This is a genomic window from Neiella litorisoli (assembly GCF_014773395.1).
GTDB lineage: Bacteria > Pseudomonadota > Gammaproteobacteria > Enterobacterales > Neiellaceae > Neiella > Neiella litorisoli.
Genome location: NZ_JACXAF010000025.1, coordinates 1 through 57,671, shown reverse-complemented (window position 1 = coordinate 57,671; position 57,671 = coordinate 1). Strand labels below are relative to the sequence as shown.

The window sequence follows — 57,671 nt, the reverse complement described above, 5'->3', positions numbered from 1 at the left end:
GCCAAAGCTCTGATGATCTGACCCGTATGGCGCGTTCATTTGTCGCCACCGGACAGCCCAAATTCGAAGGTTACTTTAAGCAAATACTTGATATCCGTGCAGGCGCTGCGCCTCGCCCAGCTAATTACAATAGTGTCTATTGGGATTACATTACGGCACTCTATGAAGGCTATTTGCCGAAACACGGCCCAGCGATCAGTTTGGTCGAGCAGTTTCAGCAGTTAGGTGTTACCGATCAGGAGCTATCGATTCTGAATAAAGCGCTGGCTCGCTCCGATCAATTGGCAGTGATCGAAACCGAAGCGCTCAATGCAATGAAAGGACGCTTTAAAGATCATCAGGGCGATTACTCGATTTCCGGCCCAGCAGATCGGCAGTTTGCTGAAAGCTTGCTCTATAGCCAACAGTATCACCAGGCCAAAGCAATGATCATGTATCCCATCGCGGAGTTTTATAAGCTGGTCGACAATCGCACGGCACAGCAACTCGACGACACCTACGCCAAAGTAAAGCGCTATGAAAACACCGCATTTTACATGATTGCCGCTACTGGCTTATTTTTCCTTTACAGCATCTACCACATACGCCGCAAAATTGTGAATCCGATACTGGAGCTATCGCGCGTCGCCGACCAAATCAAAGAAGGCAACTCGCAAAACCGAGTCAGTGTTCAATCAAATGACGAAATTGGTAAATTGGCGCGATCTTTTAACGAAATGAATGACAATCTCAGCGGCGTCATTAGCAAGCTTGAGCAACTGTCCTACATTGATCCGCTGACTCAACTGGCCAATCGTCGGATTTTTAATCAGACCATTAACACTGAATTGCGACGTCATCAGCGGGCCAATAAGCCACTGACGTTAATGCTCATCGACGTGGATTTTTTCAAAAAGCTAAACGATACATCGGGCCATTTGGTTGGCGATCAATGCTTGGCTGAAGTCGCCGATATTCTCAGTAGTCACTTTTCTCGGGCTGGTGATTTAGTGGCGCGATACGGTGGTGAAGAATTTGCTGTGGTCTTGCCCGACACTCACATTGATTTTGCTCCCGAGCTTGCTAAAACCGTCTGTCAGGTAGTTGAAAGTGCCAGCATTCCTCACCCTGCCTCGCCTATCTCCGACAGCATTACCATTTCGGTTGGCGCAGTATCCGTGGTGCCGAGTCGCAGTATCAGCACAGAAAGCCTGATTGCAGCGGCAGACCAAGCTTTGTATCAAGCCAAGTCAGCAGGCCGCAATCAAGCCCATTACAGCGCTCCGTAATACTAGAGCCTGTTATTGAGTAGCCGCTCATACAAATCAGCATTGGCATCGGCCATCGCTTGAATGCTGAATTCGTCGAGCATCAATTGCCGCCCCTGCTGGCCAATGCGCTGACGCAGAGGTTGGTCGAGTAACAAGGCCAAGATGGCATCGCGCAACCCATCGACATCACCGGGCTCCACCAAGGTGCCGTTGACATCATCGCGAACAGCCTCTGGAATGCCACCAGCTCGGCCAGCCACAACAGGCACCGCGCAACAGCTGGCTTGCAACAAACTCACTCCCAAACCTTCCATAAAGGCCGGATGAACCACTAAATCGAGTCCCGGTAGTAACGCATCCATATCGGTACGAAAGCCAGCTAGGGTGACATGCTCGGTGAGGTTCAGTTGATTAATCAGCTCGTGGAGGTTTTGCTGCTCTGGCCCTTTACCAAAAAAGATCACCTTAAGGTTTGGCACTTGTTGCAAAATACACGGCAGCGCCTGCAACAAAATACGGTGGCCTTTGCGCTCGATCAGTTGCGCAATGACACCAATGACCAATTGATCGTTGCCGATATCAAAGGTACGCCGCAGCGACGCGCCAGCATCATCAACGGGCTGAAATTTATCGGTATCAACGGCACTACGAATGGTGGTGACATGATCGGCGCGCACGCCTTGGCTCAGCAGCACTTGCCGAATTCCTTCCGAAATCGTGACGACATGGCTGTAGTTATGGTACTTCCAACGCGCAAACCAGCCCGGCTCTGCGTTATCAACGCGCCTTGACACAATCGCTGGCACCCCTGCCCGCTTGGCAGCCCACAGGCCAAATAAATCAGCGCCACGGCGCGAATGGACATGGACCAAATCGATGTTGTGCTGGCGAATAAGTCGAGTCAGACGGCCGGTCATTGCGATATCCAGATCACCAGACATTTTGATCGGCAGCACGGTCGCCACATCCCGTGCTGCGTGCTCAATATCTGAGCCTGGCGGACACGCTAGAAACGACTGCACTCGCGTTGGGTCCAGCGCTCGCATAATGTAATAGACCTGTTGAGCGCCCCCATAGAGGTGACGGCCGGCCTCAATATGAAGCACCTTAATTGGCTTAGCCGGCATGGCGTTGCTCACTTAGTCGTTGTAATTCAGCCATGACTTCCTCGGCAGTGATTTCTTTTAAGCAATGAAACGCGCCATCGCAGGTTGGGCGCCTGCGGCATGGCGAGCACTCCAAATCGTGATAAATCACCGTGGCGCCCGCCCAGCCGGTATCCAAGTATGGCCGGGTGGAACCAAACAAAGCCACCACGGGTGTTTTCTTGGCAATGCACAAATGGGTCAAACCCGTATCAACGCCTACCGCCATTCGGCCTTGCTGAATAATCGCAGCCGTTTCTAGCAAGCTGGTTTGCCCCACTAGATTGACAATATGCGCTGAGCCTTTGGCTAAAGTCGCAGCATGTTCTTTATCAGCTGGGCCGCCTAGCATCACCAATGGCATTTGGTAGCGCTGATAAAATAGCTCAGCCAGTTGCAGCCAATGTTGATCAAACCAATGTTTTTGCGGCCGCGTGGTAAATGGCAGCATCAATCCAAAAGGGCCATTGACCCCAGCTTGCAGCAATTTATATCGAGCCTCACCAGCCGTCGCGCCCTTGATATCAATGGTCATGCGAAAATGGCTTTCGTCGTTGGCGCCTAAATACCGCGCCATTTGCCGATACTCAGAGCTGATCCGAGGGTCATTGTTGAGTTTGACAATGGCGTCAGTTAAAAACCAATGGGACTTTTCTTTTGATTTAAAGCCATAGCGCTGTTTGGCACCCGATAACCAGGCCAGAAACGCACTTTTCAGCAGCCCTTGGATATCAATCGCGGTGTCAAAGTTGTGAGAATGAAGCTGCTGGCGGAATTGTTTAATGGCCTGCCAAAGCTGTTTGTATTGCTTGGCTTGCCATAGCTGCTGCCACTGCTGCCGCGGCCATACGATGATCTGGTCAATGCCATCGGTTTCTTTGAGAATTTGCTGAGCGGCGGGCTCTGCCAGCCAAGCAATGTGGGCGTTCGGATATCGACTTCGCAGAGCAGGAACAATACCCGATGCCATGATGACATCTCCGATTGCGCTGAGCCTAACGATAAGAATTCGCTGCATGAAAAACGGGCGCCTGACAATGAGGTAAGCAATTAGATTCGGGTATGATACGATCCACGCCCGATAATCACCAATTTGTTCAATCAGAGCTGACCGATAATAACCACGATGATTCTCAGACTCTCATACTCATTGTTACTTTACCTTGCCCTGCCGTTAATTTTTTGCCGTCAGCTCTGGCGTTCTCGTCAAGATTCGGGGCACCGGCAACGTTGGCTCGAACGTTTGGGATTCGTCAAGCGGCTGGATGCAAGCGCAGATACTCGCATTATTCACTTTCACTTGGTTTCTGTTGGCGAAACGCTGGCGGCACTGCCATTGCTTAATCGCTGGATGGCGCAACACCCCGATGATCACCTCCATGTCACCTGCATGACGCTGACCGGCTCTCGCGAAATTCAAAAACGTCTTGGCGATCGAGTCAGCCATAGTTATCTGCCGTACGATTTGCCCGATGCCATGAGCCGCTTTTACCAGCGCATCCCGGCTGCCATTACGGTGATCATGGAAACCGAGTTATGGCCCAACTTGCTGCATCAAGCCAAGCGCCACCATACCCGAACCCTAGTGATGAACGCTCGTCTGTCAGAGCGCTCCTTCAACCGCTATAACCGTTGGCCGGCGGCTACCAGTCAACTATTAATGCCGTTGGACCAAATTTGCTGCCAAACTCAGGCCACCCTCGAGCGATTCCAAGCGTTGGGCGCCGCCCCCGACAAACTGGCGCTGACCGGCAATTTGAAGTTTGATATGGATATTTCAGCGCAAATATTAGCGCGCGGCGATGAATTGCGGCAGCAGCTTGGCTCGCAACGGCCGGTATGGATCGCCGGCAGTACCCATGAAGGCGAGGATGCGATTTTGCTGCAAGCACACCGTACCATTTTGCAGCAATACCCAGATGCGTTACTGATCTTGGTGCCACGTCATCCAGAACGATTTGATCAAGTCGCATCAATGATTGAAGACCATGAATTGACGTTTGAGCGGCGCAGCCGTGGTCCGGTCTCGTCCAACTCGCAAGTGTTACTGGGCGACACCATGGGTGAGCTGCTGGTGATGTATCGGGCCGCTGATATCGCCTTTGTTGGTGGCAGTCTGATTGCCAGAGGCGGTCACAACCCGCTGGAGCCTGTGGCCTTGGAGCGGCCGGTATTATCTGGCAAAGCGGTCTTTAACTTCACCGAAGTCTACCAAATGCTCGAGCAAGCCGACGCCATGCGTTGGGCCAACGACGCCTCAGCGATTAGTCACTCAATTGCCCAGTTAATTGATCAACCGGACATCAAGTTGGCCATGACCAGTGCCGCCAGCCAAGTGCTGCAGCGTCACCAAGGTGCTTGTTTGCGGACCATCAGCGCCATCGATGCCATGTTGTAACGCGGTTTTCAACACGACAGACTGTCGCCGCTTCATAAAACCAGCACACGGACGTACAAGGGCTGGCAAAAAACACGTATTATGCTGAGCGTTTAGCACAACATTGAGCAAAAGGAATTCTGCATCATGTCAGCAGTTGCCAACGTAAAAAAAACAACATGGCTATTATTCGCGCTGAGCATTGTCGTGATGTCTGTGATCACATTGGTGATACTCAACCAATCACTGCAACAAAACACCCACAATGCCACTCAGTTCACACGTAACCTGATTCTAGAGTCGGTCAACAAACAACCTGATTGGCAAGCGCTGCAGCGGCAATTCCCAATTCAATCGATCATCGTTGATGATATTGAGCAGGAGCAACGACTAGTTGATTATCAGGCCTCCGACAATAATAGTGGCTTGAGCACACTACTTGCCGCCATTGTGGAGCCACAAGCCAGTGAAATCACCGTCCATGGCTATCAGATCCAGTTAAAACTCGATAACAGCCAAGCACTCAATCAAACCGGCATTACCATGCTGCTCTGTCTGCTGGTGATGATCGCGCTAGCCGCCACTTTGACCAAGCTACTGCCGCGCGTCGCGAACAAGCAACTGGCCATTGATAAAGCCAACTTGCAAGCCGCATTAGAGCAAATCAGCGAACAACAAACGGACGTTCAACTTGCTGATTCCACCAGTGACACACTGCTCGAACTTAATGCTCAGCTCAAAACCATCAATGAGCAGGTGATCTCCCCTTTGCTGGCCAAAGACGATGAAATAGCCGCGCTTAAACGACATGCCTTTCACGATGCGCTCAGCGGCTTTGGTAACAAGAATTTATTTAAAGAAGAAATGATGGGGCTGTTGCAGCAGTCCTCCGTCACCAATTACGGCCTACTAGTAATCGTTCGTGCCAGCGCTTTAGGCGCCATTAATGATGAGGCCGGCTATGCCGCCGGCGACAGTTACATCAAAGATTTAGTCAAAGTAGTCAACACCGTCACCGCACATTATCAGCGCTTTAGTTGTTACCGCCTGAACACCAGTGATTTAGCGATTACCTTCAACTTTGAAGCCAAAGCTGAGCACACTAAAATTGCTGAGCTATTCACCGGCCAACTCAACGATTTGACCCGCAAGTCGGAACGCGACGAACTGGCCAATGTCGGCATCACTGATTTTCAATCCGGCGATGAAGTGAGTGAACTCCTCGCTCGTTGTGACAATGCCCTTAGCCTTGCTGCAACTCGCAGCGGCAACAGCTGGCATTTCAGTGATAGTCCGCTCAATCAAGCTGAGCAAGGTAAGCAACAATGGCGGGCGCTGATCATGGAAGTGATTGAAAACAGCCGCGTCAGCCTTTATGGCCAGCCGCAAATGGCACTGAACGACGCCGCATCAGTGTACACCGAGCTGCAAGCCCGCTTTACCGATGCCGAAGGTCAGCCAATCTCCACCGCTAGCCTGATCGCTCAGGCGCAAAGCAACGACTTGATGATTCAGCTTGATAAAACCATCATCGAGAATGCCATTAACTTGGCCCGCGACACGGCGCCGTACACCGATAACTACGCCATTAACCTGTCCAATAGCAGCATCATGGATGCCCACTTTTGCATCTGGTTAGAGCGCCACTTGCTGCGCGATCCGGCCATCACTCGGCGCTTGGTGTTTGAGGTCTCAGAGCATGGTTTAACTTCCGATATAGCCGCAGGCCGACGGATTATCGATATTATTCATCGTGTTGGCGCGCGGTTTACCATTGAACACTTCGGCACATCGATCTTGTCATTGAAGTACTTCCGTGAACTCAACCCAGATTGGGTTAAGCTCGATGCCAGCCATACCAATGAATTGCAGGCCGACCGCAAATTACAATATTTCATTCGTACGCTGGTCGACATTACGCACCAGATGGGCGTTCGCGTGATCGCCGAAGCGGTTGAAACGGTCGAGCAAAAGCAATTGCTCGACAATCTCAATATTGATGTGATTCAGGGCTATTTTGTTGGTAAACCCGAACCCATCGAAGTACCTTCAGAAACCAGTGTCAGCTTCGAGTAATGCTATTCGGTCGAGGGTCGCCGGTGTTGGCTAATCAAGACACCGGCGAAAATCAGACCACATGCGCCGAGTTGCAGCAGCGATAAGGTTTCACCAAGTACCAAATAAGCAAACACCAAGGTAAAAATCGGTATCAAATTGGTAAAAGCCGCAGCCCGATTCAGCTCAATATGGGCGATCGCCGTGTTGTACAGCAGGTACGCTCCCAAGGTCACCCCGACTCCCAGATACAAAGTCGCCCACATTGCAGTACCAAGCTCCAAAGGTGGCAACCCCGAATACAACGCCAGTGGTAAAAAGAACACACTGCCGGCGAATGCCTGCAACGCGGTCAGTGAGATCGGCGAATAGCGCTGCGATAGTTTTTTCAAACACAAACAATACACTGCCGCGCAAGCCATCGCCGCAAGCTCTAGGGCATTACCAAGCAGCGGATTGCTAGCATGCTCGCTCTGCTCGGCAAAGGTGCTCAGCACTGCAACGCCAATAAACGCCACCGCAAAGCCGCTCACTGCGATCCGGTTTAACCGCTCGCCCAACACCACGAATGCCAAAACCGCCACCATTGGCGGTAGCAACGAGGTGATCATCCCAGCTTGAGATGCCGATGTGTATTGCAAGGCCATGCCTTCCAACACGAAATACAAGCAAGGCTCAGCTAACGACATCAAGGCCAGTAACTTCCAATCACCGGCTTGATATTGAAAATGGCTAAGTTTGCGCCACATCAGCAAGAAACAGGCACTGGCCGCTAACATCCGAAGAAAGATCACCACCACAGGGGAGTATTCGGTAAAAGCGACTTTAAGCGCAATAAATGAACTTCCCCACAGCATGGTGGCAACAACAAGCGCGAGTTGAGGAAGCAACTGCATATTTTTCATTCAATATGGGCCAACAAAGCGAAAACGCGGCAACCATACCAGCATCTACCGTTTGCGGTAAATCCCTGTAGATATTCGGTTGTTATCGCTTGCGCAAGATAGGATAATAGGCCGGTTTTTCAGCCCGTAACGGATTGACATGGGGGAACATGGGCGACTACCTGCTACTGATCATTGCGACCGTACTGGTTAACAATTTTGTACTGGTGAAATTCCTTGGGCTTTGCCCATTTATGGGTGTGTCCAGCAAACTGGAAACAGCCATCGGAATGTCGCTGGCCACGACCTTTGTGTTAACACTGGCGTCGGCCTCCTCCTATCTGGTCGAGCAATATCTTTTAATCCCGCTGTCACTCGAATATTTGCGCACTATGGCATTTATTTTAGTGATTGCTGTGGTCGTTCAGGTCACCGAAATGGTGGTCCAAAAAACCAGCCCGTCGCTTTATCGATTGCTCGGTATTTTCCTGCCGCTGATCACCACCAACTGTGCCGTACTTGGCGTCGCACTGCTCAATATTAATGAACAGCACAGCTTCATTGAATCACTGTTATATGGTTTTGGCGCCGCAGCAGGCTTCTCTCTGGTGTTGATTTTGTTCGCCTCCATGCGCGAACGTATCGCTGCGGCTGATGTGCCGGTACCGTTCAAAGGCACCGCCATTGCGATGATCACCGCAGGCTTAATGAGTTTGGCCTTCATGGGCTTTACCGGCTTGGTGAAAATCTAATGACGACGCTTCTGTTTGCGCTAATCGCTCTCGGCTCGCTGGCACTCATTTTTGGCCTTGCGCTGGGCTATGCGTCCATTCGATTCAAGGTCGATGAAGATCCGATCGTTGAACAAATCGACCAGATTTTACCGCAGACCCAATGTGGTCAGTGCGGCTACCCTGGCTGTAAGCCTTACGCCAAAGCTATTGCCGATGGCGATGAAATCAACAAGTGCCCGCCAGGTGGTGATGCCACCATCAAAAAACTGGCTGACTTGTTAGGTCGCGAAGCCAAACCACTGAATGATGCTCACGATGGCCCAGACATCAAACGAGTAGCATTCATTCGTGAAGACGAGTGCATCGGCTGCACCAAATGTATTCAGGCCTGCCCGGTCGATGCCATTGTTGGCGCCACCAGACAAATGCACACGGTCATTGCCGACGAGTGCACTGGCTGCGATTTGTGCGTCGCCCCATGTCCGGTTGACTGCATTGATATGCTACCGGTGCAACCCACCATCCAAACTTGGCAATGGCAAATGCAATCTATTCCGGTCAAAGTGGTGGATGCCAATGATTGATGTAAAAAAGCTCCTCACCAGCGACCAGTTGTGGGATTACGCCGGCGGCGTTTTTCCTGAATATCGAAAAGAGCAAAGTCGGCAACTGCCGATCCAACCCGCCTGGATCCCGCCATTTGTGCGAGTGCCAATCCGTCAGCATATCGGCCAATCGGGCAATTTGATTGTTAAAGTGGGCGATCACGTTTTAAAAGGTCAATTGCTCACCGAGCCCACTCATGGCATGGCTGTTCCGGTGCATGCACCGACTTCCGGTATCGTCGAAGCCATCGGTCAAACCCCATCGAATCACCCGTCAGGATTAAATGAAATATCGCTGACTATTCGCACCGATGGTTTGGATACGTGGTGCGAACGCAAGCCAGTGGCTGATGCCAGCACCTTATCGGATAACGATCTGCTGCAATTGATTCGTTACGCCGGCATTTCAGGAATGGGTGGCGCAGGCTTTCCCACCGAGATTAAGCTCACCCCAGTCAACCCGATTGAACTACTGCTGATTAATGGTGCCGAGTGCGAGCCTTATATCAGCGCTGACGATACCCTAATGCAGGCTCTCGCCGAGCAAGTGGTTGCCGGCATTGAGCTAATGGCTCGCTTGCTGAACAACCCAGTGGTGATTATTGCGATCGAAGCCGACAAGCCCAAAGCCATCGCGGCAATGGAGCAGGCTTGTGCTGATTGGGAGCAAGTGCGAGTACGCACCATCCCAGCGAAATACCCATCGGGTGGTGAACGTCAGCTGATTCAGATCATCACCGGCCAAGAGGTACCAAGCAATGGTATCCCTGCCGATCTCGGTGTTGTCGTTCACAATGTTGGCACCGCTTACGCAGTGGCCCGAGCGGTTTATCAGGATGAGCCTTTGATTGCTCGGGTGGTCACGATCACTGGCAACCGAGTGCTGAAACCGGCCAACCACTGGGTACTGCTGGGCACGCCCATTGATGCGCTACTGCATCATCATGGCCTAGATCAACTGGATCCTGTGATTGTCGGCGGCCCCATGATGGGCTATCAACTGCCACACGCAGAAGCACCGGTGATCAAAACCACCAACTGCCTGATTATTCCAAGTCAGGACGAGTTGCCTTCAGCCGACCGGCAAATGCCATGCATTCGCTGCGGCTCTTGTGCCGAAGCCTGCCCTGCCAACTTATTGCCACAACAGCTGCATTGGTACGCGCTGGCAGAAGATCAAGACAAACTCAACGAACATAACTTATTTGACTGCATTGAATGCGGCGCTTGTGCTTATGTCTGTCCCAGTGAAATACCACTGGTGCTGGAGTACCGACAAGCCAAAGCCATGATCCGCAGCAGCCGCCAAGAACAATTAAAAGCCGAACGTGCCAAGCAGCGCTTTGAAGCCAGAAACGAGCGTCTAGAACAAGAAAAACAAGCGCGCGCGGAAAAACACAAAAAAGCGGCCGAAGCGCGGTTAAAAGCCATGGCTGACAAACCGTCTTCGTCAGCCAGTGAATCAAGCCCAGACAGCGCCACCAAGCAATCCGCAGCAGTCGCCGCCGCTCTGGCTCGGGCAAAAGCCAAAAAGGCCAGTCAGCAGCCACAAAAAACCATGATCGATGCCGCCGGCCAAACCGTACCTGACAACAGTGATGTCGCCGCAATGCGAGAAGCGCGCAAAGCCGAGGCGCGAGCGAAAAAAGCGCAGAAGCAAAGCAGTTCAGCCAGCGGCAATGGCGCGAGCGACAAGTCAGCTGCGGTGGCAGCGGCTGTTGCCAGAGCGAAGGCCAAGCGACAGGCGCAAGCGAGTAGTACTGAGCCCGATGCACAACAGCCATTAGCAGCTACAGCTAGCAATGCAGCTGACGACAAAGCGGCGCGAGTTGCCGCCGCAGTCGCTAGAGCGAAAGCCAAACGCGATGCGGCCCAGCACAGTGATGCTAAGCCAGCCGTAACTGCGCCATCCGAAGAACAGCCCGCAGCTGATGATAAAGCCGCCCGAGTCGCGGCAGATGTGGCGCGCGCCAAAGCCAAGCGCCAAGCACAACAGGCAACGGATACCGATCAGAAGCCACAACCGACGAGCGCTGCAGAGCCAGCACAAGATAAAGCGGCGCGCATCGCTCAAGCGGTCGCCAAAGCGAAAGCCAAGCGCGCCCAACAAGCAGCACAGGACGATTCCGAGCAATGAATTTGTTGAGTTCTCCGTTTACCCGACAATCGCTGAAAACCCATGAGCTGATGCGCATGGTTATCCTCTGCTGTATCCCTGGCATCTTGGTACAGGCCTACTTTTTTGGCTATGGCAACTTGATTCAGATCGCGTTGGCTGCCGCCACTTGTTGGGGCACGGAAGCGATTATTATGATCATGCGCAATCGCCCAGCATTGCGAATTACCGGCGACCATAGCGCTTTGTTGACCGGTGTGCTGCTCGGCATCGCAGTGCCGCCATTTTTGCCCTGGTGGATGACGGTTATTGCCGCAGTCTTCGCCATTGGCGTGGTGAAACACCTATACGGCGGTCTTGGTAACAATCTATTCAATCCGGCAATGGCAGGCTACGTCTTGCTGCTGATTTCTTTTCCCGTGGCAATGACCAGCTGGCAACCGGTCGCGGCTCTGAGCCAACATCCTGTTGGTGTCTGGGATAGCCTGCAACTGGTATTCACTGGCTTTAGCGCTGATGGTTTTAGCCTACAACAAGTTCGTATGACCATTGATGGTATTGCTGCGGCAACGCCACTCGATACCGTCAAAACCGATTTGCACCAAGGCCTAACGTTAGATGAGAGTATGCTCAAGCCGGTGTTTGGTAGCTTTGCTGGCGCCGGCTGGGAGTGGATTAATCTGGCCTTTTTACTGGGCGGCTTGTATTTGATTTACCGCCGCGTGACCAGCTGGGCAATTCCCGGCGGCATGCTGATCAGCTTATTTGTCTGCTCGGCCATCGGTTTCGCCTTCTCCCCCGATGGCACCGCCTCTCCGCTGCTGCATTTGTTTAGCGGTGCAACCATGCTCGGCGCATTTTTCATAGCCACTGATCCGGTGTCTGCTTGCACGACGGTTCGTGGCCGTTGGATTTTCGGCGCGCTTATTGGCCTGCTGGTTTATGTCATCCGAACGTGGGGTGGCTACCCTGATGGCGTTGCTTTCGCCGTACTTCTAGCCAACATGTGTGTGGTACTCATCGACCATTACAGCAAACCTCGAACTTATGGTCATAAGGAGGCTCGCTGATGAATCCGATTTCCCATAATGGCTTGGTGCTAACCATCTTTGCCTTGATCTGCACAGGGCTAGTTGCGGGCACCTTTGTGTTGACCGCCGAAGACATCGCTGAAGCTGAACTCAACAATAAATTCAAAGTGCTCAATCAGGTCATCCCCGAAACGCTCCATGACAACAACCTAGCGCAGCATTGTTTTACCGTTGAAGATGAGCATTTATTGGGCACAGCAACACCACACCATGCTTACTTGGCAACCATTAATGGCGCCCCGACTGCCGTGGCTATTGAGACGACTGCACCCAATGGCTACACCGGCCGCATTGAGCTAATTGTTGGTATCGACACTGAAGGCGAAGTGCTGGGCGTACGGGTGCTGCAACACAAGGAAACCCCTGGCCTTGGCGATAAAATTGAGCGCCGCAAGAGTGATTGGATCGATAGTTTCATCGGAAAAACCGTTGCCGACCGTAAAGATCCCAATTGGGCTGTTCGCAAAGATGGCGGCCAGTTTGATCAATTTACCGGGGCTACGATTACTCCCCGCGCGGTGGTCGCCGCAGTGCAAAAAACAGTGCTGTTTTATCAGGCCAATTCCGCACAATTGCTGACAAGACAACCGGACTGTGAGGGCTAAATGATGAAACAATTAGCAGAAATCAGCTGGCAGGGGCTTTGGAAGAACAACCCCGCCATGGTCCAACTGTTGGGGCTTTGCCCATTGCTGGCGGTCTCTTCAACAGTGATCAACGGGCTGGGCTTGGGGATTGCTACGACCTTGGTGCTACTCGGCTCGAATGTCACGGTGTCGCTGGTTCGTCAATGGATCCCGAAAGAAATCCGCATTCCAGTCTTTGTCATGATCATTGCCGCGTTTGTCACTGCCATTCAGCTGCTGATGAATGCCTATACCTACGATCTGTATTTGGCGTTAGGTATTTTCATTCCACTTATTGTCACCAACTGCGCCATTATTGGCCGTGCCGAAGCATTTGCCTCGAAAAATCCTGTTGTGCCTGCCGCTGTTGATGGCTTCATGATGGGATTGGGGTTCACCTTGGTCCTCGTTACTATTGGTGCGATTCGCGAACTGCTCGGCCAAGGGACTCTACTCAGCGGCTCTGACAGCCTATTCGGGCCTGTTGCAACAAGCTGGACCATTGAATTATTCGCTTACGACAATGAGTTTTTAATTGCCTTGCTACCACCTGGCGCATTCTTGGTGATGGGATTTATCATTGCGCTGAAAAACATCATTGATAGTGCCGCTCAAGAACGCGCTAAGAAAAGCCAACCAGCGGCCAAGATTGAACGAGTGCGCGTTAGTGGCGCTGCAGAATAACCGCGACAATAACGAACCATTATCATGAATAAAGAAAAACGCCGCGAGATACTCGAACGGTTGCGAGCCAACAACCCCGAGCCGACCACTGAATTAAACTTTTCGACGCCGTTTGAGCTGCTAGTTGCCGTAACCTTGTCGGCTCAAGCAACTGATGTTGGTGTCAACAAAGCAACCGATAAGCTATTTCCTGTTGCCAACACACCACAAGCAATTTGGGATTTGGGCGTTGAAGGCCTAAAGGAATACATCAAAACCATTGGCTTGTTTAACACCAAAGCGGAAAACGTCATCAAAGCCTGCCGGATCTTGCTTGATAAGCACAATGGCGAAGTGCCAGAGAACCGCGAAGCACTGGAAGCCCTACCGGGCGTTGGCCGCAAAACAGCGAATGTGGTACTCAACACCGCATTTGGCTGGCCAACCATTGCCGTCGACACCCACATATTCCGAGTTTCCAACCGCACCAAATTTGCCATGGGCAAAAACGTCGACCAAGTTGAGCAAAAGCTACTGAAGGTGGTACCTGCGGAATTTAAAGTCGATGTCCATCACTGGCTTATTCTGCACGGCCGCTACACCTGCATTGCTAGAAAGCCCAGATGTGGAAGCTGCATTATCGAAGACTTGTGTGAATTTAAGGATAAAGTTGATTAGCTGCTTGCCACGAAAGGAGCTTTGTTCTTACCTTCAATGACATTTGTAATGCCTTTTTGTTGCCTTAAAGAGGCTCGAGCAGCGGCGATATCTCGTTCAAAATTAATGAATTTTGATTTTATCGCCGTCCCCAATCACATACGACGTCTATACGCTAAACCAACTAGCCCCAACGCCATAATAAGTAGTGAGCCTGGCTCTGGCACTTCAGTCCCAACTTTGACAGATTGACCTATCTTTGTACCTTCCGAAGGGAAGTTTGATATCAGAAAAATTTCACCTACGAAGTTCGCTTGACTAGTTATTACCTCAGCACCTTGTCCAGCGAATCTGATTTCTCCAGCACTTAGAGTTACTAGGTCACCTGCTTTAGCGGCAAAAATAGAGGGAAATTGAAAATATACGAAAGAGTCGTTCTCGTTAATGTCATTTCCCGCATAGTTGCCCGCCCCCAGAACTGAAACATAACCATTTCCACTCAAAGAGGAACTAATACCATTGATGGTCAATGTAACGCTTCCACTCAAAAATGAAAGAGTATCAAGCTCTGAAACGCTATCGTGACCTCTAAAGACAATACCGTAATTAGAGGTTTCGACACCATTTGAGCCAGAAGAAAGAACCCAAGCAATTGACTCTGATATTTCTATAACGCCATCAGTTCCCAATTCAGTTGTCGTTATCAAACTCGCTTGTGCAGAGCCAAAAAACATTACCGAAAAGCCCAATAAAACCCTTAACGTCTTCATTATCGCTTGTGTACTCATATTAATTTTAATGCCCTTTAGCCTGCATGTGTTTCAATTCGCCCTGAATAAATGCAAAAGCCACACCAACATTAACCATCTGTTTTAATTAACAAAAACTAAGACAAAAACACATAGTGCAAAAAAAATTGACACATTTTATTGGTGAACAACAAAGTTCAATTTTTTAAAAAGTGTTCATGAGGTATTGATAGGCTGTCGTGTGGCGAAAGCGCCATTTGAGTTCAGAGCAACGAACTACTCATCGAGGGTCACCGCCTGTTTAGTGTTCCGTCAAAGCAATCATGGCGAAGGAGGGCTTTACGCATATCTAGCGCCCTTGACTTGGAGTTAACGGATCGGCAATTATTGACACAATTCGGACGTTAACGGATATCTACCTTCATTATCTTGCCGCTGGCCAACCATTGCCGTCGACACCCACATATTCCGAGTTTCCAACCGCACCAAATTTGCCATGGGCAAAAACGTGGACCAAGTTGAGCAGAAGCTGTTGAAGGTGGTACCTGCGGAATTTAAAGTCGATGTCCATCACTGGCTTATTCTGCACGGCCGCTACACCTGCTTTGCTAGAAAGCCCAGATGTGGCAGCTGCATTATCGAAGACTTGTGCGAGTTCAAAGAGAAGGTTGAGATCGATTGAAGCTTGCTTTGAGTTTCTGATTGTTTCACTTCGGTATGGCGTCAATGATTGCGTCTGCCGACACTGTTTTGAGTAATTCGATGCAACTAAGCTGGCACATGTTCTCTGTCGGTGTTGTGACCTTCGCCGCCGCCGTGATTTTCACAATGGTGCAGGTTTATTTCACCTTGGTCAGAGAACGCATTGGTCGATCATACCCCTATTACAGTACATTTATTGGCACGCTCATCATTTACTTGTCGGTTCCCGTTGTCAGTATGCTGCCGTTCGACAAGGGTAAAGTCATCTTTCACCTGAGTGGCAATTTTTTGCTATTTGCTGTTGGCGTGCCAGCATTGACTCAGGCGCTTTACATTCAGTCTGGCGTATCGCTGGGCCGCTGGAAGCATCTGCTGCCTTATTGCTTGGGATTTGCTTGGGCAACGTTTCATCTACTGACTTTTGAGTTGACCTACCCCAAGACCTACTTTGACATCGCCCCTGTCTTTAACTGGCAGCAACTCGGCCTGACAGCAGAACACGTTTACTACAGCCACGTCGCGTTGATCATGGCAATACTGGTGTTGCCATGCCTGCACTTGCTGGCACACAACAATAAAGCCAGTAAGGCGAATATTTACATCATTGGTGCCCTTAACTTTTGTTTCTTCATCTGTCTAGGGATCGTGTTTAAAGCATGGGCTGTGTATTACGTCGGCACTAGCTTGACGGCTCTGATCTGGGCTTGGGCAGCATTCTCAGATATTCAAAAAACCAATGATCAGTTGCAGCGAAACTATAGCCATGAGTCGAGACTGGCGAGCGCGCAGTTTGCCTCATCGGGCAACGCATTATCGATGGTCGATTTATATCCCGAACAGATTAATGAAAATTACCCCTTTCGCCTGCAAGCGGAGTTGCTCGAGCAAATCAAAACGGCGAGTTTAGGGCTGATCCCACAGACGTGCGAACAACTGCAGCAAGAGTTGAGTGACTTTGCCAACGAGCAATTGGATATATTGAAAGCTCGGATTCGAGAAATATTGTTTCTCATGTACGACAGCGCAATTTTACAGCACGGTGATGCAACCTTGCTTTCAGCTCTCGAGCAAAAAGGACAACAAGTCGACGACAGCGTGTCGCCTGAGCAATTATTCTCCGTATTAAACGAACAGGCCTGTCGCTTAGCAGCTTACTATCGTGAACATCAAGCAACTGAATTGACCAATCCGCTTGTTGATAGCACCAAGAAGCATATTCTTGCTTATTACCACAAGGAACTATCGATTAGCTCCATTGCTGAGTCGCTCAATGTTAGCCGCTCGTATCTCATGGCAACATTTAAGAAATCAACTCAGCAAACCATCAATCAATATTTAGCTGAAGTACGAATCAAGAAGTCCCAGAGTCTGCTGCTGACATCGACGGTTACCCAAACGGCCTATGACGTTGGATTCAGCAATCCCAACTACTTTGCTACTGTGTTTAAAAAGCACACGGGCTTGACCCCAAAACAATACCAAGCCCAGGCAAAATCCGAGAACGCTAGAACATGACGGCGTTAACTCAACCGGTTCAGGCCTATGTTTTCATCTTGATGAATAGTCACAGGCCAACCATCAAACAGATTGCTGCTATTACCATCGGCAACATCGATTAAATACCGATAAGCGTAAATATCGTAGGTTTTCTGCTGGGTATCAAAGATGATAAAACCAAAGCCACTGCCCTTTTCATGCGCTTTGACGTAACGATTCTTCGACTGACCAACGTCTGGCAAACCCACCGCATAGACGTACATTTTATTACCAAACGCATCGATAAACTCACCAGTTTGCGCCAAGCCATGTCGCGGCCTGTTTTGGTGTGGGATCCCCACTTGGTCTGGTAACCACCAGCGGGGCCAACCGGCAGATATCGCTGGCGTACAAAACGACCAATTACTATCGCGCTGCGCTTTAACACCATACTGCGCCAGTGATGTCAGGTGGGTATCCCCACAAATGTGGAGCGCCTTAGTTTCTCGCATGACGGCAACTGCTTTGTCTCTTGCCGGTCCCGGCCAGCCATTGCTGTCAAAGTCATACTTTAGATAACGCTGCGGTGACGGCTGATGTGTCGAAATACCCGCAAATACGGTTTGGCTGATCACGGCTTTTAATTCATGACCACGCCAATCCTGAGCCCACTCGGCAAGGAATTGCTCCTGACGCTGCCCCAGCAACTGAGGGTTTGGCGGGTTAATCTTCGGGTTAATAAGGTTGGGATCTTCATCAATGCCGGTTTTCCCCACAACAACGCCCGCCTGCTCTGGGCCAGACTTCCATTGCCGGTCAGCCAAAATCGCAAAGCCGACGTTGCCATACACCATGTCACCGTAGTAACAACTGATCCCCGTTGAATTCGGCATCGGATCATAAGCATCAGGGTGATGACTGATACAGGTTTTATGGACCGCATTGACAAACCGCACAGAGCCGATATATCCCCCCATATAGGATGCGGTGGGATCAAGTTCAGGATGCTCTTTCGCCATGCCGCCTTTCCCCCACAAATTGCCCTGCATGACATCGTGATCGTCGGGTAAAGACAAGGTTGGCGCGTCTCGCATCACCTCTCGAAATGCCCAACCAAACTGATAGAACTTGCGCAAATAGTTATGAATTGCCGGTTCAAATGGCTCTCTGATAATGCCAAAACCGCCGTGACTTTCGTAAATTTGGTCGCCCGAAAACAACACCAAATCTGGCTCTAGCTTTTTCACATTTTCTGCGACCGGCGCATAAGGGAAGCTGTAATCGTTCTGACAAGTCATTGCCGCCATTCTTAACGGTCGCCCTGTTGGATTTGCTTTAATCAAACCGCTATAACTGTCTTGCGTGGTGCTGCCATCACGATGTTTTTCAACGTACCTGACCCGAAACGGCTGTGCCAAATTCTCCGGCCAGTGTGGGATCCGAAACGCTGCTACCCATGCATCGGGATCTAACTTTGCTTGTCCCAGCGTTTGCCACTGATTATCGCGTTTCACCTGCAGTTCAACATCATGGTTGTCCTGATGGCCCATCGGCCCGGTGAACACGCTCATCTTCATGACGAAGCCATCACTCGTTCTGGAGTCGCTAAGGGTATACATGGTCCAAAGAATCGGACCAAACTTGCGCTCAGGATTAACATCAAACGCATCGCCTGAGAGCGTCCAGTCGGTAAAACGATACTGGCCACCACGCTGGCCGGCTTTAGAGCGCAATTTAAAGTTGCTAACGACAGCGATATTCCCCAGCACTTCATTAGCGGGAACCAAGTGACTTAATTGGCCAAGTTGTTTACTTGTCGTCGCCAGGCTGGCACTGACATCAAGCAGCACCGCGCCATACTGTGGCGTTGCCTGAACCTGTAATTTGATCGGTTGTTTGTTGATCTTCTGATTGAGGGAAATGGTTTTACCAGCAACGAAGAGTTGGCCATCAATGATGCCGATATCAAGGCCGCGCTGGACAAAACAACTGCTTCGGTACTCGTCAATTTCGTTATTGATACCTAGGCGCAGACCGGCACCACCATCATTGTGGTTAATAGTAAGTTGCTGCACCACAACACTAACCTCGAACGCTTGCGACGCATCAGTCAATCGGTGTGTTAACGAATGAACACTGCGGTTGCCGTCACTACTTTTGCATTCAACACCACCATTTTTAACATGCCAATCTTCCATTGGATTGGCCCAGTACTCACCACCAATCCAAGTTCTATCGAGGGTATTAGCCCATTTATCGAGCATAGGTTGACTAGGTTTTGCTACCGACTTAGCTGGTGAGTTTTCAGCGTTTGAACTACAACCAACGCTGGTTGCCACAACCCCTGCGACAGCTAGTTTCAGAGCATCTCGACGAGATAAATTTGCGGTCATTCGACTATTCCTCAATGGTTAAGGTAAGCACGCAGCAACGACTTAACTCACTCATGCTGTTGTGAGGTGAAGCTTTGGTTACGCGCGCTATTTTTTCGATAGCGTGAAGCTACCGTTTGAGGATGCTTGGCGACTTTAAAAAACTACTTTTGTTGCTCTAAATTACTACTGTCAAAGCGCCATTTATGGCTTGTGGCCATTTTTAATGATCACTGCATGGGCATTTGGCCAGCAGCATGCGATGACACCAGTCAACAGGCGATTGCTAGAGCCTGTTGATTTAATACATAAATAGAATACTGAGTTTGTGTTTATATGGTGCCTATCGACATTATTCCTTTGCTTGAAGATGGAGCTGATATGCTCGGAAAACACCAAAAGCCTTACCAAGATTTCTATCACTCCACGCACAACAATGAACATTTAGATAGCAAAACAGAACTGCTTGTTGGACTTGCTGCCGCGATGGCGATGAATTGCTCTCCCTGCACGAACTACTATTTAGGACAAGCCCAAAAAACAGGCATTAGCAAAGGCGAGATCGAGGATGTCACCGCCAAGGTAATGGCAGTTGCCGCCGGCCAAAAGAAACTGCAAATGCAGCAAGTAGTCGCAGACTACAACATCGACCTTGAGTCATTTGGCCGCTGATTGACGGTGTTGCTGATAAACCAGCATGACCTGCCGCGCTATCGCTTCATTGCTGGCATACAAAGCGCCGCGACGATTCATTAGCAAGGTATCGGAGGCATTGAGTTGGAGTGGCTGGCCATCCATATCGGAAACCCAAGCACCACCAGCACTCGCTAATGCTGCGGTAGCTGCGACATCCCACAAGCTGCCGCCGCCGGGTTTAGCACGTGGAAATTTGAAGTAGCAAGCTGGCGCTCGCTCCAGCATATTGACCGCATTCATCACCGAGCCGGCTTGATCAAAACACTTAATCCCGGCATAGCCCAACGCTGCAGCGATGTCGCTCATGGCGCCTTTAATTGCTGGGAATTCGTCTTGAGCAGTAAAGCTGCGGTCAAAGAACACGCTGAGCGGTTGCTGCGCTTGCTCTTTCGCCAACCGCCAAGTCTTTCTTTGCCGTAGCAATAATGCCGGCTCTCCTAGCGCAACAGCAGGGTTCATGCCTTGATACAAAGTGGCGCTCACCGGATCGTAAACAACCCCCAACAAGGGCTCACCATTGCGGCTGACCAAAGCAATCGATACCGCATAGCCCGGCACGTTTTCGGTAAAGGGCAAAGTGCCATCAAGGGGATCGACACACCAAAAATAGGGCTTGGACAATCTTGGGTGTTCAGCGATGGCATAATCAGATGCGCTTTCTTCGCCGAGAAAAGCAATATCAAACGCCGCCATTGAAGGTTGCAAAGCTTTCAAGATCATCGCTTCACAAGTGAGGTCAACTTGGGTGACTACTTGAGACGCCGCACTGTAGCCCTCTGCTTTGGTCATCACTGCAATGGAGCGGCGGTCAACATTGGCAATATACTGGCCCGCTTGATAGGCGGCATCAGTCGCAACTGTCATCAATTGCTGAAGCTGCTGGCGATTCATCATTGTTGCTCTACCGCACCATTAACCATAATCAATGCCCGCTCGGTTTGTTGTTGGCAATACTTACCCATTTTCCAATGCTTAGGGCTCCAGCCAGCCAAAAAGCGATGGAAGTCAGCCCAAGCAACGGCATAAAGCGACCGCCAGTGGCGCACCACATCTGCGCCATCAATTGCTGGTTGCTTGGCCTGCAACTCGCTCTGCAACTGCTCAAAGTAGTAATCGACTAAGCCATCCGCTTCGGCCAACAATCGCTCATCGGGCATGACACTGCTGAGCAGCAACATCAAGTCTTTTACCCCAGGGCCGACACCCACGTATTGGTAATCAACTGCCGCGACCGAGCGGCCTGTTTCAGCAAAACAAAAATTAGCCAGCTTGGCATCGCCGTGATTCAAGGTTTGATAGGGGCATTGCTGCAGCAGCGCATCTAGGTGCTTCGCCGCTTGTTTCAAGGGGCCAACGGCCATCGCCTGATATTCATCGGGGCGGGTCTGTAGGTGCCAATAACCGCCAATTGGCCATAGGTAAGATAACTTGCTGGCTAGTGGTGACTGCTCTGCATGATGAATAAATTGTCCATGGAATGCTGCCAGCCAACGGATGCAGCTTTCAATCTGGCACTGATCTGGGCGGTCGTCTCGACCTTGAGTGAAGCGAATTGGAAAATCAGACGCCAAATCTTCCATCACTAACAAGGCGCCGTTATCCGTCAGCTCCGAGTATATCAATGACGGCATCGCTGCGGCCTGCTGCGCGAGCGCAGCAAAATGACGATACCAATGCAATTCAACTTCGTAGGACTGACGCTTACGCTGGTCGGAGCGCTGAGTGTTCCAGCCCCGCGGATGATTAACCGCAGACTGAAAATGGATCTGTTTGACGATCAGAGTTTGCCTCGCGGTGTTATCGCCACCATTCGGTTGTAAGATGAGCCGGACCAGCTCGCCCTGCTCTGCCCACAACGATTGAATAAGCGCGACATCCTCAATTTGACGACAGTTTGATGCCTGACAAATGGCGTCTTGTTGTTGCGGGCTAAGTGGCATGGGATCTCTGATTGCAAACGAGTGATGATACGTTATACCAGATATCGAGGTATAAGCACGGTTGTCAGTGCCACGCCATCGATAGATAATAAATCAACTTCGGCGGCTGAAACGAGCGGCCCCTCATTCTAACAACGATATTGGCAATATTAAGGAGCCATTGTGCGAGTACTACACACCATGATCCGAGTTGGCGATCTGCAACGCGCCATCGATTTTTACACCCAAGTAATGGGCATGAAGCTGCTCCGTACCAATGAAAACAAGCAGTATGAATACACTCTGGCTTTTGTTGGCTACGGTGATGAAAGTGAAGGTGCCGTGATTGAGTTAACTTACAACTGGGGCACTGACAGTTACGAGCACGGCAATGCATTCGGCCATATCGCCATTGGGGTAGACGATGTTTATGCCACTTGTGATGCGATCCGTGCTGCTGGCGGCACCATTACTCGCGAGCCTGGCCCAGTCAAAGGTGGCACCACTGAAATCGCTTTTGTTGAAGATCCGGATGGTTACAAGCTCGAACTCATCCAAAATAAAAACATGACCAAAGGTTTGGGTTAATCGCAACCCTTCACCCATGTTGAAAAAGCGCCAATCGGCGCTTTTTTTGCGGGCTGCTACTGCTTGCGGCGCCGACCTAACCAAAAACTATCATCGTTAAGCACTTGATATTCATCGACTTCAATATCAAAGGTCTCATCAACAATCAGCTGCCCAGCCAATTCAATGGTCATCCGCCAGTCGCCACCTTTGTTATCGACCGGTGCCCAAATGCAATCACCGAGATAAAACTGCCAGTCGTTGTCAGCAACATACTCATCACCTTCAAACGGCGCCATCACCAAACCCTCGTCATCAACCAGATTAGGGTGTTCAATGCACCAGTGAATTTGTTGCCCTTTGGCCTTTTTAATGTTGACGATCAGGCCAAACTCCAAGTCGAGCTCAGCGACAATATGGCGAGTAAATGATTTGATTTTCGGCAGCGCTTTGCTGTTGGCATCAAAGCCATCGTAGATCCCAGCACTCACTATCTGAGCACTGAATTTTTGTTTCGCCATCGTGGTTCTCGCCGTCAAAACTGGATAAAGCAACATTGCAGGCGGATTTTAAAGCAATCCGGTTCGGCAAACAAAGTCGGCTTGACGATAGCGACCTAGGCAGCCAGTAGAATAAACAGCCCAGTCAACAGTACCCAAGCTGAAAAAATCAATTTGACGATCTTGGCCGACAGGTACTCAACAATGGTCCTCGCGATAATGCCACCTAAGATGGCGCTCGGCCCAGCAAACAGCACGACCTGCCAAGCCACCGCATTGGTGGACCAAATATGATGGGGAATTGCTGCCCACACCGACAATGCCGATACCATCACTGCGCCTGCTATCGCCATGCTCACGTTGAAGCCTCGTAAGATCAGGTAAACCGCCATCAGTTCACCAACACCAACAGAGAGCCAAGCGGTGATCACGCCACCAAGCAAACCAATCGCCGCCAACGCTACATAGTCGAACCACAGCAAACCACAGACGACCGTTTGCTTTCCCTTGGTGAGTGTGCAATACAAAGTCACCACGCCAAGGCCTACAGAAAACACACTAAAAATAAGATGTGTCGCTGCCGGCGCGCCAATGGCCAGCCACTGAGTGGCTAATAAGGCCACCACAGCCCCTGCCGCACAGGTCAATACCGCAGGTATCAAACCTTGCCATTGCGCTTCCGAGCGATGATTATGACGATAGCTATACAACCAAGTCAGCGCGCCAGCGCTCATGCCACAACATTGGATCGCAAAGCTGGTTGCAACGGACTGGAGTTCTGAAAAGCCAAGCTGATGAAACGCCGGAATAAACACCACACCACCACCGGCGCCGGTACTGTTGGCGAAAATCGCGCCCAACACACCCAGCAGCGAAAATTTATAGTGTTCAGCCACCACTTGGCTCGGCTCGGGCTGTGCCAGCAGCAAGCTAAGCCACACGACAACGAAGCCGATGACAGCCCATAATTTTCTGTATGGTGACAGAGGCGGATTTAGCATCATTGGTTTATCAGAAGCTGGTGGCAGTGTCTGAGCAGTTCATGAGGGCGAACATAGCAACGACAGCTCTTGGACTCCAACTGCCGTCTACATTTTGAACTGATAACTGTGATTCACTTGGCCTTTTGGTTAACATCAATCGCAATCGCTCGTATTTAGAGCCTGGAGCCCATATTGAATCCTTTTTGCCCTCCTTTGTTGCTACGTAATCGACATCTACAAACCATGTGGTCACGTCTCAAACCTCGGCGCCACAAAGCACAATGGCTAGTGCAACAGATCCCAGCGGTTGATGGCGAATTGCTGACGTTACAATGGCTGCAACAACCCAACCAAACCCACGCGGGTATTGTGCTGTTAATCCATGGTTTAGAAGGCTCGGCGACATCGGATTACATTGTTGGAATGGCTGACGCCCTGCTCGGTCATGGCTTTGCCCCGGTGGTAATGGAGTTTCGTGGCTGTGGCGAGGCACCAAATACCACAGAGCGTGCCTATCACTCGGGCGAGATCAGCGACTTAGAGACGGTCCTCAAACAGCTACAGCAACAGTATCCGGCGCAGCCCATTGATGCCGTCGGATTTAGCTTGGGCGGCAACGTGCTGGCGCGTTATTTAGGCACTCACCGCCAGCACAGTGTCATTAACAAAGCAGTGATCATCTCTGCGCCACTCGATTTAGCCGCCTGTGCCAACCAAATGACCCATTGGACTGCCCGTATTTATCAGCGTCACCTGCTGCAATCGTTAATTGCTAAAACGATCGCCAAGCGGCATCAAGTGAACTGGCAGTCGTTTGCCCTGCCCTCTGATTCCGAGCTGCGCAAGATGAACACCTTTTGGCAATTCGATGATCGCGTAACGGCGCCATTACATGGCTTCAAAGATGCTCATGATTACTATCGTCAATGCAGCGGTAAGCAATACCTGAGCGACATTACCCAACCAACTCTGATCATCCATGCCAACGACGATCCATTTATGAATCGGGATGTGATCCCTAAACTCAGTGAGTTACCGAAGAATATTAATTACCTGCTAAGCCAACATGGAGGACATGTTGGCTTTATTACCGGTAGCTGGCGCCGACCGGTTTATTGGCTTGAACACACGGTGCCAAAGTGGCTAAAACGCGCTGACTAAATGGTGCCGTCCATCGAATAAATGCTACTGACGCCATCAAGATCGCTAACCGTGACCTTCATGTCCTTGATCAGACCATTATCAATACCGTAAATCCAGCCATGAACGGATAAGTCCTGACCGTTGCGCCACGCATTTTGCACAATGGTGGTATGACAAACGTTCGCCACCTGCTCACGGACGTTTAACTCACACATCAAACGAAAACGTTGCTCTTCATCAGCAACCGCTTCAATTCGCTTTTTGTGAGCACGATAAACATCTTTGATATGGCGAAGCCAATTATCGATGAGACCAAAGGTTTCATTGCCCATTGCCGCTTTGACGCCACCACAGCCATAGTGGCCAACCACCATGATGTGCTTTACCTTGAGCACTTCAACCGCGTATTGAATCACCGACAAACAATTCAAATCGGTATGCACGACGACATTGGCAATATTGCGATGAACAAACACTTCGCCGGGTAACAAACCGACAATCTGATTTGCCGGAACTCGCGAATCAGAGCAACCAATCCACAAATATTCGGGCGTTTGCTGCTCTGATAAATTATCGAAGAAATCGGGATCAGCATCGGTGGTACGAGCAGCCCATTCTTCGTTTTGCTTAAATAATTGTTTGATAACCGGCATAAATAACCCCTTTTAGCGCGGGGATAAGTATATGCACACTGGCCCCGAAGTCACGCCAAATCAGACTGGTCCGTGCTGCCAGATCAATCGTTTAAGCGATGCCGATGTATTTGTGGGTTTGAACCGACAGGCGCCAGTTGCGAGCAATGCAGGTTTCCATGCAAAGCCGAGTAGCACGAGCCTTTTGACTAATGGGCTGGAGGCAAACAAAGACATCCGCAGAATTTAGCTCCGCTGCGGCCATTAGTTCATCAAGATTATCGATATCTTGTTGTCTAGCGACTGGGTGCTTAATTTCATCCGCGCGCTGCATTGCCTCGCTCAGCACTTCCATTCCGCCGCGCATCGCAACTTTCGGAGATACCGTTACCCAAGTCTGCTCTGCCGCCTGCACCGGATAGGTACCGCTGGTTTCAATCTGCACTGAATAGCCATTGCTAATTAAGCACTCTGTGAGCGGTGTTAAATCGTACATACACGGCTCACCACCGGTGATCACCACATGTCTGGCGGTATAGCCTTGCTGCTCAAACAACGCGAGTAACGCGGCAGCGTCGAGCTGAGTATACTGCGGCGAATCGACTTGTTTGCTGACAATGATGTTGCTATCGACTTCATCGCTAGGCACCACATCCCAAGTATGTTTGGTATCGCACCAAGCACAGCCAACCGGACAGCCCTGCAACCGAACAAACAGTGCAGGCACGCCAGTATGCACACCTTCGCCCTGAATGGTCTGAAAAACTTCGTTGATAGGATACTTCATGCTGCCGCCAGCTCCACTTTGGTTAAGAATGGCCGTCTTGTACAGGATCCTAGCAGCTCAGGCAACAATATGAGGCGCTATGTCTGGTTATTTTCGTTCTGCAACAACCAAAGCCTTAGGGGATTGGTTATTGTGTCTCACAGATTCGATCAGCAATCCAACAAAATAGTCACAGGTCATTTACCATGAAGAGGTGAGGAGTTTTGTGAGCATCTGGGAGTTAGCCTTTGACTTCGCATTGTTTTGGCGTCGCGCTGAAATTCATTAAGTTACTGCTGTTGTGGGTTAGTGTACTAGCGACCACTCCGGTCTTAGCAACCGTTGAGACGATTATTGCAAATCCGGTCAGCAAGCAGGATTTGATTGATGTCTATAACTTCGAATTGCTCAATGCGGCACTGGAAATAACCAGAGCAGACTTCGGCGATTACCAACTGGTGTCACCCACTGTGGTCATGCTGAGCAAGCGCATTGCAACCGAGTTGGAGCGAGGCGAGTCACTCCACATAGCGGCATCAAACGTCAAAGAGTCGTGGAAGCCCCACGTCATCACGGTGCCATTTCCAATCAATAAAGGCTTGAGCAGCTTGCGGGTGTTTTATGCCACCAAAGAGCGGGCCGAAGTACTGGCGCAAGTGCGCTCAATTGATCAGCTGAAACAATTTAAGTTTGGTCAGGGGCAGGGCTGGTCAACAGCCAAAATATTGCAAGACCATGGTTTTAAAGTGACCAAGTCTTACGAATACTCAACCTTGCCCCGAATGCTTCAAGCCAACCGCTTCGATATTCTAATGAGGAGTATTCGAGAAGCAGTGCTGGAGCAAGACGTACTTGCCGACCCCAACAGCAACATTGAACTGGTCGATAACATTGCCATTTACACTTACCTACCGATGTATTTTCATGTCACACCAAAGCGGCCTGAATTGGCCGAGCGTTTGGAAGTGGGTTTAAAGCGGCTCGATTCGGCAGGCGAAGTCGAAAAGCTACTGCGTAAACATTTCGAGCGCTCGGTGAATCTATTCACCGCCTCTGAGCGTCTGGTGTTTTATCTAGAAAACACCAATTTAGAGCCAGGCACTTACCAACGCGATCTGCCGTATTTATTGAAAACAAACCTCCAACCTTAAGTAACTGAGCCAGATCATCTTTACCGCCGCTAACGGTGATCTGGGCCAAATTCACTTGCGCTACCTATCTATATCGGCTAAAACTGCCGCCTTTATTCAGTTTCATGTCAACTACCCCTAAACTGAATGAGCAATTAAGCAACTATCATCGTACTGCCCGGACTCAATCATGAATTCAAAAGTCGTCGTCATTTACTCTGGTGGAATGGACTCTTACACCGTGTTAAACCGTGCCATCAAAGATGGCAAAGAAGTCCATGCCCTGACCTTCAACTATGGTCAACGCCATGTAAAAGAAATCGATGTCGCCCGAGCTGTCTGTGAGCGCTTAAATGTGCCCCATCAGGTCATTGATATTCGCGCGATTAATGCCCTTTTGGCTGGTAGTTCACTGACCGATGACATCGATATTCCAGAAGGCCACTACGAAGAAGAAAGCATGAAGTCGACGGTGGTGCCAAATCGCAATATGGTACTGTTGTCTCTCGCTATTGCTTATGCCGTCTCGATAAAAGCAGAAGCGGTCTACTATGGTGCGCATAGTGGCGACCATGCCATTTACCCTGATTGCCGTCCGGAATTTGTAGAGAAAATGAAGGAAGTGTCACTGCTGGCAAACTATGAGCCAGTTGATATCGTCACGCCCTATTTGCACAAATCGAAGATTGAAATCCTGACCGATGGTTTGAGCATGAACTTGGACTACGCCGAGACGTGGACCTGTTATAACGGTCGCGAAAAAGCTTGTGGCAAGTGTGGCGCTTGTGTTGAGCGCTTAGAAGCATTCACCGAAAATCAGGCCACTGATCCGCTAGCATACGAGTAACGCCCAGCAAAATGGCGGCTTCTTGTGCTCCATGGATGGGCTTGAGCGTCACCGAATGAAGAAAGTTGCTGACTGACCGTCGCCAAGCTTCGGCGCCTACCAAGGTCAAGTCGACTATCCGCTGCACTAACCTTTTCGTCAAAAAGACGCCGTAAAATCATCCCTGATGGCTCTGCAGCCGCGTCCTGCGGCTGAAGCTTGTTGACGAAAACGTTAGTTCCGCTCTGATCTCATTGGCAACTCACTGATCATTCAGGAGCAGCCAGTAAGTTTCTCTGTGAGGTGCTTCAGCCGGCATCGATGCCGGGTGCAGAGCGCTCCATGGATGGCTTGAGCGTCACCGAATGGAGAAAGTTGCTGGCTGACCGTCGCCAAGCTTCCGCGCCCACCAAGGTCAAGTCGGCTATGCGTTGCACTAACCTTTTCGTCAAAAAGACGCCGTAAAATCATCCCTAATGGCTCTGCAGCCGCGTCCTGCGGCTGAAGCTTGTTGACGAAAGCGTTAGTTCCGCTCTGATAGCAGTAGAAACTCACTGAGCATTCAGGCGCAGCCAGTAAGTTTCTCTGAGAGGTGCTTCAGCCGGCATGGATGCCGGATGCAGAGCGCGCCATGGATGGACTTGAGCGTCACCGAATAGAGAAAGTTGCTGGCTGACCGTCGCCAAGCTTCGGCGCCCACCAAGGTCAAGTCGACTATCCGCTGCACTAACCTTTTCGTCAAAAAGACGCCGTAAAATCATCCCTGATGGCTCTGCAGCCGCGTCCTGCGGCTGAAGCTTGTTGACAAAAACCTTAGTTCCGCTCTGATCGCAGTGGCGACTCACTGAGCATTCAGGAGCAGCCGTCTAAGCTGGCTGTTTAACTAGGGGTGTCGGACGATCATTCCAACGACGTCGATAGTGGTAAAGCTTGCTCGCCTTGCCATTGATAAAGATCAACGCCAGCGGAGTCACAACATCCTCCCGAGCAAGCGTCTGCAGAAAGACGTTTGATCCGCCCTCTGGCAATCAGCAACGCCAGCATTTGCTCAACAGCTGGCTCGCTGGCTTTCAGCTCGCGGGAGATCATCGCCTTGCTCATCGGCCCCTGTTTTTGCAGCAGGGCCGAGATGTCATGCAGCATAGGCCTGCACCTTTTGCTGTTGAAACAGGCTCTTGGCTTGTTTTGTCCGCATCGCTAAGAATGTCAGCAATGGCACCACTATCGCTATGAGCGCCAACAGCGCCGAGCCTGTGCCATCCAGCCACCAATAACCGGCCTGATAAAATGCCGTAGCGGAACAGTACGCCAGCAAGGTACTCCAGATACCAATAAACACAGCCCACTTCAATCCGATTTCGCGGGCAATCGTACCGGTCGCACTCGCACACGGGATATACATCAATACGAACAGCAAATAAGCAAAGGCGCCAATCGCACCGTTGAATCGTTGTTGCATCGAGGTGTAAGTCGACTTACTGACCTCCTGCTCTTCGGCTGCCGCGTCTAAGTCTTCGACATCGCCAATTGAAATACCCAGGGGATCGAGCAATGCGTCTGCAATTGCAGCGAGATTATTCGATATCGACTCCACTGCTTCAACCATTGATTCAGATAACGTCGCAGCTTCCTCTTCAGCACCTTCGGCCTGATACAGATTATTCAGCGTTCCGACGACAACTTCTTTAGCGAACACACCAGTGAAAATCCCCACGGTTGCTTGCCAATTGTCATCATCTAATCCCATTGGATGAAATAGTGGTGTAATGGTTTGGCTAACTTTTGATAACAACGACTTATCAGTGTCTTGATTGCCCAACGAGCCATCGGTACCCATCGAATTTAACAAGCCAATACAGGTCACCATGATGACAATAATTTTACCAGCACCAACGACAAACCCTTTCAGCTTCTGCCAAGTTTTCAACAACACGGGCATCAGGTGTGGGCGCTCGTAATTTGGCAACTCGAGGATCACACTAGAGCTTTGCCCTGGCAATAACGAGTGACGCAACGCCAATCCCGTTAACACTGCCATCAAAATGCCGATGAGATATAACAAGAACACCATGTTCTGCCCTGAGTGCGGGAAGAACGCCGCGGCAAACAAGGCATAAACCGGCAGCCGCGCACCACAGGACATAAAGTGCGACATCGCGCTGGTGATGACTCGCTCTGATTGCTGTTCGAGGGTTCGGGTAGCCATAACCGCCGGTACCGAGCAACCAAAGCCCATGATCATTGGTACAAACGCCTGACCGGGAAGCCCCAACCGGTTCATTAAGCGGTCCACAACAACCGCCGCTCGCGCCAAATAACCGGACTGCTCAAGTACGGTGAGAAACAGATATAAACAGCCGATAATCGGAATAAAGGTGCTCACCGTTTGAATACCGGCCCCGACACCGTCTGCCAACAATGCAATCAGCAGCGCAGGGGCGCCAACCGCTCCGAGCACAGCAGCTGTGCCATCGACCGCGATCGCACCGACGGCGATATCAAAGAAGTCAATGAAGGCACCACCAACGTGAATGGTGAACATGAACATCAGATACATCACGCCAAAGAAAATCGGCAACGCAAACCAAGGGTTAAGGACCCAGCGGTCAAGTTTGTGGCTAAATTGCTCAGCGGCGATCGAAGGGTCGGTGATCACAGCCCGCGCGATGTCGTTACACAGCTGATAGCGGTGACTGGCAATATCAAGCTCGATATCACCGGCGACCGGTTGCTCGCCACGATAATGGCGATCAATTAAATCGACTAACGTGCTGAGACGAGAGTCACCAGAATGCTGCTCGAGCCATTGTTCGATATGGGCATCATAGTGTGGCGTCAGCTGACAGATACTGGTGACAGACAAACCCTTGACGACTTGGGCGATATAGCTTTGCGGTTGAGTACCGTCAATCACTACAATTTCAACACCCATGCGCCGCTTCAACTCATCAACATCGACCTCAACCCCTTGCTTGCGGGCAACATCAGCGCGGGTCAGGACGAGCATCATTGGAATACCCAATTCTGCTAATTGAGTGGTGAGGTATAAATGACGCTCAAGGCAAGTTGCATCCAAGACATTGATAATGGCGTCAGGCGTTTCATGAATGAGGAAGTCGAGCGTCACGCGCTCATCTTGGGAACTTTGTTGCTGCGGGATCAGTGAATAGACGCCGGGAAGATCGATAACATTGGCTTCTACATCTTGGTGTTTAAGCCGGCCCTGCTTTTTTTCTACCGTGATCCCGGGGAAGTTACCAACGCGCTGCTTTAACCCAGTAAGACCGTTGAATAAGGTGGTTTTTCCTGCGTTTGGATTGCCAACTAAGGCAATATTTTTAGAACTACTCAAGCTTGCTGTACCTCGATCGCTGCGGCCAAGTCACCTCGTAACATCAACTGGGTGCTTTTTACTTCAATTTGACAGCCTTTACCATAAGGCGCCGATCGAACATAGGTAATGGTTGCGCCGGGGATCACCCCCATATCCATTAACTTACCGCGCGAAGGCTGATTGCAATCAATGGCTCGTACCACTGCTTTTTGGCTGGGCTTTAAGCGATCTAATGTCATTGGACACCAATATTAATGAAAATAAGAATCGTAATCAGTTCAACACTATAATACAGCTCAGCCTGTTTCGAAATAGCTCAAACAACATCTGAAGTGTTTGGGTTTAACGATGTATTGGCTCAAGCATCCTATTCAATCCGTTGAAACAAGGTCTGTTGCGGCAGGCGCTACCGCGACTTATCAAGGCGGCATCCGATTGAAAGCGATCACAGTTTTACTGTTAGCATCGAGTATAAAAGCCGTTCAAGATCTGAAATTTTGATTTAGTTCAGGTTTTTGACGTTTTACTGGCACAGAATTTTATGCGTTTTCATGATCTACCGCCAACTGCTTGATACCATGCACCTGATGTTTTTCGACGTGCTGGTAGGAATAACTGGGTGATACGAGTAGCAACTGTCTGGCAGATCAGTATTCCGGCTCTATCACTAATCGCATTTGGATTGTGGCCTGATGGTCAACCTCTGCTCGAATACCAAACATCCACATCATTATCGCAGCAGTGGTGGGTGCTATTATCTACCCCCCTACTTCACACCAATGGCTACCACCTGATGATGAACGTTGCCGCCTATTGCTTGATTGCCAGCCTTTCGTCATCATCATTACATAGCTGGCGCATGCCCGTCCTTACCCTATGGCTGGGCGCACTGAGCACCTTGGGGTTTGCTTTATTCAATCACCAATTGACCAGTTTGGTTGGTTTGTCCGGTGCCCTGCATGGCATCGTTGCTTACTTGGTGATCAGGGAGTTCAATAGTGGCCCGAAATTCATGTTGGTATTAGGGGCTGGGCTGGTTATCAAGCTAGCATGGGAGCAGTTTGTTGGCGCCAGCGCCCACACCGCTTCATTGATCGATGCCAACGTCGCGGTGTTAAGCCACCTCACAGGCGCCATTGCCGGCACCTTAACAGCGCTGGTGATGCGCTTTATCGTGGCTCGGGGATTAGTCGCTACGCGAGCGACTCATTAATTTGTTGTAGTACCTGTAACGGCTGCTCTGCTTGGGTGATGGGGCGGCCAATCACCAGATAGCTAGCGCCTTGCTCGATGGCTTTTTCCGGCGTCATGATGCGCTGCTGATCACCGGCATCGGCACCAATTGGCCGAATGCCAGGCGTCACCAACAAAAAGTCATCACCTAACCGGCTCCGCAACATCCGCGCTTCGCGAGCAGAACAAACCACACCATCTAAGCCAGCTTCTTGGGTCAGTGATGCTAAACGACGAACGTGTTCAAATGGTTCGACTTTGATGCCAGTATCGCGTAAGTCGTCTGCACTCATGCTGGTCAACACGGTCACCGCGATTAGCTTTGGCGCGTTATCTCCATATGGCTCTAGCGCTTTTTTTGCCGCTTCCATCATCACTTTACCGCCACTGGCATGGACGTTGACCATCCAAACGCCGAGCTCCGCCGCCGCTGCAACGGCCTTGGCTACCGTATTGGGAATGTCGTGGAATTTCAGATCCAAGAACACATCAAAGCCTTTCGCGACCAATTGCCTGACAAATTCTGGGCCGAACAAAGTGAACATTTCTTTGCCAATTTTCAGTCGGCAACTGTCTGGAGTCACTTGCTCGACAAACGCCAGAGCCTGCTCTTGAGTTGGATAATCCAACGCCACAATTACTTTTGAGTCCGTCATCTAAGATCTAAATCCTAATTCTTACGAGAGGTTATTCGCCATCCAATCCGCGCACCGGCTTGGTTTCGCCCCAGCTTTTACAGGAAGGGCATTGCCATTGCAAGACGTTGCCGGAAAATCCGCAATTGGAGCAACGGTACTTGGGTTTAACCGCCAGTTGTTGGCCAACCAGTTGTTGCAACATTTCAAGGCTCGCTTTCGCTTCTGGCGCCATTGCTCTGGCCAAATGGTAGTCCATGTAATGAAAAAAGCCTTTCAAAGAGGGATAACGACGCAGTTGCGTCAATTCCAACAACTCAGCATCAGCCGCCAAATCTTGAGCCTTAAGTAGCTCTGCTAGGCTGATCACTGCAGAGGCGCCAGCGCCGCGTTCGACGGCCGTCATCAAGAAGTGCTGCATTGGCGTCAGATCAGGCATTTGCTGATAACAATGAGCCAATGGCGTTAGCACTTCAGAAACCATATTGATGTCTTGCTCAAGCACTTGTTGATAGTACTCAATAGCGCTCTGATACTGACCTTGAGATTGGTAGCATTGCGCCAACATAATGCTACCTCGGACGCACTGCGGGTCGATTTTCAGTGCCTTTTTTAAGTACTTGATTTGCTGCTCGGTCTTTTGTTGGCCCAATTCATCTGCCAGCTGACAATAAAATTGAGCCACCTGTTTGGCCATGCCACAATCAACCGGCAACTTTTCAGCATAAGAAATAGCGCTGTGCCAATCGCGCATGCTTTGATAAATAGCTACAAGTTCGCGGGTTGCCTGCTCGCCAACATTTTTTTTACCAGCTATTTTTTTGTAGAGTTCTTCGGCCCGATCGAGCAAGCCGACGGCCGAGAAATCGCGAGCAAGCTCAAAGATCGTTTGCCGATGTTGTTCTTGGCTAAGCTGGCTACGCTGGAGAATATTCTGGTGAATTTTAATGGCTTTTTCGACTTCGCCGCGCTTGCGAAACAAGCTGGCCAATGCCATGTGAGTGTCAATGGTATCGCTGTCGACCTCGATCATGTCAATGAACAGGTCCACCGCTTTATCATCCTGATCGGATAACAGGTAGTTCAAGCCAGCAACATACTTTTCGGATAATTGTTGCTGCTGATCTTGTTGCTGTTGCGCCGCACTGCGCCGTCCCATGTACCAACCATAGGCAGCGGCAATCGGCAGCAGAAGGAACAACAGCTCAAGCATATTTAGCTATCTGCCGAATCGATTTGACGTTGTAATTTGCGATTTTTTCGTAACAGCTGTGCATATTTCCAACGCTGAGCAAAATAGCCCGCCGCTGTCGTCGCCCAGCCGAGGACGAAGCCTAGTACCAGCACCACCGCAATCACGCTTGGCAGCGAGAAGGTATCCTGAGCAATCAGGTAGTTAACGGTGACCTGAGTATCATTCTGAGCGCCAAAGCTCAGCCCCAGCACCACCAACAACACAATAACGACAACGGTCAGGAACAGTTTCATAGAGTTGAAAACTTAATAACAAACGAATGAGTTAGATTATTGCAAAAAAAAAACGGCACGCCTATTCGGCATGCCGTCTTCGATTGATTTCAAAGCAAGAAATCGTTAACCAACGTTATTCACTCGTTCACGCAACTCTTTGCCCGGCTTGAAGTGTGGGACGTATTTGCCTTCCAGTTCAACCGAGTCACCCGTTTTCGGATTGCGTCCGACACGAGGAGCACGATAATGCAGTGAAAAACTACCAAAACCACGGATCTCAATACGATCACCGGATTCCAGCGTGGTTGCCATTTGCTCAATGAGCTCTTTAATGGCTGTTTCGACTTCTTTAGCTGACAGCTGCAACTGCTTGCTGGCCAGACGTTCAATCAGTTCAGATTTAGTCATACCTAACGTCACCGTCCCATTATTGCCAAGTATTGGTTGCTGCTGGGGGGAGTTGCCTCCCCCTGAACATTAGCCTTTAGCGTTTTTGAAGGCTTCAGCCATTGCGTTAGAGAAGCCTGCATCTGCAGCTGCACTATCGCTGTTGACTTTATCCAGAGCCGCTTTCTCTTCTGCTTCATCCTTAGCACGGATAGACAGATTGATTTGACGGTTCTTACGATCCACACCCATCAGCTTAGCTTCTACTGCATCACCTTCGTTCAATACCAAAGAAGCATCTTCGATACGGTCGCGAGAGATGTCAGCTACGCGCAGGTAACCTTCAACACTGTCGGCCAGAGCAATTGTGGCGCCTTTGGCGTCAACTGCAGCAACAGTACCATTAACGATAGCACCTTTTTTGTTATCGTTCAGGTATTTATTAAATGGATCTTCAGCCAGTTGCTTCACGCCCAAGCTGATGCGCTCGCGCTCTGGGTCCACTTGCAATACAACGGCAGTAACTTCGTCGCCTTTCTTGTATTCGCGAACGGCTTCTTCGCCAGCTGCGTTCCAAGAAATGTCAGACAAGTGAACCAGACCGTCGATGCCGCCGTCCAAGCCGATGAAGATACCGAAGTCAGTGATAGACTTGATCTTACCGCTAACTTGATCGCCCTTGTTGAACTTAGTAGCGAACTCATCCCATGGGTTAACTTTACATTGCTTAAGACCCAGAGAAATACGGCGACGCTCTTCGTCGATTTCCAGAACCATAACTTCAACGCTGTCACCCAGTTGAACGATTTTCGCAGGGTGTACGTTTTTGTTAGTCCAATCCATTTCTGAAACGTGTACCAGACCTTCAACGCCTTCTTCGATTTCAACGAAGCAGCCGTAATCAGTCAGGTTAGTTACGCGACCAGTCAGACGAGTATCTTGTGGGTAACGGTTAGCAATTGCGACCCATGGATCTTCACCCAATTGCTTCAGACCCAGTGATACGCGAGTGCGCTCACGGTCGAATTTCAGAACTTTAACATTGATTTCGTCACCAACATTTACGATTTCGCTTGGGTGCTTAACGCGCTTCCAAGCCATGTCAGTGATGTGCAGTAGGCCGTCTACACCGCCCAGGTCAACGAAAGCACCGTATTCGGTCAGGTTCTTAACGATACCTTTAACTTCTTGACCTTCCTGCAAGTTCTCAAGCAGAGACTCACGTTCTTGGCTAGTTTCAGACTCGATAACTGCGCGGCGAGAAACAACAACGTTGTTGCGACGCTTGTCGAGCTTGATCACTTTGAATTCCAGCTCTTTGCCTTCCAAGTGCAGCGTATCGCGTACTGGACGTACGTCAACCAAAGAACCTGGCAAGAACGCGCGGATGTTACCTACATCAACAGTGAAACCGCCTTTAACTTTACCGTTAATCACACCGGTAACAGTTTCTGCGTCTTCGTAAGCCTTCTCAAGAACGATCCAAGCTTCGTGACGTTTGGCTTTCTCGCGAGACAGCTGAGTTTCACCGAAACCATCTTCAACTGCATCCAGAGCAACGTCTACAGAGTCACCCAGAGCGACTTCAAGTTCGCCTTCAGCGTTTTTGAATTGCTCTGCTGGGATAGCAGATTCAGATTTCAGGCCTGCGTCAACCAGAACAACACCGTTTTCGATAGCAACGATGGTGCCCTTAACAATTGAGCCAGGACGGGTTTCGAGTTCTTTTAAGCTTTCTTCAAAGAGATCAGCAAATGATTCAGTCATGTTTAATTAACTTTTAAAAATACAAAAGTACCACCTAGCATCCGGCTAGTTGGGGCTGCTTACAAATTACCGTCTGCATCCTTACAAACAGTACCCATTCGTAGGAACGTTGCCCTACACAATGTTCTTATCTCTTCCTATTTGGCACTGCAGCTGCGTTAATTTCACTCATTCACCCCAGTCACTTAGCGATCTAAGCTCGTGGGGCTGAATGCGCTTATTGCCTTGCTTCAGCACCAAATAGTTTGAGAAAGGCTTTACACCTTTAATTCTGGTAGCCGAGTTTTGGCATACGCCAGCACTTCGGCCTCTACCTCATCTAAGCTCAATGTCGTGGTATCGAGGCTGAGGGCATCGTCCGCTGGTTTAAGCGGCGCCACTGCTCGATTCATATCACGATCATCCCTTGCTTGGATGTCGGCTAAAATTTGCGCGATGTTAGCACTCTGACCCGCACTTTGCAACTGGGAAACCCGCCGTCTGGCGCGCTCTTCGGCGCTGGCAGTCAGAAATACTTTAATTGGTGCATCAGGAAAGACGACGGTTCCCATATCACGGCCATCGGCGATCAGACCAGGAGCCGTGCGAAACGCCCGTTGCCGTTGTAACAGCGCTTCTCTTACTTTCGGGAAAGGAGCAACTTTCGATGCCGCTGCGCCGCATTCTTCGGTACGAATGGCTTTACTGACATCTTCGCCTTCGAGCATGACGCTGACTACTTCGGAATCTTCCCGGGCTTCAAAGGCTACATCGAGGTGAGTCGCCAAAGCTACCAGCGCTTCTTCATCATCCAATTCAACGTTGTGATGCAGAGCTGCTAATGCCAACACTCGGTAAATCGCGCCACTATCAAGGAGTTGCCAGCCAAGCTGCTTAGCCAGTCGTTTACACAAGGTGCCTTTGCCCGAACCACTGGGGCCGTCCACCGCGATCATGGGTACAGTGCTATTTGTGTCTGTGGCAGTATCCGATTGCCCTTGGCTCATGTGGTGCTCCTATCCGACGAAATGATGAAATGCAAAAGCGATTGCTTTAATGGCGGCACATTATAGAGGCTGATCGCCCCCATACAATGTCAGAATGATGAAAATATGCGATCAAAAAGGCGGCCCGTGGACCGCCTAATTTACAATTTTGCACCCTTTGGGTGATTTGTTTATTCGCTAGCCAATTGCGCCAGACGCTCAAAATAATCAGGAAACGTCTTTGAGGTACAACCCGGATCGTTAATCGTGACGGGCGTATCCGACAGGGCAACCAGCGAGAAACACATGGCCATGCGGTGATCATTATAGGTATCAATCGCCGCGTGTTGCAGTTTAGCCGGCGGTACCACTTTAATATAGTCTTCGCCCTCTTCGACCTCGGCGCCGACTTTGCGAAGCTCTGTCGCCATCGCAGCCAAGCGGTCGGTTTCTTTCACGCGCCAGTTGTAGACATTGCGAATAACCGTGGTGCCCTCGGCAAATAACGCCGCTGTAGCAATGGTCATCGCCGCATCTGGAATATGGTTAAAGTCCATATCAACGGCTTTTAACTCGCCGCGGCGGGCAATGATGTAATCATCACCCCACTCGATTTCACCGCCCATGGCAGCAATAGCGTCAGCAAACTGAATATCACCTTGAATGCTATTTTTACCGATGCCAGTGACTTTGATTTCACCACCTTTGATGGCTGCGGCAGCAAGGAAATAAGATGCCGATGAGGCATCACCTTCGACCAATAAATCGCCAGGTGATTGATAGCTTTGGCCAGCTTTGACGTGGAACACCTGATAATCGTCGTGGCTGACTTCAACACCAAATTGCGCCATTAAGTGTAAAGTAATGTCGATGTAGGGTTTGGATACCAACTCACCGATGATTTCAATCGCCAAATCTTCTTTTGCTAGCGGTGCCGACATCAGTAGCGCCGTCAAGAACTGACTAGAAATCGAGCCATCAATCTTAACCCGGCCTCCATTTAAGCCAGTGCCCACGATTTTGACCGGCGGATAACCTTCATTTTTGAGGTAAGTGACGTCTGTACCGAGCGCTTGCAAGGCATCAACCAAATGCAAAATTGGGCGTTCTTCCATTCGTGGCTCGCCACCGAGAACAACTTCACCGGATCCTAGCGTTAGTGCTGCGCACAGCGGGCGCATGGCAGTACCGGCATTACCAAGGAACAAATCCAACGGTTCAGTTACCGCAAACGGGCCACCATTGCCTTGCACCCAACATTCGGTTTTACAATCAGAGAGTCGATAATCAACACCCAGCGCTTTCAGCGCATTGAGCATGTGACGGATGTCATCACTATCGAGCAAATTCGTCAGGTGAGTTTCGCCAGTGGCCAGTGCAGCCAACAATAAGGCACGATTAGATACGCTCTTCGAGCCTGGCAAATTAACGGTGCCATTGACGCGAGCAATTGGATTGAGGGTCAGAGAATCCATGGAGTCAAAACGCTCCTTTCGTATTAGCTATCAGAAAATGGGCCGACAACGAGTCAGCCCATGAATAAAAGTGGTGAGAGAGCTTACTTTAATGCAAGCACTTTGCAAAGGGCTTCGAGGAAGCGTTGGTTTTCGTTTTCTAAACCCACACTCACCCGCAAATGATTCGGCAGGCCATAACCGCCAATCGGTCGAACAATCACCCCTTCTTGCAACAAAGCCTGATATACCTCAGCACCATTGCGACCAACATCAACCGTCACAAAGTTTGCCTTCGATGGAATGTAGTCCAAGCCAAGTTCATCAAATCGCTCAGTCAGTTGAATCATGCCGACGCGGTTGATTTCAACCGAGGCAGTTAAGTAATCAGCATCATCCAAAACCTGCTCCGCGGCCGCAAGAGCTAGTGAATTGCAGTTAAATGGCTGGCGCACACGGTTGAGTACATCGGCAATTTCGGCATTAGAGACCGCGTAACCAACTCGCAGTCCTGCCAAGCCGTAGGCTTTTGAGAAGGTGCGAGACACAATCAAATTCGGATAGTGATTCAACCACGCAATCGATGGTGCTCGGTCGGCTTTACCCACATATTCGTAGTAGGCTTCATCGAGTACCACCAACACGTGCTCGGGCACTTTATCAAGGAAGTGTTTAAGCTCAGAGCTGGTCAAAAAGGTGCCGGTTGGATTATTGGGGTTCGCGATGAAAATTAACCGAGTACGGTCGGTGATCGCCGCAGCCATGGCATCCAAATCATGACCATAATCTTTTGCTGGCACTTGCACTGCTGTGGCACCAATGGCTTTGGTCACCAATGGATAAACGACAAACGCATGCTCCGAGAAAATGACTTCGTGTTGCTCAGCGACAAAGGCTCTGGCAATTAGCTCGATGACGTCGTTAGAGCCGTTACCCAAAGTAATTTGCTCGGCCTTGGTGGTTAGCTTTTGTGCCAGCGCCGTTTTCAAATAAAAGCCATTGGAATCTGGGTAACGTGCCAGATCGTCAAGCTCATCGCACAACAACTGTTTGACTCGGTTACTGATCCCCAATGGGTTTTCGTTACTCGCCAGTTTGACGATATTTCGAATGCCAAGCTCTCGTTCGAGCTCTGAAGTGGGTTTGCCAGCCTGATACGGCTGCAGACTCTGAACTCCAGAATTGGCTAAGGCAAGAAAATCACAGCTCATTACTACTCCTCAATGCAACTCTGCTTCACTGCTATGACCATAACGAATATGGTCTAACTAGGCTTGAGTGCGTTCGAACTCTTTCATGAAATCGACTAAGGCAACCACGCCCTGCTCTGGCATGGCATTGTAAATGCTCGCTCGCATACCGCCGACAATGCGGTGACCTTTCAAGGCCCGCAAACCTGCTTGCTCAGCTTGCGCTAAGAATGCGGCGTTCAGGTCATCGTTGGCTAGCTGGAACGGCACATTCATCCAACTGCGGCTGTCCGCCGCGACTTGCGACCGGTAAAATTCGCTTTGGTCAATGTAGTCGTACAAAATGCCAGCTTTGGCTTGATTGCGTTGGGCCATGGCTGCAACCCCGCCTTGCTCCAGCAACCATTCGAATACCAGGCCTGCCAAATACCACGAATAGGTTGGCGGCGTGTTGTACATCGAATCGAATTCGTCAGTCAGCTGATAATTCAAAATTGCAGGAGTTTGTTGGCGGGCATAACCGACCAAATCGTCGCGAACAATCGACACAGCCAGACCTGACGGGCCAATGTTCTTTTGTGCTCCGGCGTAAATAATGCCGTAATCCGCAACGTTAATCGGGCGAGATAAAATCGTCGACGACATGTCGGCGATAACTGGTGCGCCATTGCTCGCTTGCGGACAGAAATTAAATTCCAGCCCTTCGATGGTCTCATTTGGGCAAAAGTGCAGGTATTTGCTGTCATCAGCAACCTCGACCACTTGCTGTTGTGGCACATGCCACAGGCCTTGCTCATCTTGATAGCTCGACGCCACAACATCAGTGTCGATAAAGCGCTGCGCTTCTTCAATTGCCTTTTTCGACCACACCCCAGTATCAACAAATGATGCCTTATCGCCGGCTTTAGTGATGTTCAATGGCACTGCAGCGAACTGCCCTCGGCCACCACCATGCATGAATAGCACTTTGTAATTGCTCGGGATATTCAGCAATTTGCGCAAATCATGTTCCGATTTATCGGCAAGCTCAATGAAGTGTTTACCACGGTGGGAGACTTCCATGACCGAAGTTCCCAGTCCTTGCCAATCCAACAGCTCTTGTTGTGCTTTAGCTAAAACTGGGGCCGGCAACATGGCCGGCCCCGCACAGAAGTTATAAACCTTCGACATTCAATTATTCCGTTGCATCGCCTTCTGCTGGCGAATTGTTGTCTTCAGCGGCGCCACTTTGTTCGGCTGCAACTTCAGAAGCTTCACCGTCAACGCTATCGATGACGTCTTCTTCATCCACTTCTTCAATACGCTGCAGGCCAACAACCAGTTCATCTTTGGCCGTCTTAATCAAGGTCACGCCCTGAGTATTACGGCCAACCAGCGACACTTCATGGACGCGGGTACGAACCAGGGTGCCGCCGTTGGTGATCATCATGATCTCGTCGTTTTCATCGACCTGAACAGCACCTACCACTTTACCGTTGCGCTCGCTCACTTTGATTGAAACCACACCTTGGGTGGCACGGCTCTTAGCGCCGTATTCAGCAAGCTCGGTGCGCTTACCATAACCATTTTCGGTCACGGTCAGAATCGGACCGTCGCTATGCGGCACAATGAGTGACACCACTTTTTGATCCGGCTGCAATTTAATGCCTCGAACACCAGTTGCTGTGCGCCCCATTGGTCGCAGCGCCATCATTGGCTCGCCAGTTTCTGGGTCAATTTTCACTTCGCCAGTTTCACTGTCTCGCGCCTGCTCGTTAAAGCGAACCACTTTACCGGCATCAGAGAACAGCATGATGTCATCCGAGCCTGTGGTCAGCGCCACGCCAATCAAGTGGTCGCCTTCAACTAAATTGATGGCGCGAATGCCTGAGCTTAATGGGCGCGAATAAGCACTCAATGGTGTTTTCTTGACGGTGCCTGAGGCGGTAGCAAACAACACGAACTTATCGTCAGCAAATTCTTTCACCGGCAAGATGGCCGTAATGCGCTCATCTTCGTCCAGCGGCAGAATGTTGACGATTGGCTTACCACGTGCAGTGCGACTGGCTAGCGGCAGTTGGAATACCTTCAGCCAATAGACTTTACCAATCGACGAGAAACACAAGATTTGATCGTGCGTTGATGCCACCAGCAAGCGCTCAATGAAGTCTTCATCCTTCATCTTAGTAGCGGCTTTGCCTTTACCACCGCGGCGCTGCGCCTCGTAATCAGCCAGCGGCTGATACTTAACGTAGCCCTCATGAGAGAGCGTTACCACCACATCTTCTTCAGCAATCAGATCTTCAATGGCGATGTCATGGCTAGCAGCGGTGATTTCCGTGCGGCGCTCATCACCATATTGCTCTTTGATGGCGTGAAGCTCTTCTTCAATCACTTCCATCAGGCGCGCAGGGCTACCCAAGATGTGGAGTAATTCAGCAATCAGTTCGAGAAGCTCTTTGTACTCATCAAGGATCTTCTCGTGTTCAAGGCCAGTCAGCTTGTTCAAGCGCAAGTCAAGAATGGCTTGGGCTTGCTCTTCGGTCAGGTAGTACTGGTTGTCATCACGAATGCCAAACTGTGGCTCCAGCCATTCTGGGCGTGCCGCATCTTGGCCAGCGCTTTGCAGCATGGCAGCGACGTTACCCAGCTCCCAACCACGAGCAACCAACTGCGCTTTCGCTTCGGCTGGTGTTTTCGAGTGGCGGATGAGTTCAATAACCGGATCAATGTTGGCCAGAGCAATCGCCAAACCTTCAAGGATATGGGCACGCTCGCGGGCTTTGCGCAATTCGAATACGGTGCGGCGAGTCACCACTTCACGGCGGTGTTGAACGAATGCTTCGATGACGTCTTTGAGATTGAATAAACGCGGCTGGTTCTTGTCCAGCGCCACCATGTTAATACCAAACACGGTTTGCATTTGGGTTTGGGCATATAAGTTGTTAAGAACAACTTCACCCACTTCACCACGGCGCAATTCAATGACCATGCGCATGCCGTCTTTGTCCGACTCGTCACGCAGGCCAGTAATGCCTTCAATTTTCTTGTCTTTGACCAGCTCGGCCATTTTCTCAATCAGGCGCGCTTTGTTGACCTGATACGGCAGCTCGGTAACGATGATGGTTTCTTTACCCGAGCTATCGGCTTCAATATCGGCTTTGGCGCGAACATAAATCTTGCCGCGACCCGTGCGATACGCATCAATGATGCCTTTGCGACCGCTGATAATACCCGCAGTTGGGAAATCGGGGCCGGGAATGTACTGCATTAGCTCATCAATGGTGATGGCTTCATCTTTGATATACGCCAAGCAACCATCAATCACTTCAGTCAGGTTGTGTGGCGGGATGTTGGTCGCCATACCAACCGCAATGCCGCTCGAGCCATTGACCAGTAAGTTCGGTACCTTGGTCGGCAGTACTTCAGGGATCTGTTCGGTGCCGTCATAGTTCGGCACGTAATTGACCGTTTCTTTCTCTAAGTCAGCCAACAACTCATGGGAAATACGCGCCATCCGAACCTCGGTATAACGCATCGCTGCTGCAGAATCGCCGTCAACTGAACCGAAGTTACCCTGGCCATCAACCAGCATGTAACGCAAAGAGAAGGGTTGCGCCATACGAACAATAGTGTCGTATACCGCTGAGTCACCGTGCGGGTGATATTTACCAATCACATCACCAACCACACGGGCTGATTTCTTAAAAGGTTTGTTCCAGTCGTTGCTCAGTTCGTTCATCGCGAACAGCACACGACGGTGTACAGGCTTGAGGCCATCTCGCACATCAGGGAGGGCACGACCCACAATCACGCTCATGGCGTAATCGAGGTAAGAACTTTTCAGTTCGTCTTCAATATTGACGGGGCTGATCTCTTTAGCCAGATCACTCATAGAAGCAAAATTCCATTAACTAATAGCAAGCTAAACTAGTAGCTCAATTGATCGCATTTTGGGCAGTAGCCCAACATCCAACCGCATCACGATTGGATTAAAATAAGTGGCACAGCATATCACAAGGTTTTGGCCTCGTCTTGAGCTGATTCTCGAAACCACAAAAGCGCGTTTCAGGTCACAAAATGAGCCACCTCACATGCTATTTAACTAGTTGTTTTCAGTGCTAATTACCTGAGCAACTGTAGGGGCTTGGCTATTAACAAAAATGCGACTTGTCACAGTCTTACAGTAAATATCGGCCAATTGGTGGCGAAAAGCCGTGAAATGGTACGTTTTGCTTTGGCCACATGATATGCTCTGAGGCTTATAGCGATTCTCATTTAGAGCTCCGATTAGAGAGCTCATGCATACTACCTGTCAAGGATCACCGTCATATGAAATCACTGCGATTAGCCGCATTACGCACCGCCGTATGCTCTAGCCTGTGCGCCATACTTTGGGCTCCCACAAGCCTAGCCAATACTGCCGATACCGACGGCCAAGTGGCAGCAAGTGAAGCCACCGAACAACCGACAGAATTCAGTGGCTCTAACCATCAGCTGCAATTCACGACCGACGAAGGTACCTGGCTCAATATCGATGTCAGCCCAGACGGTGAGCAAATCGTATTTGATTTATTGGGCGATCTTTACCTACTGCCAATTGATGGCGGCAAAGCCATGCGCCTGACCACTTCGACGGCACAAGAAATCCAGCCCAAGTTTTCGCCAGATGGCAAATCGTTGGCCTATATCAGTGACCGTGAAGGCGGCAACAATATCTGGTTAATGGACATTGCCAGTGGTGAAGAAAAAGCCATTACCAATGAAGACTTCCGCTTGCTGATGAATCCAACTTGGACGCCTGATGGCAAAGCGATCATCGCCCGCAAGCATTTCACAGGGACGCGCTCAATGGGCTCAGGTGAAATGTGGCTATTCCATCTTGATGGCGGTAAAGGCCTACGCCTGACCGATAAGCCCAATGAGCAACAAGACGTCAACGAGCCTTCCGTATCCCCCGACGGGCGTTTCTTGTTTTACAGTCAGGACACCACCCAAGGCCCCTACTTTCAGTACAACAAAGACCCCCATAAAGGGATTTACAGCATCAAACGCCGTGATTTGAAAACCGGCGAGATCATTACCTTGCTATCTGGCCCCGGTGGTGCAGTAAGGCCAACCGTTTCACCCGATGGCAAATATCTGGCGTTTGTGAAGCGCGTCGATCATCAATCGGTGCTGTACCTTTACGATCGCGATTCGGGCAGTCAAACGGCGCTTTACTCCGAGCTTGATCATGATCAGCAAGAAGCTTGGGCGATTTTTGGCGTGTCGCCAAATTTTGCTTGGACTCCAGATAGCGAAAGTTTGGTGTTTTGGGCCAAAGGTAAAATTCATCAAATCGACATCGACAGTGGCCGCGTAGCCGAAATCCCGTTTGAAGCCGATGTTGACATGACGCTGACTCACGCCGTCAAAGCCAACCCAGAAATTGACAGCAAGCAATTTGACGTCAAGATGATCCGTGATATTGCCACCTCGCCAGATGGCAAATACCGGGTCTTTCACGCGCTCGGTTCGCTGTACTCACAACCGGTCTCCGGCGGTAAACCGAAACGATTATTCAAGCTCGCTGGCTTCCAATACAGCCCGTCATTTAGCCCTGATGGTCGCCGCATTGTCTTTACCAACTGGGAGGATGGCGAATATGGCCATGTTTACGTGGCCAACTGGAAAGGCCGTCGCGGCGTGTCTTCTCCCACTCGTATCACCGCCAAGCCGGGACACTACCTAAACCCTAAGTTCTCGCCCGACAGCGATAGTGTGGTCTATCAGAAAACCGGCGGTAACAACTTGCGTGGTTTTGCCCACGGCACTGAACCCGGCATTTACTGGCAAAAGTTATTCGATAAAACCGCACATTTTGTTGCCCGCAGCGGCCGAATGCCGATGTTTTCACCGGCAGGCGATCGGATTTGGGTGATTGACGGCTACAACGATGACAAAAAACTGGTCAGTTACTCAGTCAATGGCGGCGATCAGAAAGATGTCTTTAAATTGGGCTCAACGACTTATGTGGCGCTGAGTCTTGACGGTCAGTACCTCGCGATTCAAGACGGTTTCAAAGTCTTCTTGGTGCCATATGTTGCCACTGGCAACGTTCAAGAACTCAATGACGACATCAGTTCGCTAGCCGTTACCGCCATGGATAATGCCGCCGGCAACTACCTGCATTTCTCCAAAGATGCGCTGCATTGGGGACTGGGCAAAACCGTTTATAGCTATCAGCTCAACGATGGTAGCGAAAGCCAACAGGCCATTGATATCAGCGTCAAACAAGACAACCCCGAAGGGAAAATTGCGTATACCAATGGCCGCGTGATCACCATGAATGGTGATGAAGTGCTGCCACAAGGGACAGTGATCACCGACGGCAATCGTATTATCAGCGTCGGCGCTGCTGAAACCATTGAGATCCCAGACGATGCATTGGTGATTGATTTGGCAGGGAAGACCGTGCTGCCTGGTTTTATTGATGCCCATGCTCACGTTAACCATTTCCCAAGCAGCCCACTGCCGCAGAGCAACCCTGCGTACTATGCAAATCTGGCATTCGGGGTCACCACCACACACGACCCTTCTGCCAATACCGAAACGGTATTTAGTCAGTCGGAGCTCGTTCGCGCAGGCCTGATGGTTGGCCCTCGGGTCTTCTCCACTGGCGGCATTATTTACGGTGCAGGCGGCGATTATAAAGTGCAGATCGATAGCCTTGAAGATGCCAAACTGCACCTTAAGCGCTTGCAAGCACAGGGCGCGTTTTCAATTAAGAGTTACAACCAACCGCGCCGCGATCAGCGTCAGCAAATCCTTGAAGCTGCACGACAGTTAGGAATTTCGGTGTACCCAGAGGGTGGTTCAACGTTCTACAACAACCTCACTCAGATCATCGACGGTTCGACTAGCGTCGAGCACAATTTGCCCATTGCACCGTTGTACGAAGATGTATTGCAACTGTGGACTGCAGCCAAAGATGTGAGTTATACACCAACGCTAGTGGTCAGCTATGGTGGTATTAGTGGTGAGTACTACTGGTATCAGCATGACGATGTGTGGCAGCATCCGCTGTTAACCAAGTACACCTCCGCAGCAGAGCTTCGTGCTCGGGCCATGCGCCGGACCAAAACGCCGGAACATGACTACTTTTATCAAACAGTAGCCAAGTCAGCGAAAGCGCTCAGCGATCGTGGGGTGAAGGTCAATGTTGGCTCACATGGCCAATTGCAAGGGCTCGCCTATCACTGGGAAATGTGGATGCTGGCCCAAGGCGGCTTCACGCCGATGGAAATGTTGCGCGCAGCAACCGCCAATGGCGCCGACTTCCTTGGCCTGAGTCATGAATTAGGCTCTATTGAACAAGGCAAGTTAGCCGATCTGGTGATCCTTGATAAAAACCCGCTCGACGATATTCGCAATACCGATTCGGTGAGCATGGTGGTGATCAACGGTCGGGTCTATGACACCAGCACCATGAATGAAATTGGTCATCGAGAAAAAGTTCGCGGGCCGCTTTATTTTGAACTCGAAGGAAATTCAGTGGCGCCATCCGGTAATACTTGGGGGATCTCGCGATTGGTGGAGTACATGCCAACCTGCCCCGCTCATGAGCACTAATCGGTCACGCAGGTACTGCGGTTGATGACAAACAAAAACGCCGGTCTAAGACCGGCGTTTTTGTTGTGGTTGTCAGCCCCTCTCTCGATACCCCGCTTGAGCAGAGAAAGAAAAGCCAGCAATCGCTTGCCGGCTGTGAGGGGATTAGCCTTTTATCTGTTGCGCACAGATTATTATTGTTAGATAGCCTATTTTGCTTTGCCAATCGTTTCCCTTTTTATATAGATTTTAGGGAACTCGCTGGGTTAAACCGTTGTCTGTGCAACGGCTTGGTTTCAAGTGTAGTCGCTTTTTTGAGTTGTAAAGAAAATTTTTTCAAGTTTTGAATTATTTCATCAAGATGAGTGAACTCAGTTACTTAGCTGAATAAAAATAGAGATTTGTGGTGTGGTTGTTTAACCCTAAGCGGGCAACATGCCACAATACCAAAATAAACAAGAATCATTCCTTCGAATTAGGCATTTGAATGACCAAACCTGCTTCTCACACCATTGAGCCAAATGGCTTAGCCTTGCTGCCATTTGCCCTGTTTTTATTGTTGTTTGTTGGCACAGGCATCATTCTGACGCAGCAGCAGACAGCGTACGCGTTTTACCAATTACCTGCGCCTGTCGCTATTTTACCGGCAATCGTGCTGGCGCTATGGCTCAATCGTCAACCACTCAATGACAGCCTCAATACCTTTATGGCTGGCGCTGGCCAAAACACCATTATCACCATGTGTTTGATTTATTTGCTGGCTGGCGCATTTTCGTCGGTGGCACAAGCAACTGGCGGTGTCGAAGCCACGGTAAACCTTGGTTTGTCACTATTACCAGAGCCCTTTATTTTGCCCGGCATTTTCATTATTTCTGGTTTTGTTGCCACTGCCATGGGCACTTCAATGGGCACCATTGCGGCCATTGCGCCGGTCGCGTTAGGGATCTCCGAGAGTGCCGACATCAATCCGGCGCTGATGGCTGGTACCGTGCTCAGTGGCGCCATGTTCGGCGACAACTTATCGGTCATATCAGACACCACCATCGCTTCAGCTCGCACTCAGGGCAGTAGCATGCGTGACAAATTTCGCGAAAACCTGCATATCGCGGTTCCCGCCGCTTTGCTTGCGTTAGCGTTATTTTATTGGCTGCAACCAGATACCTCGCCTGCGCCGACGAACCCCGTCGACTGGTTGCTGGTACTGCCCTATTTGACCATCTTGGTGCTCGCGGTTGCAGGCCTCAATGTATTTGTGGTGCTGGCGATCGGTATTGTGTTAGCAGGCGTCATTGGCTTTGTGCAAGCGGATTACGCCGTGTTGCAGTTCACTAAGGACATCTACCAAGGCTTTACCAAAATGCAGGAGATTTTTGTCTTGTCGATGTTGATTGGCGGCCTTAGTCAGCTGATCAAGCATCAAGGTGGCCTTGCTTACATCACAGTCCAGTGCCAACGACTGATTAACAAACTCGGTAAACAACAACAAAGTAAACGCGCCACCGAATCAGCATTAGCCGGCATGGTGGCAGTGACCAATTGCTGTACCGCCAACAACACGGTTTCCATTATTGTCTGCGGTGATGTCGCTCGTAATCTAGCTCAAGAGCAACATATTGCTCCCAAACGAAGTGCCAGCTTGCTCGATATTTTCAGCTGCATTAGTCAAGGCATGATCCCGTGGGGCGCGCAAGCGCTATTACTGGGTTCAAGTTTTGGTTTGGCGCCAATGACCGTGGTTGCCAACAGCTACTACGTCATGCTGCTGGCGATCACATCGGTAATTAGCATTGTGGTGGGCAGAAAAGCCTAGCTTTCCTTTTCGGCTGGTGGTGGCATATCCGGCTTAACGCAATTAGGCCGCTTGCCACTGGCTTGAGCCTGCTGGTAAATCGGCTCAAATTGCGCCAGTCCTTGGGTTAAATCGCTGATCCGAGTCTGGTGAGACGGGTGCGTCGACATCAGCTCAGGCGGTTGCTTGCCACCGGAGGCTTTGGCCATGTTGTGCCAGAGTTCGACTGCCGCTTCAGGATCGAATCCAGCCTGCGCCATCAGATCTTGCCCCATGTGATCGGCCTCTGACTCATGCACCCGACTATAAGGCAAGATCACACCATAGGCCGCGCCAGCGCCAAGCACTGCCATGTACAAGCCCTTATTGTCGCTATCACTCAGTGCGACACCAGCCGCTAGCAAGCCCACGGAGGTTAGGATTTGGGTGCTCATTCGCTCATTCGAATGTTTTGCTAGTACGTGTGCCACCTCGTGACCAATCACCGCGGCCAGCTGATCTTGGTTGTCGGCAACGCGCATCAAACCGGTGTACACGCCAATTTTGGCACCGGGTAAGGCAAAGGCATTCACTTGATCGCTGTCAAACACCACCACTTCCCATGAGTCTGGCTGGTATCCAAAAGATTCAGGCACCTCATTGACGATGGCTCGGGACACACACTGAGCATAGTCGTTTAACGCTTTGGACTGACTCACCTTTTCTTTTTGCTTTAATTGCTCAAATGATTGCGCACCCATCGCGGCCATTTTGCCAGAATCTTGAAAAGCTAACTGCGAGCGGCCTGTTGGCGTTGAGGTACAAGCGCCAAGCAACAGCGAAGCAGACAGCAATAGGGTGATAGAATTCCTTGTCATGCGGATCTCTTTGCTTTTTGGGAAGTTAATACCGAAAGTGTACACGGCTCTGGGGCAGCTTCAAGCAATGGTTCAGGGTAAGTTCAACGGTTATCATTAAGCTACAAATTAATACAATTTTGCGGTTTATTTAGTTTCGGTGAGCAACTAAAGTATCCGCTAACAGCAATTCATGGTGGGCCATTGAGGGCCTGTCTCAGGGATGTTGATGCCCGATCAAATTTGACTAAGTAGGTTCGATATGAAGCGTTTAATGATTGTGTTGTTTGCCACTGCGTTCACTTTAACGGCCTGTGTGCCCTCTAGCCAAACCGGTCGCGACTACTCGCGCTCTGAAGCACGCAAAGTGCAACGGGTTGAAATTGGCACCGTGTTAGACATGCAACTGGTTAATATTGAAGGCACCAAAACGGTGGCTGGCTCTGCAGCTGGCGGTGCCTTAGGTGGCGTGGCAGGATCCGCTGTTGGTGGCGGCAAAGGTAAAGATATTGCGACCGTTGTGGGCGCCATTGTAGGTGCCGCAGCCGGTGCAGCAGCAGAAGAAAAGCTCACCCAACAACAAGGCACGGAGTACACCATTCGGCTGGAAAATGGCAATGTCATTTCAGTCGTACAAGCAAATTCAGAACAAGAAGCGCCAATCAACATTGGCGACACTGTGAAATTGCTCAGCCAAGGCAGCACCTACCGTGTGACTTTGCTGCCTGATCCATCAGTGATCCAGCAGCAACAAGCGACACAAACCCAATAATGCCGTTGTCGCCGCAACTCGCAAAAGAGCCGCTTTAAGCGGCTCTTTTGGTTTCTACGCGCCGCCATGCCGGAGCATGGCAGCGCTAGTTACCCATAACTGTCTAACTAGCGCTGACGACATTAAAAGCTCTATGATGGAAGTGGGCAACGGACTTAGGGCTGATGACATGGATGTTTTGGACTGGTGGGTGATCGCCACTTATTTAGTGTTAATGCTGCTCGGAGCATGGTATTTGGGCCGAAAACAGCGTTCGCGAGCCGATTACTACCTCGCCGGTAAGTCCCTGCCAAGCTGGACGTTGGCAACCTCGATTGTCGCCACGCAATGCTCAACAAACAGCCTTCTCGGGGCGCCAGCTTTCGTTGGTTTTGTTGCTGGAGGCGGCCTGTTGTGGCTGCAGTATGAGCTAGCGGTGCCTTTAGCCATGTTGCTGCTTTGTCTGGTCTTCATGCCTATTCGCAAAGCCAATGTGATTTCCATTTATGAATTTCTAGAACAGCGGCTGGATGTTCGCTGCCGACTGGTTGCCAGTGGCTGCTTTTTGTTCTTTCGAGGTGTCGCAACCGGTGTCACCGTCTATGGCGTGGCATCGGTCATTGCCCTATTGACCGGCGTTTCTTATACCACCGCCGTGATCTTACTAATGGGGATCACCATTGCCTACGATTTGATGGGTGGCATGAAAGCGGTGGTGATCAGTGATGTGGTGCAAATGGTGCTGCTATTTGGCGCCGTGGTATTGGCACTACTTTGGTTATCGGATCCACTGTTCAACCACTACCATAGTTTGACCGATAGAACCCAGGCGCTGGCCAACGATTGGGGCTTGATGTCCGGTAATCAGTATGGTTTCTGGCCAATGTTTTTCGGTGGCTTGTTTCTCTATGTAGCCTACTATGGCTGCGACCAAAGTCAGGCCCAGCGTCTGCTATCAGCTAACACACCGGCAACCACCCAAACCGTTTTAATGCTCAATGGCCTGCTGCGTTTTCCTTTGGTGTTGTGCTATTGCCTAGTCGGCTTAGGTCTTGCCGCTTATGCCATTGAGCAACCAACATTCATCGCGTCCCTACCAACCACCAGTAACGGTGCGCCCAATTTCAACTTAGTCTTTCCAGCCTTCGTCAGTCTTGAATTCGCCCCAGGCCTCGCCGGCTTAGCCATGGTTGGCTTGTTTGCCGCTGCCATGTCATCAATCGACTCGGCGCTCAACAGCTTATCTGCCAGCACCGTTGAAGATTACGTCAATCGCTACAGCAAACTCTCAGAAAAACAGTTATTCCTCGCATCTAAAATTGCCACCTTTGGCTGGGGAGCGTTTGCCGTGTTACTGTCGTATCAGGTTGAACACATTGCCCCGACCGTACTCGAAGCGATTAATAAAGTCGGCTCGTTGGCCAATGGTCCATTGCTGGCGATATTCGCCATCGCAATCTTTGCTCCATCAATCGGCGCATCTGCCACATTGTTCGGCTTTATTGCTGGGCTAGCCGCTAATATCCTTATCTGGCTTTGTTTGCCCAGTGTTTCTTGGCTGTGGTGGAACTTAACCGGATTGCTCAGTGCTGGCCTGTTGGCTATCGCATGGGCCAAAATAACGGGCAGGCAAATCAGTTGGCAGCCCATTTCATGGCAGCTGGCGCGTTGGAAGTGGCAATTGCTATTACTAATGACGGCGCTGATATTGCTGACAACTATTTGGTTGCAAATGTAATTCATCTTTTTTGCTATGGCCGTCAGCCGAATATGATGTAACGCAATTTTTCCATTAGAAGCGCAATCGAAGCTGTCGCTCTGCTGACATTGCTTTGCTATAATCGCGCTCCGGCTGTGCCTGGCCATCAGGCACGTCGGCAACTGCCGTATCCTCAGGGAAGCAGCATGACCAATCCGCTCCACAACAAGCACATTATTTCTATTGCTGATTTATCTCGCGACGAACTTGAACTCATTGTCGCTACTGCAAAGCAGCTAAAACAAAGCCCTCGGCCCGATTTACTCACCAACAAGGTTGTCGCCAGCTGCTTCTTTGAAGCGTCGACTCGCACTCGGTTGTCGTTTGAAACCGCCGTGCAACGCCTTGGCGGCACCGTTATTGGTTTCGACTCGGGTGGCAATACCTCGTTGGCGCAAAAAGGCGAAACACTGGCCGACTCGGTCAAAGTGATTTCGTCCTACACCGACGCATTTTTCATGCGCCACCCTAAAGAAGGTGCCGCCCGCCTCGCGTCAGAGTTCTCCAGCGTACCGGTGATCAACGGTGGCGACGGCGCCAACCAACATCCAACTCAGACCCTGCTCGATTTGTTTTCGATTTATGAAACTCAGGGCACTTTGGAAGGGTTAAATGTGGCCTTTGTTGGCGACTTAAAATACGGCCGCACCGTGCATTCATTGGCGCAGGCGTTGTCGTTGTTCGGCTGTAAGTTCTATTTTGTTTCGCCTGCGGCGTTAGCCATGCCAGATTACTTGTGTGAAGAGCTCAACCAAGCGGGCGTCAACTTCGAAGTGGTCGACGATCTAGAAGCGGTGATCCCGAAACTCGACGTGCTGTACATGACGCGGGTGCAAAAAGAACGATTCGATCCAACCGAATACCAGCACATGAAGGCGAACTACATTCTGACCGCAAAAATGCTGGCCAATGCGAAACAGAACTTGAAAGTGCTGCATCCGCTGCCACGGGTTGATGAAATCACCACAGATGTCGATGCCACCCCGCACGCCTATTACTTTGAACAGGCTGAAAACGGCGTGTATGCCCGCCAAGCGCTATTAGCACTCGTTCTGTCCGAGGAGTTTGCCTGATGCCACAACACAAATTACAAGTTGAAGCGATTGCCCACGGTACGGTGATCGACCACATTCCTGCCGGTATGGGGATCCGCATTCTAAAGTTTTTCCAACTTAGCGATCAGGATCACCCGATCACCGTTGGCTTAAACTTGCGCTCCAAGCATCAGGGCAAAAAAGACATCATCAAAGTCGAAGACACCGTATTTGATGTTACCCAAGCCAATCAATTGGCGCTGTTTGCCAAGGATGCCACCATCAACGTCATCGATAACTACGAGGTGGTGGAAAAATATCGGGTCACGCTGCCCGATGCGATCGACTCGGTATTGGCTTGTCCAAATAGCAATTGCATTAGTAACGAAGAGCCGGTGAACACTAAGTTCCACATTAGTGAATCGGCGTCAGGCGTGGTACTGAAGTGCCATTACTGTGAAAAGAGCTTTAATCAGCGCTTATTCAACGAGCTCAACTAAACTTTTGCTTTTGCCTCTGTCGCTTCGAAGGATCGGTGCCACAACCTAACAGATTGAGAGATTGATGAACGCTGTTGTTATTGCTGTGGCGCTGATGTTGCTGCTGAGCCTAGTCCGGATCAATGTGGTGATTGCTCTCACCATTAGTGCCGTCGTTGCGGGGCTCAGCGCAGGATTAGCCATGCCGGACGTGGTCAAAGCATTTGAAAAAGGCCTCGGAGGCGGCGCTACCATTGCATTGGGTTACGCCATGCTTGGTGCCTTTGCGGTAGCTTTATCACGTTCTGGCATCACCCTGTGGCTAGCCCACAGCATTATTGCCCGAGTTGGTCATCAACCCACTGCCAAACAAACGTTTACCGTTGAGCTGCTGATGCTAGCGGCATTGCTGGCGATGGCCATCATGTCGCAAAACCTGATCCCGGTTCATATTGCCTTCATTCCAATTTTGGTGCCGCCGTTACTTCGTTTAATGAACGAATTCCAGCTCGATCGGCGTTTAGTCGCCTGCGTCCTGACCTTTGGTTTAGTCACTCCTTATATGTTGCTGCCAGTTGGCTTCGGTAACATTTTCCTCAACGAGATCTTATTGGCTAACCTCAACGGCAACGGCCTCAACGCTTCAGCCAGCATGGTGATGCCAGCAATGGCGCTGCCAGCGTTGGGAATGCTGGGTGGATTATTAATTGCTGTACTATTCAGTTACCGTAAGCGCCGCAGCTATACCAGTGCACACATCAATGAGCAAAAACAGCTCAAATTGCCGTCGGTGAGTCAGCGTTGGCTTGCCGTACTGGCGATTGTTGTAACGCTGATCACGCAACTTCAAACCGGCTCAATCATTCTCGGCTCGCTAGCGGGATTAGCTGTGTTTACGGTAACCGGCGTGGTTAAATGGCATGAGACCCACGACGTGTTTTACGATGGCCTCAAGCTGATGGCGATGATTGGTTTCATTATGATTGCAGCTTCTGGCTTTGCTGAAGTGGTCAAAGCAACAGGACATGTCGCAACGTTAGTGGATAGCCTGACCCAGCACTTTGCCGACAATAAGCCGCTAGCTGCTTTTGCGATGTTGGTTGTCGGCCTGCTGATCACCATGGGCATTGGCTCCAGCTTTAGCACCATTCCGATTATTGCGACCCTTTATGTGCCGTTATGCATGAACTTAGGGTTTTCAGTCAGTGCCACCATCGCCCTAGTCGGCACAGCTGCTGCGCTTGGCGATGCCGGCTCGCCAGCATCCGACTCGACGCTGGGGCCAACCTCAGGATTAAACGCAGACGGCCAGCACGACCATATTTGGGATACGGTGGTGCCAACCTTTGTCCATTACAACCTGCCCTTGCTCGCGGCAGGTTGGTTGGCCGCGGTGATTTTATAGCGATGCTCCAGTGTCAGTCGCCATTATTTGGCGGCTAACTCCAATACTTTGGCCACTAACGCATCAATGCCTTTAGCCACCGAGGCAATATCTGGTCCCAACATGTAAGCTGGCACCGTGACTAATTGGTTCGCCTCATCAACCACAACTTGTTCAACGGCAGACTCGATGTGCTGGCCACCAAGCGCTTCGACAGCCGCCGCCACTTCCGCATCGCAGCCAATGGTCACCTGAACACCTTGGCCATAAATGAGTGGCGCAATAACAGGCGCAATACACAGCAAGCCAACCGGTTTATCAGCGTCGGCAAACGCTTCCAGAGCGCGATGAAAACTTGGCTCCAGTGTCAGCTCAGTTCCTTTGAAAGCAAAGTCGCTTAAGTTCTTCGCCGCTCCAAAGCCACCGGGGACAATTAGCGCATCGAAGTCTTTGGCTTGAAGTTGCTCCAACGCTGTCACTTCACCTCTGGCAATGCGTGCGGCCTCAACGAGCACATTGCGGCTTTCATCGACTTCAGCACCAGTCAAATGATTAATCACGTGCGCCTGCTCAATATCGGGTGCAAAACATTGGTATTGCACACCACGCTGGGACAACGACAACAGGGTGCACACTGCTTCATGAATCTCTGCGCCATCAAAGACGCCACAACCTGCCAGAATAACCGCTACCTTTGCCATAAAGACTCCTTATCCGATTGCCATACCATTGATCGATTTAGTGTTATCAATCAAGGTTGCTGGCGATTAACAAACTCAATCCTAGTATTGATACCGTGCTGAGCCAACTGAGCTAGCTCGTTAACAGTATCAGAGCGCAGGCCACATGCCAGCATAAAAAAAGCCACCGCAAAGGCTGTCTCTTATACACAAATCCCCGCTAAGCAATTGGCGGGGATTTTTTTGAACTTTTTCCGTGAACTTCGATCTGATCTCCACATTACTTTT

General features: G+C 50.4%; 50 protein-coding genes and 1 pseudogene (1 of these 51 running past the window's edge). 25 read left to right on the top strand and 26 right to left on the bottom strand.

Annotated elements, in window-relative coordinates; translation table 11 throughout:
- Positions 1–1,268: the 3' portion of a sensor domain-containing diguanylate cyclase gene (locus tag IC617_RS16195; protein ID WP_191146029.1), read on the top strand. It extends 157 nt beyond the left edge of the window; 1,268 of the gene's 1,425 nt are visible here — the last part of the coding sequence; the start codon falls outside the window, past its left edge; it ends in the stop codon at positions 1,266–1,268.
- A 2-nt stretch (positions 1,269–1,270) separates the two neighbouring features.
- On the opposite strand, the gene IC617_RS16190 is transcribed toward IC617_RS16195, so the two are convergent.
- Positions 1,271–2,377 carry a glycosyltransferase family 4 protein gene (locus IC617_RS16190; RefSeq protein ID WP_224746077.1) on the bottom strand — a complete coding sequence of 369 codons (1,107 nt, stop codon included), beginning with the start codon at positions 2,375–2,377 and terminating at the stop codon, positions 1,271–1,273.
- Positions 2,367–3,413, bottom strand: a complete 1,047-nt coding sequence (locus tag IC617_RS16185) for a glycosyltransferase family 9 protein (RefSeq protein WP_191146028.1) — start codon at positions 3,411–3,413, stop codon at positions 2,367–2,369. Before IC617_RS16185 ends, IC617_RS16190 begins: the two co-directional genes overlap by 11 nt.
- Positions 3,414–3,521: 108 nt before the next feature.
- On the opposite strand from IC617_RS16185, the gene waaA reads away from it, so the two are divergent.
- Positions 3,522–4,793, top strand: coding sequence for a lipid IV(A) 3-deoxy-D-manno-octulosonic acid transferase (gene waaA / locus IC617_RS16180; RefSeq protein WP_191146027.1), 1,272 nt, complete (start codon positions 3,522–3,524; stop codon positions 4,791–4,793).
- 126 nt (positions 4,794–4,919) lie between these two features.
- Positions 4,920–6,848, top strand: a complete 1,929-nt coding sequence (locus IC617_RS16175; RefSeq protein WP_191146026.1) for an EAL domain-containing protein — start codon at positions 4,920–4,922, stop codon at positions 6,846–6,848.
- Positions 6,849–6,850: 2 nt separating this feature from the next.
- Here the strand turns inward: IC617_RS16175 and IC617_RS16170 are convergent, their stop codons facing one another.
- Entirely contained in the window at positions 6,851–7,723 is an 873-nt protein-coding gene (locus IC617_RS16170; protein WP_191146025.1) for a DMT family transporter, read from the bottom strand.
- Between the two features lie 158 nt (positions 7,724–7,881).
- On the opposite strand from IC617_RS16170, the gene rsxA reads away from it, so the two are divergent.
- Genes rsxA through nth form a run of 7 tightly spaced genes read left to right on the top strand, consistent with a single transcriptional unit; the run spans position 7,882 to position 14,224 of the window.
- A complete protein-coding gene (gene rsxA, locus IC617_RS16165) occupies positions 7,882–8,463 on the top strand; it encodes an electron transport complex subunit RsxA (protein ID WP_191146024.1) in 582 nt (193 codons plus the stop codon).
- A complete protein-coding gene (gene rsxB / locus IC617_RS16160) occupies positions 8,463–9,029 on the top strand; it encodes an electron transport complex subunit RsxB (protein ID WP_191146023.1) in 567 nt (188 codons plus the stop codon). The genes rsxA and rsxB overlap by 1 nt, the downstream gene beginning before the upstream one ends.
- On the top strand, positions 9,022–11,187 hold the full coding sequence (rsxC, locus tag IC617_RS16155) for an electron transport complex subunit RsxC (RefSeq protein ID WP_191146022.1): 2,166 nt from the start codon (positions 9,022–9,024) through the stop codon (positions 11,185–11,187). The genes rsxB and rsxC overlap by 8 nt, the downstream gene beginning before the upstream one ends.
- The gene (gene rsxD, locus IC617_RS16150; protein ID WP_191146021.1) at positions 11,184–12,236 is read left to right on the top strand and encodes an electron transport complex subunit RsxD; all 1,053 of its coding nucleotides are present in this window, start codon (positions 11,184–11,186) and stop codon (positions 12,234–12,236) included. Before rsxC ends, rsxD begins: the two co-directional genes overlap by 4 nt.
- A complete protein-coding gene (gene rsxG / locus IC617_RS16145) occupies positions 12,233–12,862 on the top strand; it encodes an electron transport complex subunit RsxG (RefSeq protein ID WP_224746081.1) in 630 nt (209 codons plus the stop codon). The genes rsxD and rsxG overlap by 4 nt, the downstream gene beginning before the upstream one ends.
- A gap of 3 nt (positions 12,863–12,865) precedes the next feature.
- The gene (locus IC617_RS16140) at positions 12,866–13,567 is read left to right on the top strand and encodes an electron transport complex subunit E (RefSeq protein ID WP_191146041.1); all 702 of its coding nucleotides are present in this window, start codon (positions 12,866–12,868) and stop codon (positions 13,565–13,567) included.
- A 24-nt stretch (positions 13,568–13,591) separates the two neighbouring features.
- Positions 13,592–14,224, top strand: a complete 633-nt coding sequence (gene nth / locus IC617_RS16135; RefSeq protein WP_191146019.1) for an endonuclease III — start codon at positions 13,592–13,594, stop codon at positions 14,222–14,224.
- 134 nt (positions 14,225–14,358) lie between these two features.
- On the opposite strand, the gene IC617_RS16130 is transcribed toward nth, so the two are convergent.
- Positions 14,359–14,991 (bottom strand): PEP-CTERM sorting domain-containing protein, encoded by a 633-nt coding sequence (locus IC617_RS16130; RefSeq protein ID WP_191146018.1) that lies wholly within the window; start codon positions 14,989–14,991, stop codon positions 14,359–14,361.
- Between the two features lie 397 nt (positions 14,992–15,388).
- Between IC617_RS16130 and IC617_RS16125 the strand changes: the two are divergent.
- A pseudogene (locus IC617_RS16125) lies at positions 15,389–15,634 on the top strand (iron-sulfur binding domain-containing protein); the annotation flags it as partial.
- A gap of 80 nt (positions 15,635–15,714) precedes the next feature.
- Positions 15,715–17,169, top strand: a complete 1,455-nt coding sequence (locus IC617_RS16120; protein WP_191146017.1) for an AraC family transcriptional regulator — start codon at positions 15,715–15,717, stop codon at positions 17,167–17,169.
- A gap of 5 nt (positions 17,170–17,174) precedes the next feature.
- Here IC617_RS16120 and IC617_RS16115 read toward each other — a convergent pair whose 3' ends face one another.
- Entirely contained in the window at positions 17,175–19,523 is a 2,349-nt protein-coding gene (locus tag IC617_RS16115) for an alkaline phosphatase D family protein (RefSeq protein ID WP_191146016.1), read from the bottom strand.
- Positions 19,524–19,883: 360 nt separating this feature from the next.
- Between IC617_RS16115 and IC617_RS16110 the strand changes: the two genes are divergently transcribed.
- Positions 19,884–20,174: a carboxymuconolactone decarboxylase family protein gene (locus tag IC617_RS16110; RefSeq protein ID WP_191146015.1), complete on the top strand. Its 291-nt coding sequence runs from the start codon at positions 19,884–19,886 to the stop codon at positions 20,172–20,174.
- Here IC617_RS16110 and IC617_RS16105 read toward each other — a convergent pair.
- Entirely contained in the window at positions 20,160–21,092 is a 933-nt protein-coding gene (locus IC617_RS16105) for a 3'(2'),5'-bisphosphate nucleotidase CysQ family protein (protein ID WP_191146014.1), read from the bottom strand. The genes IC617_RS16110 and IC617_RS16105 overlap by 15 nt on opposite strands.
- A complete protein-coding gene (locus IC617_RS16100) occupies positions 21,089–22,138 on the bottom strand; it encodes a phosphotransferase (protein ID WP_191146013.1) in 1,050 nt (349 codons plus the stop codon). The genes IC617_RS16105 and IC617_RS16100 overlap by 4 nt, the downstream gene beginning before the upstream one ends.
- 159 nt (positions 22,139–22,297) lie before the next feature.
- Here IC617_RS16100 and gloA point away from each other — a divergent pair, with 159 nt between their 5' ends.
- Positions 22,298–22,705 carry a lactoylglutathione lyase gene (gene gloA, locus IC617_RS16095; protein WP_369410421.1) on the top strand — a complete coding sequence of 136 codons (408 nt, stop codon included), beginning with the start codon at positions 22,298–22,300 and terminating at the stop codon, positions 22,703–22,705.
- A gap of 56 nt (positions 22,706–22,761) precedes the next feature.
- On the opposite strand, the gene IC617_RS16090 is transcribed toward gloA, so the two are convergent.
- Together IC617_RS16090 and IC617_RS16085 are read right to left on the bottom strand one after the other, a co-directional pair.
- Positions 22,762–23,205 (bottom strand): DUF3859 domain-containing protein, encoded by a 444-nt coding sequence (locus IC617_RS16090; protein ID WP_191146012.1) that lies wholly within the window; start codon positions 23,203–23,205, stop codon positions 22,762–22,764.
- Between the two features lie 95 nt (positions 23,206–23,300).
- On the bottom strand, positions 23,301–24,188 hold the full coding sequence (locus IC617_RS16085) for a sulfite exporter TauE/SafE family protein (protein ID WP_224746076.1): 888 nt from the start codon (positions 24,186–24,188) through the stop codon (positions 23,301–23,303).
- 171 nt (positions 24,189–24,359) lie between these two features.
- Between IC617_RS16085 and IC617_RS16080 the strand changes: the two genes are divergently transcribed.
- Positions 24,360–25,328: a hydrolase gene (locus IC617_RS16080; RefSeq protein ID WP_191146011.1), complete on the top strand. Its 969-nt coding sequence runs from the start codon at positions 24,360–24,362 to the stop codon at positions 25,326–25,328.
- Here IC617_RS16080 and can read toward each other — a convergent pair.
- Together can and queE are read right to left on the bottom strand one after the other, a co-directional pair.
- A complete protein-coding gene (can, locus tag IC617_RS16075) occupies positions 25,325–25,963 on the bottom strand; it encodes a carbonate dehydratase (RefSeq protein ID WP_191146010.1) in 639 nt (212 codons plus the stop codon). The genes IC617_RS16080 and can overlap by 4 nt on opposite strands.
- 91 nt (positions 25,964–26,054) lie before the next feature.
- Entirely contained in the window at positions 26,055–26,729 is a 675-nt protein-coding gene (gene queE / locus IC617_RS16070; protein WP_191146009.1) for a 7-carboxy-7-deazaguanine synthase QueE, read from the bottom strand.
- Positions 26,730–26,956: 227 nt separating this feature from the next.
- Between queE and IC617_RS16065 the strand changes: the two genes are divergently transcribed.
- Together IC617_RS16065 and queC are read left to right on the top strand one after the other, a co-directional pair.
- Positions 26,957–27,859 carry a substrate-binding periplasmic protein gene (locus tag IC617_RS16065; protein ID WP_191146008.1) on the top strand — a complete coding sequence of 301 codons (903 nt, stop codon included), beginning with the start codon at positions 26,957–26,959 and terminating at the stop codon, positions 27,857–27,859.
- A gap of 169 nt (positions 27,860–28,028) precedes the next feature.
- Positions 28,029–28,685, top strand: a complete 657-nt coding sequence (gene queC, locus IC617_RS16060; protein WP_191146007.1) for a 7-cyano-7-deazaguanine synthase QueC — start codon at positions 28,029–28,031, stop codon at positions 28,683–28,685.
- Positions 28,686–29,564: 879 nt separating this feature from the next.
- On the opposite strand, the gene IC617_RS16055 is transcribed toward queC, so the two are convergent.
- Genes IC617_RS16055 through IC617_RS16045 form a run of 3 tightly spaced genes read right to left on the bottom strand, consistent with a single transcriptional unit; the run spans position 29,565 to position 32,237 of the window.
- Positions 29,565–29,807, bottom strand: a complete 243-nt coding sequence (locus tag IC617_RS16055; RefSeq protein ID WP_191146006.1) for a FeoC-like transcriptional regulator — start codon at positions 29,805–29,807, stop codon at positions 29,565–29,567.
- Positions 29,797–32,016, bottom strand: coding sequence for a ferrous iron transport protein B (gene feoB, locus IC617_RS16050; protein ID WP_191146005.1), 2,220 nt, complete (start codon positions 32,014–32,016; stop codon positions 29,797–29,799). Before feoB ends, IC617_RS16055 begins: the two co-directional genes overlap by 11 nt.
- Positions 32,013–32,237 (bottom strand): FeoA family protein, encoded by a 225-nt coding sequence (locus IC617_RS16045; RefSeq protein WP_191146004.1) that lies wholly within the window; start codon positions 32,235–32,237, stop codon positions 32,013–32,015. The genes feoB and IC617_RS16045 overlap by 4 nt, the downstream gene beginning before the upstream one ends.
- A gap of 380 nt (positions 32,238–32,617) precedes the next feature.
- Between IC617_RS16045 and rrtA the strand changes: the two genes are divergently transcribed.
- Positions 32,618–33,211, top strand: a complete 594-nt coding sequence (gene rrtA, locus IC617_RS16040) for a rhombosortase (RefSeq protein ID WP_191146003.1) — start codon at positions 32,618–32,620, stop codon at positions 33,209–33,211.
- Here rrtA and pyrF read toward each other — a convergent pair.
- The 10 genes from pyrF to gyrA all read right to left on the bottom strand — a co-directional run bounded on the left by pyrF (position 33,192) and on the right by gyrA (position 44,973).
- Positions 33,192–33,887 carry an orotidine-5'-phosphate decarboxylase gene (pyrF, locus tag IC617_RS16035; protein ID WP_191146002.1) on the bottom strand — a complete coding sequence of 232 codons (696 nt, stop codon included), beginning with the start codon at positions 33,885–33,887 and terminating at the stop codon, positions 33,192–33,194. The two genes, rrtA and pyrF, sit on opposite strands and share 20 nt — an antisense overlap.
- Before the next feature lie 31 nt (positions 33,888–33,918).
- Positions 33,919–35,079, bottom strand: coding sequence for a lipopolysaccharide assembly protein LapB (lapB, locus tag IC617_RS16030; protein ID WP_191146001.1), 1,161 nt, complete (start codon positions 35,077–35,079; stop codon positions 33,919–33,921).
- A gap of 2 nt (positions 35,080–35,081) precedes the next feature.
- Entirely contained in the window at positions 35,082–35,354 is a 273-nt protein-coding gene (locus IC617_RS16025; RefSeq protein WP_191146000.1) for a LapA family protein, read from the bottom strand.
- 105 nt (positions 35,355–35,459) lie between these two features.
- Positions 35,460–35,744 carry an integration host factor subunit beta gene (gene ihfB / locus IC617_RS16020; protein WP_191145999.1) on the bottom strand — a complete coding sequence of 95 codons (285 nt, stop codon included), beginning with the start codon at positions 35,742–35,744 and terminating at the stop codon, positions 35,460–35,462.
- Positions 35,745–35,813: 69 nt separating this feature from the next.
- A complete protein-coding gene (gene rpsA / locus IC617_RS16015) occupies positions 35,814–37,490 on the bottom strand; it encodes a 30S ribosomal protein S1 (protein ID WP_191145998.1) in 1,677 nt (558 codons plus the stop codon).
- A 257-nt stretch (positions 37,491–37,747) separates the two neighbouring features.
- Positions 37,748–38,476 (bottom strand): (d)CMP kinase, encoded by a 729-nt coding sequence (cmk, locus tag IC617_RS16010; RefSeq protein WP_191145997.1) that lies wholly within the window; start codon positions 38,474–38,476, stop codon positions 37,748–37,750.
- A 170-nt stretch (positions 38,477–38,646) separates the two neighbouring features.
- Positions 38,647–39,930: a 3-phosphoshikimate 1-carboxyvinyltransferase gene (aroA, locus tag IC617_RS16005; RefSeq protein WP_191145996.1), complete on the bottom strand. Its 1,284-nt coding sequence runs from the start codon at positions 39,928–39,930 to the stop codon at positions 38,647–38,649.
- A gap of 83 nt (positions 39,931–40,013) precedes the next feature.
- Positions 40,014–41,120 carry a histidinol-phosphate transaminase gene (gene hisC / locus IC617_RS16000; protein ID WP_191145995.1) on the bottom strand — a complete coding sequence of 369 codons (1,107 nt, stop codon included), beginning with the start codon at positions 41,118–41,120 and terminating at the stop codon, positions 40,014–40,016.
- A 57-nt stretch (positions 41,121–41,177) separates the two neighbouring features.
- Entirely contained in the window at positions 41,178–42,269 is a 1,092-nt protein-coding gene (gene serC, locus IC617_RS15995) for a 3-phosphoserine/phosphohydroxythreonine transaminase (protein WP_191145994.1), read from the bottom strand.
- A 4-nt stretch (positions 42,270–42,273) separates the two neighbouring features.
- Positions 42,274–44,973: a DNA topoisomerase (ATP-hydrolyzing) subunit A gene (gyrA, locus tag IC617_RS15990; RefSeq protein WP_191145993.1), complete on the bottom strand. Its 2,700-nt coding sequence runs from the start codon at positions 44,971–44,973 to the stop codon at positions 42,274–42,276.
- Between the two features lie 437 nt (positions 44,974–45,410).
- Between gyrA and IC617_RS15985 the strand changes: the two genes are divergently transcribed.
- Positions 45,411–48,692, top strand: coding sequence for an amidohydrolase family protein (locus IC617_RS15985; protein WP_191145992.1), 3,282 nt, complete (start codon positions 45,411–45,413; stop codon positions 48,690–48,692).
- Between the two features lie 466 nt (positions 48,693–49,158).
- Positions 49,159–50,481 carry a Na+/H+ antiporter NhaC family protein gene (locus tag IC617_RS15980; RefSeq protein WP_191145991.1) on the top strand — a complete coding sequence of 441 codons (1,323 nt, stop codon included), beginning with the start codon at positions 49,159–49,161 and terminating at the stop codon, positions 50,479–50,481.
- Here the strand turns inward: IC617_RS15980 and IC617_RS15975 are convergent.
- Positions 50,478–51,317: a M48 family metallopeptidase gene (locus IC617_RS15975; RefSeq protein ID WP_191145990.1), complete on the bottom strand. Its 840-nt coding sequence runs from the start codon at positions 51,315–51,317 to the stop codon at positions 50,478–50,480. The genes IC617_RS15980 and IC617_RS15975 overlap by 4 nt on opposite strands.
- Before the next feature lie 241 nt (positions 51,318–51,558).
- Between IC617_RS15975 and IC617_RS15970 the strand changes: the two genes are divergently transcribed.
- The 5 genes from IC617_RS15970 (at position 51,559) to IC617_RS15950 (ending at position 56,724) form a co-directional block, all read left to right on the top strand.
- Entirely contained in the window at positions 51,559–52,068 is a 510-nt protein-coding gene (locus IC617_RS15970; protein ID WP_191145989.1) for an outer membrane lipoprotein, read from the top strand.
- A gap of 76 nt (positions 52,069–52,144) precedes the next feature.
- Positions 52,145–53,785: a sodium:solute symporter family transporter gene (locus IC617_RS15965; protein ID WP_224746075.1), complete on the top strand. Its 1,641-nt coding sequence runs from the start codon at positions 52,145–52,147 to the stop codon at positions 53,783–53,785.
- 167 nt (positions 53,786–53,952) lie between these two features.
- Positions 53,953–54,879, top strand: coding sequence for an aspartate carbamoyltransferase (gene pyrB / locus IC617_RS15960; RefSeq protein ID WP_191145988.1), 927 nt, complete (start codon positions 53,953–53,955; stop codon positions 54,877–54,879).
- Entirely contained in the window at positions 54,879–55,340 is a 462-nt protein-coding gene (pyrI, locus tag IC617_RS15955; RefSeq protein ID WP_191145987.1) for an aspartate carbamoyltransferase regulatory subunit, read from the top strand. Before pyrB ends, pyrI begins: the two co-directional genes overlap by 1 nt.
- 64 nt (positions 55,341–55,404) lie before the next feature.
- A complete protein-coding gene (locus IC617_RS15950; RefSeq protein ID WP_191145986.1) occupies positions 55,405–56,724 on the top strand; it encodes a Na+/H+ antiporter family protein in 1,320 nt (439 codons plus the stop codon).
- A gap of 23 nt (positions 56,725–56,747) precedes the next feature.
- On the opposite strand, the gene elbB is transcribed toward IC617_RS15950, so the two are convergent.
- The gene (gene elbB / locus IC617_RS15945; protein WP_191145985.1) at positions 56,748–57,404 is read right to left on the bottom strand and encodes an isoprenoid biosynthesis glyoxalase ElbB; all 657 of its coding nucleotides are present in this window, start codon (positions 57,402–57,404) and stop codon (positions 56,748–56,750) included.
- Between the last annotated feature and the right edge of the window lie 267 nt (positions 57,405–57,671).

What these genes read in the sequence shown, in the direction of transcription:
- waaA (WP_191146027.1), top strand. Translation starts at nt 3,522, where the DNA reads ATGATTCTCAGACTCTCATACTCATTGTTACTTTACCTTGCCCTGCCG.
- IC617_RS16120 (WP_191146017.1), top strand. Translation starts at nt 15,715, where the DNA reads ATGCAACTAAGCTGGCACATGTTCTCTGTCGGTGTTGTGACCTTCGCC.
- IC617_RS16130 (WP_191146018.1), bottom strand. Translation starts at nt 14,991, where the DNA reads ATGAGTACACAAGCGATAATGAAGACGTTAAGGGTTTTATTGGGCTTT.
- IC617_RS16140 (WP_191146041.1), top strand. Translation starts at nt 12,866, where the DNA reads ATGAAACAATTAGCAGAAATCAGCTGGCAGGGGCTTTGGAAGAACAAC.
- hisC (WP_191145995.1), bottom strand. Translation starts at nt 41,120, where the DNA reads ATGAGCTGTGATTTTCTTGCCTTAGCCAATTCTGGAGTTCAGAGTCTG.
- ihfB (WP_191145999.1), bottom strand. Translation starts at nt 35,744, where the DNA reads ATGACTAAATCTGAACTGATTGAACGTCTGGCCAGCAAGCAGTTGCAG.
- rpsA (WP_191145998.1), bottom strand. Translation starts at nt 37,490, where the DNA reads ATGACTGAATCATTTGCTGATCTCTTTGAAGAAAGCTTAAAAGAACTC.
- IC617_RS16170 (WP_191146025.1), bottom strand. Translation starts at nt 7,723, where the DNA reads ATGCAGTTGCTTCCTCAACTCGCGCTTGTTGTTGCCACCATGCTGTGG.
- pyrB (WP_191145988.1), top strand. Translation starts at nt 53,953, where the DNA reads ATGACCAATCCGCTCCACAACAAGCACATTATTTCTATTGCTGATTTA.
- queC (WP_191146007.1), top strand. Translation starts at nt 28,029, where the DNA reads ATGAATTCAAAAGTCGTCGTCATTTACTCTGGTGGAATGGACTCTTAC.
- rsxD (WP_191146021.1), top strand. Translation starts at nt 11,184, where the DNA reads ATGAATTTGTTGAGTTCTCCGTTTACCCGACAATCGCTGAAAACCCAT.
- IC617_RS16100 (WP_191146013.1), bottom strand. Translation starts at nt 22,138, where the DNA reads ATGCCACTTAGCCCGCAACAACAAGACGCCATTTGTCAGGCATCAAAC.
- IC617_RS16175 (WP_191146026.1), top strand. Translation starts at nt 4,920, where the DNA reads ATGTCAGCAGTTGCCAACGTAAAAAAAACAACATGGCTATTATTCGCG.
- IC617_RS16115 (WP_191146016.1), bottom strand. Translation starts at nt 19,523, where the DNA reads ATGACCGCAAATTTATCTCGTCGAGATGCTCTGAAACTAGCTGTCGCA.
- pyrI (WP_191145987.1), top strand. Translation starts at nt 54,879, where the DNA reads ATGCCACAACACAAATTACAAGTTGAAGCGATTGCCCACGGTACGGTG.
- IC617_RS15965 (WP_224746075.1), top strand. Translation starts at nt 52,145, where the DNA reads ATGGCAGCGCTAGTTACCCATAACTGTCTAACTAGCGCTGACGACATT.
- IC617_RS16105 (WP_191146014.1), bottom strand. Translation starts at nt 21,092, where the DNA reads ATGATGAATCGCCAGCAGCTTCAGCAATTGATGACAGTTGCGACTGAT.
- aroA (WP_191145996.1), bottom strand. Translation starts at nt 39,930, where the DNA reads ATGGATTCTCTGACCCTCAATCCAATTGCTCGCGTCAATGGCACCGTT.
- elbB (WP_191145985.1), bottom strand. Translation starts at nt 57,404, where the DNA reads ATGGCAAAGGTAGCGGTTATTCTGGCAGGTTGTGGCGTCTTTGATGGC.
- IC617_RS15980 (WP_191145991.1), top strand. Translation starts at nt 49,159, where the DNA reads ATGACCAAACCTGCTTCTCACACCATTGAGCCAAATGGCTTAGCCTTG.
- IC617_RS16185 (WP_191146028.1), bottom strand. Translation starts at nt 3,413, where the DNA reads ATGCAGCGAATTCTTATCGTTAGGCTCAGCGCAATCGGAGATGTCATC.
- IC617_RS16085 (WP_224746076.1), bottom strand. Translation starts at nt 24,188, where the DNA reads ATGATGCTAAATCCGCCTCTGTCACCATACAGAAAATTATGGGCTGTC.
- IC617_RS16045 (WP_191146004.1), bottom strand. Translation starts at nt 32,237, where the DNA reads ATGACATTAGATCGCTTAAAGCCCAGCCAAAAAGCAGTGGTACGAGCC.
- cmk (WP_191145997.1), bottom strand. Translation starts at nt 38,476, where the DNA reads ATGAGCCAAGGGCAATCGGATACTGCCACAGACACAAATAGCACTGTA.
- queE (WP_191146009.1), bottom strand. Translation starts at nt 26,729, where the DNA reads ATGAAGTATCCTATCAACGAAGTTTTTCAGACCATTCAGGGCGAAGGT.
- gyrA (WP_191145993.1), bottom strand. Translation starts at nt 44,973, where the DNA reads ATGAGTGATCTGGCTAAAGAGATCAGCCCCGTCAATATTGAAGACGAA.
- IC617_RS16055 (WP_191146006.1), bottom strand. Translation starts at nt 29,807, where the DNA reads ATGCTGCATGACATCTCGGCCCTGCTGCAAAAACAGGGGCCGATGAGC.
- rsxC (WP_191146022.1), top strand. Translation starts at nt 9,022, where the DNA reads ATGATTGATGTAAAAAAGCTCCTCACCAGCGACCAGTTGTGGGATTAC.
- IC617_RS15950 (WP_191145986.1), top strand. Translation starts at nt 55,405, where the DNA reads ATGAACGCTGTTGTTATTGCTGTGGCGCTGATGTTGCTGCTGAGCCTA.
- IC617_RS16110 (WP_191146015.1), top strand. Translation starts at nt 19,884, where the DNA reads ATGCTCGGAAAACACCAAAAGCCTTACCAAGATTTCTATCACTCCACG.
- IC617_RS15975 (WP_191145990.1), bottom strand. Translation starts at nt 51,317, where the DNA reads ATGACAAGGAATTCTATCACCCTATTGCTGTCTGCTTCGCTGTTGCTT.
- IC617_RS15985 (WP_191145992.1), top strand. Translation starts at nt 45,411, where the DNA reads ATGAAATCACTGCGATTAGCCGCATTACGCACCGCCGTATGCTCTAGC.
- pyrF (WP_191146002.1), bottom strand. Translation starts at nt 33,887, where the DNA reads ATGACGGACTCAAAAGTAATTGTGGCGTTGGATTATCCAACTCAAGAG.
- IC617_RS16190 (WP_224746077.1), bottom strand. Translation starts at nt 2,377, where the DNA reads ATGCCGGCTAAGCCAATTAAGGTGCTTCATATTGAGGCCGGCCGTCAC.
- nth (WP_191146019.1), top strand. Translation starts at nt 13,592, where the DNA reads ATGAATAAAGAAAAACGCCGCGAGATACTCGAACGGTTGCGAGCCAAC.
- IC617_RS16090 (WP_191146012.1), bottom strand. Translation starts at nt 23,205, where the DNA reads ATGGCGAAACAAAAATTCAGTGCTCAGATAGTGAGTGCTGGGATCTAC.
- can (WP_191146010.1), bottom strand. Translation starts at nt 25,963, where the DNA reads ATGCCGGTTATCAAACAATTATTTAAGCAAAACGAAGAATGGGCTGCT.
- rsxB (WP_191146023.1), top strand. Translation starts at nt 8,463, where the DNA reads ATGACGACGCTTCTGTTTGCGCTAATCGCTCTCGGCTCGCTGGCACTC.
- IC617_RS15970 (WP_191145989.1), top strand. Translation starts at nt 51,559, where the DNA reads ATGAAGCGTTTAATGATTGTGTTGTTTGCCACTGCGTTCACTTTAACG.
- lapB (WP_191146001.1), bottom strand. Translation starts at nt 35,079, where the DNA reads ATGCTTGAGCTGTTGTTCCTTCTGCTGCCGATTGCCGCTGCCTATGGT.
- rsxA (WP_191146024.1), top strand. Translation starts at nt 7,882, where the DNA reads ATGGGCGACTACCTGCTACTGATCATTGCGACCGTACTGGTTAACAAT.
- IC617_RS16025 (WP_191146000.1), bottom strand. Translation starts at nt 35,354, where the DNA reads ATGAAACTGTTCCTGACCGTTGTCGTTATTGTGTTGTTGGTGGTGCTG.
- serC (WP_191145994.1), bottom strand. Translation starts at nt 42,269, where the DNA reads ATGTCGAAGGTTTATAACTTCTGTGCGGGGCCGGCCATGTTGCCGGCC.